Genomic DNA, 57,013 nt, shown 5'->3' with positions numbered 1-57,013 from the left:
AGCTGTGCGAGCAGTTCGGCTTCGGCAAGGAGAAGCAGTGGACGCCCGTCGGCGACCTGTCCGGTGGTGAGCGGCGCCGGCTTCAGCTGCTGCGCCTGCTGATGGACGAGCCGAACGTCCTGTTCCTCGACGAGCCCACCAACGACCTCGACATCGAGACGCTGACCCAGCTGGAGGACCTCCTCGACGGCTGGCCCGGCACCATGGTGGTCATCTCCCACGACCGGTTCTTCCTCGAGCGGACCACGGACCGTACGTTCGCGCTGCTCGGCGACGGCACGCTGCGGATGCTGCCGCGCGGCATCGACGAGTACCTGGAGCGCCGGGCGCGGATGGTCGAGGCCGCCGCCCCGACGCCGCCGCCCGCACAGACCGCCGCGGTCAAGGAGAAGTCGGCGGCCGACGTCCGGGCGGCGAAGAAGGAGTTGCAGCGGATCGAGCGGCAGCTCGACAAGCTCTCCGACAAGGAGAGCAAGCTGCACGCCCAAATCGCCGACAACGCCACCGACTTCGCGAAGGTGGCCGAACTGGACGCGAAGCTGCGGGAACTCGCCACAGAGCGCGAGGAGTTGGAAATGCGCTGGCTCGAGCTGGCGGAAGACGCCTGAGCGGCTGCGGGAGCGGGTGCGGCAACAGGCGCGTAGAGAAGCCGTGCAGACCGAGTAACAACCCCATCACGGGCCGGTCCTCCCTTGGGAACAGGGGTGGACCGAGCCCGCTCCTCGTTCGTCGCGGGTGATACAAAGAAGGCCCGCTCGACTGACGTAGAACAACGGAATCCTTGTCCGATTCACTCCACTCCGGGGCAACTTGCCGGCCGGAACCGGAGCGGGGGAGTACGGCCGGGCAGCAGACCGTACGAAAAAGGGGGAGGCGCTGATGACTCAGCCGCCCAGCCAGCAACCGCCGCAGTCGGGCTTCGGGGCCCCGCAGGACCCTCAGCAGGGCGCTCCTCAGCAGCCTCAGCCACCCGCGCAGCCGCCGCAGATGCCGCCCGCACCGCCGCAGGGGCCACCGCCCACCGCGCCTCCCGGTTACGGCTACCCGCAGCAGCCGCCCGCGCCGCAGCCCGGCTACGGCTACCCGCAGCAGCAGCAGCAGCCGCCCGGCCAGCCCGGGCCGTACAACCAGCCGCCCGGGCCGTACAACCAGCCCGGCCCCTACGGGGGTTACCCGACGCAGCCGCAGTACCCGGGTGCGCCGGCTCCCGGCACCGGCGGTGGCTCGGGGAACTTCTTCAAGGGCAAGCCCGGCATCGTCGTCGCCGCGGCCGCCGCCGCGCTGCTCGTCATCGGCGGCGGCACCTGGTTCGCCCTGAGCGGCGACGACAAGGAAGACAAGCCGAACGTCAGCAAGTCCAGCGACGACCCGAAGCCGACCGGCTCCGCGACCGTCGACCAGGGCGACGGCAGCGGCAACGGCCGTGAGGCCAACGACGACCTCAACGCCGGGCGCAAGGACGGCGAGGCCAAGGTTCTCTTCCTGACGAAGAACGATGTCGACCTGCCGCGCAACGGCGCCGAAGCGTTCGGGCCGTGGGTGGCCGGCGACACCATCGCCAAGGCCATGTACCGCGAGGTCGCCGGTTACTCGGTGACCGACGGCAAGAAGAAGTGGAGCGTGCCGCTGCCCGCGGAGGTGTGCTCCGCTCCGGCGCAGATCTCCGCCGACGGCAAGATCGTCGTCGGTGTCAAGGACGGCCTCACCGACAGGGCCAAGTGCAACGACCTTCAGATGATCGATCTGAAGACCGGCAAGGCCGGCTGGAAGAAGCCGATCCCGAAGGCGTCCGGCGCGTTCAGCTCGCTCTCCGACTTCACGCTCGCCATCAGCGGCGACACGCTCGCGGTCGGCGGCACCGGCAACTCGTACGGCTTCTCGATGACCGACGGGAAGCAGCTCTTCGGCAAGCCGAGCAGCGGCTGCAAGCCGTTCGCCTTCGCCGGCGGTCCCAGGCTGCTCGCCGGTGCGAGCTGCCCGACGGACGACTACGACAAGCCCAAGCACCAGCTCCAGGAGATCGACCCGACCAGTGGCAAGCCCAAGTGGACGTACAACACGCCCGAGGGCTGGGAGATCGACAAGGTCTACTCCGCCAGCCCACTGGTCATCTCCGTCACCCAGCGTGAGCCGGAGAAGAAGTGGTCGATCCTCGCTCTCACGGACAACGGCAAACTGCGCTCGCAGATCTCGGGCGGCAAGAACGACAAGTTCCAGCCGCGCTGCGGCGGCGGGTTCGTGATCTTCGGCCAGAACCTCGAGGGCTGCACCGGCGTCGCCGCCGACGCGAAGCACTTCTACATCGCCACGGAGACCGAGTACGGCAAGGCCAACGAGCTCGTCGCCTTCAGTCTCGACTCCGGCAAGGAGGCCTGGCGTGCGCCTGGCGGCGGGGAGCGCAAGATGACGCCGCTGCGGATGGAGGGCGGCAACGTCCTCGTCTACATGCAGCCGTCGTTCGACACGGGCGGCGGCGTCGCCACCGTGGCGCCGACCGGCGGCGCGCCGAAGATGCTGCTCCAGCACCCGGCCTCGACCGCGGAGATCGAGAGCTCCTTCTTCCGTCCGAAGATGGTGTACGCGGACGGCCGTTTCTTCATCGCCAGCGGTCGCGTGAGCGCGCCCAACGACAAGGCGGAGCAGGAGACGAAGACCATGATGGGCTTCGGCCAGTGACCGTCTTCGAAGCCGTAGGACCCCACTTCCGTTCCCCAGAGGTAAGCACGCCATGACGCAGCCGCCGCCACCGCCCAACCAGCCGCCCGGTCCGCCCCCGAACCAGCCTCCGAACCAGCAGCCTTCGGGCGGCGGATTCGGGCTGTCCAAGGACCAGCCTCCGGCGCAGCCGCCCGCCCAGCCGCCTGCCGCGCCGCCGGCACAGCCGCCGGCCGGCGGGTACGGCACGCCGCCCGCGCCGCCGCAGGGTGCCCCGTACGGCTATCCGCAGACGCCGCCCGCCGAACCGGGCTACGGCCACCCGCAGACGCCGCCGCCCACTGGGCCCGGCTACGGCTACCCGCAGCAGGGCGCGCCCGGCCAGCCTCCCCAGGGCTACCCGCAGCAGGGCGCGCCGGGCCAGCAGCCCTACAGCGCGCCGACACAGCCGATGCAGGCGCAGCCGCCCGCCGCGTCCGGCGGCAGCGGCGGACTGCTGAACAAGACGCAGCTGCAGATCGTCATCGCCGCGTGTGTCGCCATCGCGCTGATCATCGGCGGCGGCTTCTGGTACTCCTCCACCAAGGACGGCGGCAAGAGCGACCAGGCCCAGGGCAGTTCGGACGGCACGGGCGGGGACAAGGAGGGCGGCAAGGGGGACTCGGCCAAGGCCGCGCCCGACGGTCCGGGCAAGGAGAAGGCCCCGGCCGACACCGCCTCCCGGGTCGCCTTCCAGCTGCCGCTGCCCGCACGCTTCGACGTGACCGGCGTGCCGGGCTCCTGGGTCACGGACAAGGCCTTCGTCAAGACCAGCGTCAACTCGATCGTCGCCCACGACGTGGCGAAGGGCTCCGTCCTGTGGACCCTGCCGCTGCCGGGTCAGGTCTGTGCCGCCTCGCGTCACATGACCGACGACAACAGGACGGCGATCGTCTTCGAGGCCAAGAAGCGGGCCAAGGGCGACAAGGGCTACCCGCCGTGCTCCGAGGTCGGCGTCGTCGACCTCACCGTCGGCAAGCTGCTGTGGAGCAAGTCCGTCACCGGCGACTCCACCGGTGACGAGAAGTCCCGCTTCGACCAGGTCACCCTCAGCGGCAACACCGTGGCCGCCGGATACCTCGGCGGCAGCGCGGCCTTCGACCTGACCAGCGGCGCCGTCCGCTGGAAGCCCACCGTCGACGCCAACGAGTGCCGCGACATCGGCTACGGCGGCGGCGAGGCGCTGGTCGCGGTGCGCCGGTGCGGTTCGTACGACAACCCGTCGGTGACCATTCAGCCGCTCGACCCGGAGAAGGGCACTCCGCTCTCCACGTTCAAGATGCCGGACGGTGTCGAGGACGCGCGGATCGTTTCCTCGAACCCGCTGGTCGTCGCCGCCGACGTCGGTGACTCGGGCATGTTCGGTATCTCGGACTTCTTCTCCATCGACGCCAAGACCGGCAAGCTGCTCGCCAAGATCGCCATCCCCGGCGACAAGTACCTTGCGAGGTGTTCCCCCAGCGACGGTGTCGAGGGCTGCCAGTTCGTGGTCGTCGGCAACGGCAAGCTCTACCTGCCGACGGAGGAGCACGAGGGCACCGGCGAGTCGTACTCGCGGACCAACGAGATCGTCGCCTTCGACCTCGCGACCGGGAAGGCCGTCAGCGGGCGGGCCGACGCGGGCAACGGCTACCACTCGCTGCCGCTGCGCATGGACGGCGGCAACGTCATCGCCTACAAGTGGCCTCCGTACGACAAGGGCGGCCAGGTCGTCAGCATCAACGGCGCCACCTTCGAGGAGACCGTCCTGCTGGAGAACCCCGCGGACAAGACCGTGCGGGACGCCGAGACGAGCTTCGTGGAGACCGGCTCCGAGTACCACTTCGTGGGCGGCCGCCTGTTCATCGCGGACGACACCCTGAGCGAGCCCCGCCCCGACAGCGAGAGCTCGACGAAGTACATGGCCATCTCCTTCGGCCCGAAGGGCTGACCGGCCGCCGTACCGCAGCACACACAACCGCGGCCCGGTCCATCACCACAGGCGATGGACCGGGCCGCGGTTGTGTGCACGGTCCGCGTCAGGTCCGGGGCGCGCAAGTGGCCTTATTGCCGAGGAATTCGGCATTACGGGCGGCTTCTGCCCGGTTAGGGGCGCGCGATGTCGAACAAGCGTGTAGCTTTCCGGGACCAACGGGGTAGCGGGAGGGCCGGGGGGCCGACTCCAGCGCGGGAGGGGTTGCCCTATGGGCGTACGGCTCATGGTCGTCGACGACCACAGACTGCTGGCCGAGGCGCTGGCCTCTGCGCTGAAGCTGCGCGGCCACCGGGTGCTCGCGGCTGCCGCGCCCGCCGCCGGTGCCGCAGAGCTGGTGATCGCCCGGTCTCCCGAGGTGTGCCTGCTGGGTACGGCAGCCCCGGCGGAGCCCGGCGCGTTCGACCCGATCGTGCGGATCAAGCGGGAGCGGCCCCAGGTGGCGGTGGTGGTGCTCGGGCCCGTTCCCAGTCCCCGGGGGATCGCGGCGGCCTTCGCCGCCGGCGCGTCCGGCTATGTGCGCCACGACGAACGCATCGAGGGTGTGGAGCGCGCGCTGGTGAAGGCGCGGGCGGGCGAGGCGGTCGTGGCGCCGCAACTGCTGCAGGGCGCGTTCGCCGAGCTGCTCAACCCGGCCTCGCAGCCCGACGACGAGGGCCAGCGGCTGCTCCATCTGCTGACCCCGCGCGAGGTCGAGGTGCTGGTGCGGGTCGCGGAGGGCGAGGACACCCGGCTGATCGCGGTCGGCATGGGCATCGCGCCGAGCACGGCCCGTACGCATGTGCAGCGCGTGCTGATGAAACTGGGCGTGGGCTCCCGGTTGGAGGCGGCGGCGCTGGCCGCCCGGACCGGGCTGCTGGACCGGGCGGCGACCGTGTCGCCGCCCGGCACGGGGTAGCGCGCCGAGGCCGGCGGCCGAGTTCGTGGGTGCCGGGGGCGATGTGCAGGCAGCCGTTCTCCACGGTGGCGTCGGTGAGGGCGAGCCAGGCCGACACCGACGCTGCGGGCTCAACGAGTCACCCCGACAGGTCGCAACACCGGGTTGCGGCACTAACCTGCGGTGGTGACCGGAACCGAGCTGGATGAGTTGATCGTTGCTGACGGCGCGGCGCTGCGCGCGTGGCTGCTGGACAACCACTCCGCCTCTCCTGGCGTGTGGCTCGCCCTGACCAGGAAGGGCGGCTCCGTTACCACGCTGACCTGGCAGCAGGCGGTCGACGAGGCACTGTGCTTCGGCTGGATCGACGGGCAGGCCCGCAAGCGCGACGAGGGGAGTTCCTGGAGGCGGTTCACCCCGCGCCGGCCCCGCAGCGTCTGGTCCCAGCGCAACGTCGCCAACGTGGCCCGGTTGGAGGCGGCCGGCCTGATGCTGCCCGCCGGCCGCGCCGCGGTGGACGCCGCGAAGGCCGACGGGCGGTGGACGGCCGCCTATGCGCCGTCATCGGAAGCGGAGGTGCCGGCAGACCTGCGAGCCGCGATCGCCGCCGACCCAGCGGCGCAGGCGATGTTCGAGGTGCTCACCAAGACCAACCGCTTCGCCCTCATCAGCCGGGTCAATGCCGTCAAGCGGGCCGAGACGCGCACCCGGAAGATCGCCGAGTGCGTGGCGATGCTGGTCCGGCACGAGACGGTCCACCCGCAGCGAGCCAAGCCGGCGGACCCGCCGATGTCGTGACCGGGCGTCTGCCGGAACGGACAAACCCATGCTGTTGAGCGGAACTGTTCTCGAAGCTCTGTCTCGTCCGCTTCAAGAAGCGTGAAGGTCTTCGCTGGTGCGCGGTCAGCCGTATCGTTCGACGAGCGCGTTGCCGATCGAGGCCAGGTGGTCTCGGACACCCGGAGGGCCGGTCACCTCGACCCATTCGACCAGCCCGGCGAGCTCGCCGGCGAGCATGTACTGGCTGTGGCCGCGGATCACGACCTCGATGCGGCCGTCGGTCGTGGAACCTCCCACGTCGAGCCGGCCGCCGAGCGCCATCCGGAGTATGCCTATCCCGTGGGGTGTGCATACCGCCTGGATCTCCAGCGGCGTTCGTTTGCGGTCGACCTCGTCGGCGATCTCGCACCAGCTCTCGGCAAGGTCGAAGTCCTCGGGTCGGTGCACGGGATCGTCGGTCGGGTCGGCGGACGACACGCGGTCGATCCGGAAGGCCCGTCGGCCGGTCTCGGTGTTGGAGACGAGGTACCACGCCGGACCTTTGGCGACGATGCCCAGCGGGTGGACGGTTCTCCGGGTGTCGACGCCTTTGCTGTCGACGTAGCCGAGCCGCACCTGAACGCCGCGGATCACCGCGTCCTGGAGTTCGTCGAGGAAGCGAGGCGGCTGGTGCTCGACCCGGCTCGCCCCCCATCGTTGCGGGTCTATGACCAGCGACGACGCTGCTGCCTCGGCCTGCACCCGGAAGGGCTCCGGCAGAGCATGGACGAGCTTGCGCAGAGCTGCTTTCACGGCCGGCGTCGCAGCCGAGGCCGGGCCGACAGCCAGGAACAGGGCGCGGGCCTCACTGGCGGTCAACCCGGACAGGTCGGTACGGGCGCCGCCCACGAGCCGCCAGCCGCCGCCTCGGCCCTGCACGGAGTACACGGGCACCCCGGCCATGGCCAGGGCGTCGAGGTCGCGGCGGGCGGTGCGCTCGGAGACCTCCAGCTCTCGGGAGACCTCTGCTGCTGTCACCTGCTCGCGCCGTTGCAGCATGAGGAGGATGGCCACCAGCCGGTCGGTTCGCACGCCGACAAAACTCTCACATAAACCGGTCATGGGGTGACCGGTTTCGGGCAGCAGGATGGCGACATGACCTCACCGAGGAGGTCGACCGCTAGCGAACGCCCCCAGAGAGGAAATGCAAATGTTCAATCCAGCCGATTTTCCCAAGCCCACCCTCATTCCGGTCAACGGTGTGGAACTCGAAGTCTTCGAAGCAGGCCGAGAGAACGCGGGAAAGCCCATCGTGCTCTGCCACGGCTGGCCGGAGCACGCCTTCTCCTGGCGTCACCAGATGCCCGCCCTCGCCGCAGCCGGCTACCACGTCATCGCACCGAACCAGCGAGGTTACGGCAATTCGTCCCGCCCGGTCGAAGTGACGGACTATGACATCGAGCACCTGTCGGGTGACCTCGTCGCGCTCGTCGACCACTACGGATACGAAGACGCCACCTTCGTCGGCCATGACTGGGGAGCGTTCGTCGTCTGGGGACTGACCCTGTTGCATCCGAACCGTGTAAACAAGGTGATCAACCTGAGCCTGCCTTACCAGGAGCGCGGAGAGAAGCCCTGGATCGAGTTCATGGAGGATATGCTTGGTGGCGACTTCTATTTCGTCCACTTCAATCGGCAGCCAGGCGTCGCGGACGCCGTGTTCGAAGACAACACCTTCCAGTTCCTTCGCAACCTGTACCGGAAGAACGAGCCCCCCAGGGAGCCTCAGCCGGGTATGGCGCTGATCGATCTCGCCAGAGCGGAAACGCCACTCGGTGATCCCGTAATGAGCGACAGTGAACTGGCTGTTCTCGTCTCCGCTTTCGAATCATCAGGGTTCACGGCCAGTGTGAATTGGTACAGAAACTTGGACCGCAACTGGTGCCTGTTGGCGGACGTGGACCCGATCATCCAACAGCCCACCCTCATGATCTACGGCGACCGCGATGTGGTCGCGAGGTCTGAAAGACTGACAGAATTCGTGCCGAATGTGGAAGTAGTCAGTCTGGATTGCGGTCATTGGATCCAGCAGGAGAAGCCGGAAGAAACGAACCAGGCCATTCTCAAGTGGCTGGACCAGCGGGATGCCGTCTAGTGTCTCGTGATCCTGCTTCGTGGAACCTGAGGCTGGTTGGCTCGTTGACCCCGGTCTCCTGTCTCTGACCCACGGTGCAAGGTAGAGCCACGTCCGCTAATACGTCCCCGTCTCCCCTCGCGCGAGCTCATTGACGGACCCTGTTGGCTCGTGATTTGTTATGTTTGGTTATGTTGGTTGGGTGCAGGGAGCTGCGCGTGAAGAAGACATCGACCCGGCTGGCCGACGGTCGTGAGCTGCTCTACTACGACGCGCGCGACGACGCCGTACGCGACGCCGTCGACCACCGGCCCCTCGATGCCGTCTCCACCACCTCGGAGATCCGCCGCGACCCGCTGCTCGGCGACTCGGTCGTCATCGCCTCGCACCGCCAGGGCCGCACCCACCACCCGCCCGCCGACGAGTGCCCGCTCTGTCCCTCGCGCGCCAGCCGGCATGGGGATACCTCGCGTGCCGGAGGTCACGGGGGAGAGATCCCGGCCGCCGACTACGACGTCGTCGTCTTCGAGAACCGCTTCCCCTCCCTCGCCGGTGACTCCGGGCGCTGCGAGGTCGTCTGCTTCACCTCCGACCACGACGCCTCCTTCGCCGACCTCACCGAGGAGCAGGCCGGCCTGGTCCTCGAGGCATGGGCGGACCGCACTGCGGAACTCGCCGAGCTGCCCGGGGTCGAGCAGGTCTTCTGCTTCGAGAACCGGGGCGCGGAGATCGGTGTCACGCTCGGACACCCGCACGGCCAGATCTACGGCTACCCGTTCGTGACGCCGCGCACCGAGCTGAAGCTCCGCTCGCTCGCCGCCCACCGCGTCGCGAGCGGCCGGAACCTCTTCGACGACGTCGTGGAGCGCGAACGAGCCGAGGGCCTACGGGTGGTGCTGGAGGGCGATCACTGGATCGCCTTCGTGCCGTACGCGGCGCGCTGGCCGTACGAGGTGCACCTCCACCCCAAGCGGCGCGTGCCGGACCTGCGGGCGCTCGACGAGGAGGCACGCAATGAGTTCCCACAGATTTATCTGGAACTGTTGAGGCGCTTCGACCGGATCTTCGGCGACGGCGAACCGCCCACGCCCTACATCGCCGCCTGGCACCAGGCGCCGTTCAGGGCCGAGGGCAGGGACGACTTCGCCCTGCATCTCGAGCTTTTCACCATCCGCCGCACTTCCGGCAAGCTGAAGTTCCTCGCGGGTTCCGAATCCGGTATGAGCGTGTTCATCAACGATGTGCCGCCGGAGGCCGCGGCGATGCGACTGCGAGAGGTAGCGAGCCAGTGAGTAAGAAGTACCTGGTCACAGGTGGTGCGGGATATGTCGGCAGCGTCGTGGCCCAGCACCTGTTGGAGGCCGGTCACCGGGTGACCGTGCTCGACGACCTCTCCACCGGCTTCCGTGCGGGAGTGCCGTCGGGCGCCGAGTTCATCGAGGGGCGCATCCAGGACGCCGCCCGGTGGCTCGACGCCTCCTTCGACGGCGTGCTCCACTTCGCGGCCTTCTCCCAGGTCGGCGAATCGGTCGCGAAGCCGGAGAAGTACTGGGCGAACAACGTCGGCGGCACGATGGAGCTGCTCTCCGCCATGCGCGCCGCCGGTGTGCGCAGCCTCGTCTTCTCCTCCACGGCCGCCACCTACGGCGAGCCGGTCTCCACCCCCCTCACCGAGTCCGACCCGACCGCCCCCACCAGTCCCTACGGTGCCTCCAAGCTGGCCGTGGACCACATGATCACGGGTGAGGCGGCGGCCCACGGGCTCGCGGCGGTGTCCCTGCGCTACTTCAACGTGGCCGGCGCCTACGGCGAGTACGGCGAGCGCCACGACCCCGAGTCGCACCTCATCCCGCTGGTCCTCCAAGTGGCCCTCGGCAGGCGCGAGTCCATCTCCGTGTTCGGCGACGACTACCCCACGCCGGACGGCACCTGCGTCCGCGACTACATCCATGTCGCGGACCTGGCGGAAGCCCACCTCCTCGCCCTCGACGCCGCCACGGCGGGCGAGCACCTGATCTGCAACCTCGGCAACGGCAACGGCTTCTCCGTACGCGAGGTCATCGAGACCGTCCGCACGGTGACCGGCCACCCGGTGCCGGAGATCGTCGCCGAGCGCCGGGGCGGCGACCCCGCCGTCCTGGTCGCCTCCGCGGCAGCCGCCCAGGAGCGCCTGGGCTGGAAGCCGAGCCGCGCAGACCTGGCGGGCATCGTGTCGGACGCCTGGGCATTCGCCCGCAGGAGAGAGAACGCGTCGTGAGCCGTACGGGCGAGGGCGTGTGGGCAGCACCCGGCAGGGTGAATCTGATCGGCGAACACACCGACCACAACGACGGCTTCGTGATGCCCTTCGCGCTGCCGCACACCACGGTGGCGACCGTCTCCCGGCGCGACGACGGGGTGCTGCGGCTCACCTCCGCGGATGTCACGGGCGGCGCGGTCGAGCTGCGGGTCGACGACCTCGCGCCCGGCCGCCCCGGCGGCTGGACCGGCTATCCGGCAGGCGTCGTCTGGGCGCTCCGCGATGCCGGCCACGCGGTCGGCGGTGCCGACATCCACTACGAGTCGACCGTGCCCACCGGCGCGGGGCTCTCCTCGTCCGCCGCGATCGAGGTCGTCACCGCTCTCGCCCTGAACGACCTCTACGAACTGGGCCTGGAGCGCCGGCGCATGGCCCGCCTGTGCCGGCGCGCGGAGAACGTCTACGTGGGCGCCCCGACCGGGATCATGGACCAGACGGCCTCCGCCTGCTGCACCGAGGGCCACGCCCTGCATCTGGACACCCGGGACCTCTCCCAGCGTCAGATCCCCTTCGACCTGGCCGCCCACGGCCTCGAACTCCTCGTCGTGGACACCCGCGTCAAGCACACCCACAGCGACGGCGAGTACGGCAAGCGGCGCGCCGGCTGCGAGGCGGGCGCCGCGGCGCTCGGCGTGGACGCATTGCGGGACGTTTCCTACGACTTCCTGGAGGAGGCCCTCGGCCGCATCGACGACCGCGAGGTCCGCGGGCTGGTCCGGCACATCGTCTCCGAGAACCACCGGGTGGAGCGGGTCGTCGCCCACCTGGAGGCGGGCGAGGCCCGGGCGATCGGCCCCGTACTCACCGAGGGGCACGCCTCCCTGCGCGACGACTTCAAGATCTCGTGCCCGGAGCTGGACCTGGTCGTGGACACGGCGCTGGCGGGCGGTGCGGTCGGGGCACGGATGACAGGCGGAGGTTTCGGCGGCTCGGCGATCGTGCTGACGGAGACCTCGGCGACGCCGACGGTGACGAAGTCGGTCCTGGAGGCCTTCGAGGCGTCCTCGCTCGACCAGCCGCGCGTCTTCACGGCGACCCCGTCGGCGGGCGCGGAACGCCTGTCCTGAGCACGGCCCCACCCCGGAGCCAGGTGCTTTTCCTGTCGACTTCCGTCTCGATTCGGAACACGCGCCACACCCTGAACACCGAGGTCGATCAGTTCTGCAAATCGCCTTCCGCCGCCGCCCGGCGTCCGTACTCTGAAGCACAGCACCGGTGGGGGCCGGTGTCGATCAGGGGGCGAAACAGCCGGGTACGGCACCTGGGGCGGGGGTATCAGTCACAGCACGGCGGCGGCCGGGCGATGAGCTGCACCTCCGTCCCCCGGGCGCCGTACCCGTGCCGGTTCCTCCTCCGACACTGGGGGTGTCAGTGGTTCGTATCCGGGTCCTGGTGGTGGACGACCACCGCATCTTCGCCGAGTCGCTCGCCGCGGCCCTCGCCGCCGAGCCCGATGTCGAAGTGGCCGCTGCCGGCAGCGGTCCCGCCGCGCTGCGCTGTCTGGAGCGGGCCGCGGCCGAGGGCCGCAGATTCGACGTGATGCTCGTCGACGCGGATCTGGGTGTCGCCTCCGCCGTTCCCCCGCCCAGGGCCGTGACGGTCGCCCGTACCGTGCCGGAGGGCGGCGAAGAGGGCCCGGTCGACGGGATCTCCCTGGTGGCGGGCGTCCGTTCGCAGCAGCCTGCCGTGCGCTCCGTCGTGCTCGCCCAGAAGGACGACGTCCGCCGGGCGGCCCTGGCCCTGCAGGCGGGAGCCTCGGGCTGGGTCGCCAAGGACTGCTCGCTGCAGCGGCTGCTCGCGGTGATCCGCGGCGTGCTGCGCGACGAGACCCATCTGGCGCCGGCACTGCTCACCGGCGTGCTGCGGGAGATGACCGCGGCGCGGAAACACCGCACGGAGAGCGAGCGGCTGGTGGAGTCGCTGACCCCGCGCGAGCAGGAGGTACTGCGCTGCATGGTCGCCGGCCTGGGGCGTAAAGCCGTCGCCGAGCGCCTCTTTCTGTCCCCGCACACCGTCCGGACACATATGCAGAACGTGCTGGGCAAGCTGGGCGTCCACTCCACCCTCGCCGCGGTGGCGCTCGCCCGCCGGGCGGGTGTGGGACCGGCCGATCTGGACGGGTCAGCCGGGGACGTTGTCGAACGGGGCGGTCAACTGGCGTAGCAATCCGGCCAGTTCCGCGCGCTGGGCGCGGGGCAGCTGGGAGAGGATCGCGCGCTCCTGGGCGAGCAGTCCGGCCAGCGCCTGGTCGGCCCGGTCACGCCCTTCCGGGGTCAGCCGCACCAGTACCCCGCGCCGGTCGCTGGGGTCGGGCAGCCGCTCGACCAGGTTCTTCTTGGCGAGCCGGTCGATGCGGTTGGTCATCGTGCCCGAGGTGACGAGGGTCTGGGTGAGCAGCTGACCGGGGGAGAGCTGATACGGCGCGCCTGCGCGCCGCAGCGAGGTGAGCACGTCGAACTCCCACGGCTCGAGCTGATGCTCGGCGAAGGCGAGGCGGCGGGCGCGGTCGAGATGGCGGGCCAGCCTGGAGACGCGGCTGAGCACCTCGAGCGGTTCCACGTCGAGGTCCGGGCGCTCACGGCGCCATGCTGCGACCAGTCGATCGACCTCGTCCTCCATGTCGATCAGTGTAGAGGGTCTGTCGACATGAAGTCTCTTGACGTCAAGATATATTCTGCTTGACTATTGGGCATGGTCGGGCCGGAACCCTGTTCCGCTTTCGGCACTCCGTTCCTGGAGGGGGACTTGAACATGCATTCCGCACCCACGTGGGATCCACAGCAGTACCTGCGTCATGCCGGGCACCGCACTCGTCCCTTCCTGGACATGCTGGCCCGGATACCCACCCTGCCGTCGGGCAGGGCCCCTGCCCGTATCGCCGATCTCGGCTGCGGACCCGGCAATGTGACGGTGCTGCTCGCCGACCGCTGGCCCGACGCCCACATCACCGGTTTCGATCTCTCGCCCGAGATGCTCGCCCAGGCCGAGAAGGACCACGCCGGCACCACGGCGGGCGGCGGCCGGCTGGACTTCCGGCCCGCCGACGCGGCGCACTGGACCCCGGAGGAGCCGTACGACCTGATCGTCTCCAACGCCGCCCTGCAGTGGGTGCCGAACCACCCCGAGTCCTTCGCCCGCTGGATCGACGGCCTCACGCCCGGCGGAACGTTCGCCTTCCAGGTCCCCGGCAACTTCACCGCACCCAGTCACGCCATTCTCGGCGAGCTCTGTGACACCCCGCAGTGGCGGGCCCGCCTCGGCGACCACGGCCGGCGCTACGTCCACATCCTCGAGCCCGCCGACTACCTCACCCGGCTCGCCGACCTCGGCTGCGACGCCGACGCCTGGGAGACCACGTACTTCCAGCTGCTGGGCGGGGAGGACCCGGTGCTGGAGTGGGTCAAGGGCACCGCGCTGCGGCCCGTGCTCACGGAGCTCGCCGACGACCCGGACGCGCAGGCGGAGTTCCTGGGGCAGTACCGGGACCTGCTCCGCAAGGCGTACCCGCCCGGTCCCCACGGCACGGTGTTCCCGTTCCGCCGGATCTTCGCCGTCGCGCGCAAGCTGTGCTGAAGGGGCGCGCAAGCTGTGCTGAAGGGGAAGGGCGCCCCGCGCGTGGTTCTCACCGCGCGCGGGGCGCCCTACTTCACTCGCAACCGATCAGGTCGACCGCAACGGATCAGAACAGACCGTTGTAGGTGTTCCAGCCCGTGCCGATCTTGGCCTTGGTGTGGAACCCGCCCTTGCCGTTGGCGTCGTAGCGGTACAGCACACCGTCGCTGTTGCGGACGAGCAGGTCGCCGCGGCCGTCGCCGTTGAGGTCGCCCGGCGACACGAACTTGTTGTACTGGTTCCAGCCGCTGCCGATCAGTTTCTTCGCCTTGAAGGGCGCGGAGGAGACGCCGGTACCCGAGTACAGGTACAGCTTGCCGTCCTTGGCGCGGGCGACGATGTCGGAGCGGCCGTCGCCGTCGATGTCACCGGCACCGGTGAGGACGCTGAACTGCCCCCAGCCGCTGCCGACCTTCTGCCGGGTGGCGAACGCGGAGCCGTTGCCGTTGCCGCGGTACAGCCACAGCACACCGGCGCTGTCCCGGGCGATCAGGTCGCCCTTGCCGTCGCCGGACAGGTCGCCGGGGCCGACCAGGGTGTTGTAGATGCCCCAGCCGCTGCCGATGATGCTGTCGCCGACATTGTCGTTGTAGTTGTACAGCGTGCCCTGGAAGACCTCGAGGAGGTCGGCGAAGCCGTCGTCGTCGAAGGAGGAGGTCAGCGCCAGCTTGGCGCCGCCCCAGCCCTCGTTGATCCGCGAACGCGGGCTGAGCTTGCCGTTGTTCTGCACGCCGTAGCCGTACAGGACGCCGCTCTTGTCGACGCCGAGCACCTCGCTCTTGCCCCACGCCGGGATGTTGCCGGCGCCGTTGAACTGGGACACGTAGTTCCAGCCCGAACCGCCCTTGGCCTTCGGCTTGAAGGCGCCCGTGCCGGTGGACTCGTACAGGTACAGGTCGCCGGAGGTGCTGCGGGCGACCAGGTCGCCGAGGCCGTCGCCGCTCAGGTCGTCCCAGCTGAACAGCTGGTTGTACTGAGCCCAGCCGTCGCCGACCTTGACCCGCGACTTGAAGGGTCGGCTCGGCTCGCCGGTGCCGGAGTAGAAGAACAGCTCTCCGGAGGGGTTACGGGTGAACAGGTCCGCGATCGCGTCGCCGTTCACGTCGTTGACGCCGGCGAGCTGGTCGAACTGCCCCCAGCCCGACCCGACCTTGGACTTGGCCGCGAACGGCTCGACGGCCGTGCCGCCCTTGCTGCGGTACAGGTACAGGTCGCCGGCGGGGGTGCGGGCGAGCACGTCGCCCACACCGTCGCCCGTCAGGTCGCCGGGCGAGAACACCTTGTTGAACTGCTGCCAGCCCGTGCCGGACCACACCCGGGTCGCGCCGAACTCGCCGCTGCTGTAGGACGAGAGCCGGCCGGTCGCGGAGAGCGTGAAGTGCGTGGGACGGTTCGGGTTCGCCGTGTCCAGACCGGCGATGGAGAACGCGTCCTTGTACATCTCGGTGCTGGTGCCGAGCGGGTACTCGTACGTGTCCGGGCTGTTGCTCGGGGATACGTAGTACTGACCGTCCCAGGCGCGGTGCAGCAGGTCGCTGGCCCCGTCGCCGTCGACGTCGCTGCGAGGCCGGGCGACGGCGATCGCCGCGCCGAAGGACGGGGCCGCCTGCTCGGCGGCCCGCTTGTCGCCCGGGCGGAGGTGCGGAAGCGACGGCTTCTGCAGGTCCTCCACACTCGGGACGGCGCGCTCGACCGGCGCGTGCGGTGCCGGGGTGTCGTCCGCCTGAGCAGGCACGGCAGCGATCAGCATGCCCGCCGACACGGCCAGCGCGGTGCAGGTCACGACGCGCCGTCTGCGACGAGCGACCGCAGGACGACCGGAATCCACTGAAGTCAAAGCCCCCCCTGGGGAAAGTTGTGAGTTCAACCTCGTAACGAGAACGAGGGAAAGCACAGACCTAGACCACCAGGAGGGGGCAATGGATGTACGAAGATCGCACTCAGTTCTTACGGTGTCCTATGAGCCGCGGCTTCGGCTCAAGGCGGTCGAGCCCGTGCCAGGCCAGATTCACCAGATGGGCCGCGACCTCCGCCTTCTTGGGGCGGCGTGTCTCGAGCCACCACTGGCCCGTCAGGGCCACCATGCCGACCAGTGCCTGCGCGTACAGCGGGGCGAGCTTGGGGTCGAAGCCGCGGTTCTTGAACTCCGTCCCGAGGATGTCCTCGACCTGGGTGGCGATGTCGCTGATGAGGGACGCGAACGTGCCCGTCGACTGGGCCACCGGCGAGTCGCGCACCAGGATGCGGAAACCGTCCGTGTACGCCTCGATGTAGTCCAGCAGCGCGAAGGCCGCCTGCTCCAGCAGCTCACGCGGATGCCCGGCGGTCAGCGCCCCCGTCACCATGTCGAGCAGCTGACGCATCTCCCGGTCCACGACGACCGCGTACAGGCCCTCCTTGCCGCCGAAGTGCTCGTACACCACCGGCTTGGAGACCCCCGCCTTGGCCGCGATCTCCTCGACGGAGGTGCCCTCGAAGCCCTTCTCCGCGAAGAGGGCGCGACCGATGTCCAACAACTGCTCCCGGCGCTCGGCGCCGGTCATGCGCACGCGGCGGGCGCGCCTGCCGCCCGACGCCCTGGTCTTGTCCGCGCTGCCGATACTTCCGTCACTGGCCACAACGTCAATCATGCCGCGTTTGCGGGGGCGCCCTTGCGGCGGGTTTCCTCACCGGCATCGGTACCGGCATCGGCACGGGCATCGGGAGCGGCTTCGGTACGGCGGGCCTCGATGCGCGACTTCTGCGGCCATCGCACGTCGTACGCCCACCCCAGCTGCTCGAACCAGCGGATCAGCCGGGCACTTGAATCGAGCTGCCCGCGCAGCACACCGTGCCGGGCGCTCGTCGGGTCGGCGTGGTGCAGGTTGTGCCACGACTCGCCGCACGACAGCACCGCCAGCCACCACACGTTCCCCGAGCGGTCACGCGACTTGAACGGGCGCTTGCCCACCGCGTGGCAGATGGAGTTGATCGACCAGGTCACATGGTGCAGCAGCGCCACGCGTACCAGGGAACCCCAGAAGAAGGCGGTGAACGCGCCCCACCACGACATCGTCACCAGACCGCCGATCAGCGGGGGGATCGCCAGCGAGAGGATCGTCCAGTAGATGAAGTCCCGGGAGATCCGGCGAAGGGCCGGGTCCTTGATCAGGTCCGGTGCGTACTTCTGCTGCGGGGTCTGCTCCTCATCGAACATCCAGCCGATGTGGGCCCACCACAGCCCCTTCATCAGCGCCGGCAGGGTCTCGCCGAACCGCCACGGCGAGTGCGGGTCGCCCTCCGCGTCGGAGAATCTGTGGTGCTTGCGGTGGTCGGCCACCCAGCGCACCAGCGGGCCCTCGACCGCGAGCGACCCCATGATCGCCAGCGCGATGCGCAGCGGCCGCTTCGCCTTGAAGGAACCATGGGTGAAGTAGCGGTGGAAACCGATCGTGATGCCGTGGCAGCCGATGTAGTACATCGCCACCATCAGGCCGAGATCGAGCCAGCTGACTCCCCAGCCCCAGGCCAGCGGCACGGCCGCCAGCAGGGCGAGGAACGGGACAGTGATGAAGAGCAGCAGGGTGATCTGCTCGATCGACCGCTTGCTGTCGCCCCCGCGGGTGGCGGAGGGCAGCTCGGACTCGGGTGACTTCGGGATGTCGTCCAGCAGGTCGGGACTTGTGGTCATGAGGGTTCCCTGGGGGTGGGGAGAGGGGACGGATGCCTGGCTACGGTGCCGTAACCTACGGCGACGTAAGTATGGCAGTGCCCGGCGACGCGGCAAGAGACCTGCGGACAACGCCGGGAAAAGGGACACCTATCCTGGGTGACGTCGGACAGCGCGGTCCGCAAGCCTCCAGTACCCCTCCAGACGTGCTCAAACACTGCAAGGAGCCGCACCTGTGAGCAGTGCCGACCAGACCCCCACCGCCAGTGCAGAACTGCGTGCCGACATCCGCCGACTGGGCGATCTTCTGGGCGAGACCCTCGTCCGCCAGGAGGGCCCGGAGCTCCTCGACCTCGTCGAGCGGGTCCGAGCCCTGACGCGCACCGACGGTGAGGCCGCCGCCGAGCTGCTCGGCGACACCGACCTGGAGACCGCTGCCAAGCTGGTACGCGCCTTCTCCACCTACTTCCACCTCGCCAACGTCACCGAGCAGGTGCACCGAGGCCACGAGATGCGCGAGAAGCGCGCCGCGGAGGGCGGTCTGCTCTCCCGCACCGCCGACCGGCTGAAGGACGCGGACCCGCAGCACCTGCGCGAGACCGTGAGGAACCTGAGCGTACGGCCCGTCTTCACCGCCCACCCGACCGAGGCCGCCCGGCGCTCGGTGCTCAACAAGCTCCGCCGCATCGCCGAGCTGCTGGAGAGCCCGGTCATCGAGGCCGACCGGCGCCGCCACGACCTGCGGCTCGCCGAGCACATCGACCTCGTCTGGCAGACCGACGAGCTGCGGGTCGTCCGTCCCGAGCCCGCCGACGAGGCCCGCAACGCGATCTACTACCTCGACGAGCTGCACGCCGGCGCCGTCGGTGACGTCCTCGAGGACCTCGCCGCCGAACTGGAACGCGTCGGCGTCGAGCTGCCCCCGGGCACCCGGCCGCTCACCTTCGGCACCTGGATCGGCGGCGACCGCGACGGCAACCCGAACGTCACCCCCGCCGTCACCTGGGACGTCCTGATCCTGCAGCACGAGCACGGGATCACCGACGCCATCGAGGTCATCGACTACCTCCGCGGGCTCCTGTCGAACTCCATCCGCTACGCCGGCGCCACCGACGAGCTGCTCGCCTCCCTGCAGACCGACCTCGAGCGGCTGCCCGAGATCAGCCCCCGCTACAAGCGGCTCAACGCGGAGGAGCCCTACCGGCTCAAGGCGACCTGCATCCGCCAGAAGCTCGTCAACACCCGCGAACGCCTCGCGAAGGGCACCCCCCACGAGGAAGGCCGCGACTACCTGGGCACCGCCCAGCTGATCGCCGACCTCACCCTCATCCAGACCTCGCTGCGCGCACACCGCGGCGGCCTCTTCGCCGACGGCCGCATGGACCGGGTCATCCGCACCCTGTCGGCCTTCGGCCTCCAGCTCGCCACCATGGACGTGCGCGAGCACGCCGATGCGCACCACCACGCCCTCGGGCAGCTCTTCGACCGGCTCGGGGAGGAGTCCTGGCGGTACGCGGACATGCCGCGCGACTACCGGCAGAAGCTCCTCGCCAAGGAGCTCCGCTCCCGTCGGCCCCTCGCCCCGACCCCGGCCCCGCTGGACGCCGCGGGCCAGAAGACCCTCGGCGTCTTCCACACCGTCAAGGAAGCCTTCGAACGGTTCGGGCCCGAGGTCATCGAGTCGTACATCATCTCGATGTGCCAGGGCGCCGACGACGTCTTCGCCGCCGCCGTCCTCGCCCGCGAGGCCGGACTGATCGACCTGCACGCCGGCTGGGCCAAGATCGGCATCGTGCCGCTGCTGGAGACCACCGACGAGCTCAAGGCCGCCGACGTCATCCTCGAGGGCATGCTCGCCGACCCCTCCTACCGCCGTCTCGTCTCGCTGCGCGGCGACGTCCAGGAGGTCATGCTCGGCTACTCCGACTCCTCGAAGTTCGGCGGCATCACCACCTCCCAGTGGGAGATCCACCGCGCCCAGCGCAGGCTGCGCGACGTCGCGCACCGCCACGGCGTACGGCTGCGGCTCTTCCACGGCCGTGGCGGCACCGTCGGGCGTGGCGGCGGCCCCTCCCACGACGCGATCCTCGCGCAGCCCTGGGGCACCCTCGAGGGCGAGATCAAGGTGACCGAGCAGGGCGAGGTCATCTCCGACAAGTACCTGATCCCGTCCCTGGCCAGGGAGAACCTCGAGCTGACGGTCGCCGCCACGCTCCAGGCCTCCGCCCTGCACACCGCCCCCCGCCAGTCCGACGAGGCGCTCGCGCGCTGGGACGCGGCCATGGACACCGTCTCCGACGCCGCGCACGCCGCGTACCGCAGGCTCGTCGAGGACCCGGACCTGCCCGCGTACTTCTTCGCCGCCACCCCCGTCGACCAGCTCGCCGAGCTGCACCTCGGCTCACGCCCCTCGCGCCGCCCCGACTCGGGCGCGGGCCTGGACGGCCTGCGGGCCATCCCGTGGGTGTTCGGCTGGACGCAGTCGCGGCAGATCGTGCCCGGCTGGTTCGGTGTCGGATCGGGCCTCAAGGCCCTGCGCGAGGCCGGTCTCGACACCGTCCTCGCGGAGATGCACGAGCAGTGGCACTTCTTCCGCAACTTCCTCGCCAACGTCGAGATGACGCTGGCGAAGACCGACCTGCGGATCGCCCGCCACTACGTCGACACGCTGGTGCCCGACCACCTCAAGCACGTCTTCGAGGGCATCGAGGCGGAGCACGCGCTCACCGTCAGCGAGGTGCTGAAGGTGACCGGCAACGACGAACTGCTCGGCTCCAACCCGGTGCTCCAGCAGACGTTCGCCATCCGCGACGCCTACCTGGACCCCATCTCCTACCTCCAGGTCGCGCTCCTCAAGCGCCAGCGCGACGCGGCCGAACACGGCGAGGAGCCGGACCCGCTGCTGGCCCGTGCCCTGCTGCTGACGGTCAACGGCGTCGCGGCCGGCTTGCGCAACACCGGCTGACGCACGGCATCCGGTCTGCGCAACACCGGCTGACGCACGACGACATGAGGGTGCCCCCGCCGGACTCCGGCGGGGGCACCGTCGTTTCAGTGACTCCGTGCCGTACGGCGCCGTGTCAGCAGATAACCGCCGACGGCGACCAGAGCCGCAGCGGCGGCGCCGAGCGCGCCGAGCGGCGCGCCGTTGCCGGTCTCCGCCAGGTCGCCGGTGGCGCCGCCGGACGGCGCCGGGCTCTGGGCGGCGGGCTCGGAGGCGGCCGGTGACTCGTCGGCGGGGGTGGTGGCCGGAGCGTCCGATGTCTCCTCGCCCGGCTTGTCGGACTGCTTGCCCTCGCCCGGCTTGTCGGACGGCGCCGGCTTCTCGTCCTCGCAGTCGGTCTTGAAGACCTTGTGCTTGGCGCGGCCGTTCTCGCCGTCGAAGTTCCAGAACAGCTTGTACTGCCCGTCGGGCAGGGTCATGTCCTCGGTGCGCTCATGGCCGTCCGCGTCGAGGGTGAGCGAACCGGACTTGACCGTCACGCCCTTGTCGACGTCGTTGTTCGCCCAGGCCTCGATGCGCCAGTCCACCTGCTGACCGGCGTCGAAGTTGAAGGCGTCGAGGTAGAACGAGCAGACCTTCGGCTCGTTCTTGCGGAGTTCTTCACCGGTCGTCGCATCGTGAATCTTCACGGTGCCGTTGTCGCCCGGTGGGGTGGCCGACGCGGCGGGGGCGGCCGTCAGCGAGAGCGCTGCGGCGGCCACCAGGGCGCCGGAAAAGGTGCGGGTGCGCATGGGCAGTCCATCGTGTGAGAGGGAAGATGCCGTGGGGGGCGGCTCAGCGTCCTGTGAACGGACGGGCCGGTCAAGACAGTGCGTGCCGCATCTGCACGAAGAGTCCGCGGGAGTCCGGATAGTCCTGATAACGATCAGGTGAATGCATCATTCCGCTCAGCGGATTCCGAGCTCGCCGACCTGCCCGCCCCCGGGGCCTGCGCAGAGCGGGCGACGGTCTCACAACGCCAGGAAGGACGCCATCAGCAACGCCCCGCCCGCGAACGCCGTGCCCCACGCGATCCGCGTCAGACGCAGCCCGCCGCCGATCACCAGGGCCGCCAGCAGCAGCGCGCCGCCCAGCGGCACCCAGGCGTGCAGACTGCCCGCCGGCCCGGTGCGCACGGCCTCGACCGTGCCCGGCTTGAGCACGACGGCCAGCGTCTGGCCCTTCCGTACCGCGACCGTCTTCTCGATCGTCACGTCGGCTCGGTCCGTTGCCGGCGCCTGCGGTGTGTACGGACCTGTGCACACGTCCTCGTCGCAACGGGCGACGGTGAGGGTGCCGTGCTCGCGGCCCTTGGACAGCAGGATGTGCTGGGCGGTGCCCCACGAGGACCAGAATCCGGCGGTCAGCAGCAGCAGGGCGACGAGCACCGTCGCCGCGTTACGTGCATGGACCATCATCCGGCCGGAGGAGTTCCGCTTCATGGCCCGTGATCCTTGGCCATGGGACTACGCCAGGTCAACCTCACTGGTCGGCGATGAGACCGTTCGCGGGTGGTCCGTCGGCGGGATGCGCTGCGGGGGCTCGATCATTGGCCAACGGAGACGGCGCTCTCGCCGATGTCCGCGACTACGCCTCGGTGAAGATCGTCTCGGCGGAGGCGGCGGTCACTGCGCGGCTGAGCCACGTGCGCATGAGCTGCGTGTCGTCGCAGGTGGTGATCCGGTCGCGGGCCTCGCCGGAGACGTCGAGCCCCCGCTGCTGAAGGACCAACAGAATGGCATCTGCGAGGCCTTCTGCCCGGCCTTCGTCTCGGATCTCCTCCGAGAGCGGAGACGTGTAGAAAGAAAGATCCACGGCCACCAGTTTCCTCCACTGATCTGCGGCTGGGCGATTACCCAGGCCCTGTGCGGTGAGTTCGACGATGGGGTCGGCGATGGCTTCCGGTGCCTCGCTCGCCACACTGGCCGCCATCACGCACGCCGGCGATCCGGACATCGGTGCCATACTGAAAACGCTGTCCGCCGCGCTGCGGGAGGCCGAGACGGGGGTCCCGAAGGGGACGCCCAGCACTTCGGAGACACGGGAGAACAGGTCCGGGTACTCCTGGAAGATGCGGTGCATTGCCTCATGGGGCGAGCTGACCATCAAGGTCCTTCGGTCGAGTGGACGTCTGCGGCGTCAAGCGGCTTGCTGCCCGTCCGTCCGGCAGCCGCTACAGCGCCCCGGCTCCGGACTCCGGAAGGCGCGGTCGCACGCGTCGCAGTTCTGCAGCGGGACATGGGCTTTCGGTGGAGCGAGAGCCGGCAGGGGCGGGGGCAGGAGCGACGTGAGGCGGTGGGCGAGGAGCCCGGCCGGCTGTTTCAGGTGCGCGGGCAGGTCGGCGGTGAGGGCGTGGCGTACGGCGTGGGGATGGGCGTCGCGCTCGAGCCAGGCGGCGACGGCCGGGGCCAGGCGGCGGATGTCGTGCTCGCCCAGGAGCATCCGGGGTTCGTGGCGGCGCAGGCCGACGAGGAGGTCGGTTGCCACCCGGTGCCGTTCGAGGTCGGGGGCCTGGGGCTGGGGGAGCGGCGGGCGCGGCGGCGTGGGCGTTGTGGGCAGGGGCGTGGGTGCGGGCGGCCTGGCGTCCGGCGGTTCAGGTGCCGGGGCGGGAGCGCTCACGACCACCGGCTCCGGCTCCGGAGCGGGCTGCGGCGGCGGCGCGGGAACGTCGGCCTCCGTCGCAGCGCACTTGGACGTGACCGGCGCCTCGGGCATCCGGCACGGCTCAGGCGGCTCGGCGGCGTACGGCCGGTTGTACGAGATCGTGCGGGTGACGATCTGGCCGTCGGGCAGCCGTTCCAGGAAACGCCGCAGGTACCTGTGCTCCTCCAACTCCCGCAGCGCGGACGCGATACGCGCCGCGCTCTCCGGGAAGCGGTCGGCCAGGACCTTGATGCCGATCTTCGCCCCGTCGGGCAGCGACTGGATGTGCACGGCCAGCCCGATCGCGGTGAGTGACAACTGGCCGTGCTGGGCGAGGTGGTTGCCGATGATCGTGAAGCGGTTGGTGTGGATCGAGTTCACGTGGATCACGCCGAAGGCGGTGACACGGCCGGGAACGCGGGACGAGGCGCGCGAGGGCGCGCTAATCTGCTGGGTATCCATCGGGAAGCCCTAACTTCCTCGGTGGTCAGGCCCTCGATCGGGATTGCGAGTCCCGGCCGGGGGCCGTCGCATGTCTGTGGTTGTCGCGGCGAGCATATGCCCGCCAACCCGCCGGAAATCCAGCCCGATTGGGAGAAGTCACCCGTGCGGGTGACGGTGGGCGGGTAGGAGGTGGGGTGGGGTCGGGTGGGTCTTTCCCCGGTCCTTTCAAGAAGTTCTTTAAGTCCTTTGCATCGTGCGCCGCCGCGCCGCGGAGGACCGGGTCGCGGGAATCCGCGACCCGGTGACGACGCTCACGGCCGCAGCACGATATCCGCCCAAACCGTCTTGCGTGGCGCACGCCCTGGCGTCACCCCCCAGTCGTCCGCAAGCGCCTCCACGATCAGCAACCCGCGCCCGGACTCGGAGGATTGGCCGGGTTCAGCCGGCTTTCTCGGCAGGCGTTCGTTGCGGGTGTCGGTGACCTCGACCCGAAGCCGTCTGCCCTCGTCCAACACGGCCAGGTCGAGCCGGAAGTCCCGCCCCGGCACGCGGCCATGGGAGGCGGCGTTGGCGGAGAGCTCGGCGACGACCTGGACCGCCGACTCCGATTCGAGCCCCCAGCTGGAGAGTTGCGCCGCCGTCAGCAGCCGGGCGAGGCGCGCGCCCCGACGAGTGGGGGAGAGCTGGACGGTGAACTTCCGTGCGGGAGCGGAAGATTCGGTTCGAGTGATGTGCGGATTCACATCACTCAGCGTGGCCGTCATGCATCTACGCTGAACAGTAGTGACGTGCGTACGGACAGCGACTGTCCGACGGTTGTCCCGGCCTGTCCACCGGGTACGCCGTCGAGCGGAGCGGAAACGGATTTCGTATGACAGCTGAGGTCAGTAAGAACTGCACGGCGGACGAGCCGGACCGGGACATCGACCCGGAGGACGACTCGGGCGCGGTGATCGCGGCGGTCGGCCGGCAGATCCGCCTCTGGCGTGAGGCGGCCGGTATGCGCGCGACCGAACTGGGCGCGGCGATCGGCTACGGCGAGAACCAGATCTACAAGGTCGAGACCGGTAAGCGCATCCCGAAGCCGGAGTTCTTGGACAGGGCGGACGAGGCCCTGGGCGCGGGCGGGAAACTCGCCGCGATGAAGAAGGACGTGGCGGAGGCCCGATACCCGAAGAAGGTCCGGGACCTGGCAAGGCTGGAGGCGGACGCGGTCGAACTCGGCGCATACGACAACCACAACGTGAACGGGCTGCTCCAGACCGAGGAGTACGCCCGTGCGCTGTACGAGATGCGACGACCCTCGTTCAGCCCCGACCAGGTGGACCGCTATGTGGCGGGCCGGATGGCACGACAGGACATCTTCGAGCGGCAGCCGCTGACCACGCTGACGTTCGTCCAGGAGGAGGTGACGATCAAGCGCCCGCTCGGCGGCAGAACGGTGGCCCGGCGTCAGCTCGAACACCTTCTGGAGATCGGCCAGTTGCGGAACGTCGAGATCCAGGTGATGCCGACGGACCGCGAGGATCACGCGGGGATGGGCGGACCGCTCCAGCTCCTCAAGTTCGAAGACGGTACTGCGGTGGCACACTGGGAGGGCCAGTTGTCCAGCCGTCTGATCTCCGACCCCAAAGAGGTTCGGGTCGTCGAGCTGCGATACGGAATCATCCGGGCGCAGGCTCTCACTCCACGGGAGTCGCTGGCCTTCATCGAGAAAGCCCTTGGAGAATCATGACCGGCAAGACGTCAGGCGCTGACGACTCCACGCTGAGGTGGGTCAAGAGCAGCTACAGCAGCAACGACGGCCCCGCGTGCGTCGAGGTCGCGGCCGCCGGCGCCACGATGCACGTCCGCGACTCCAAGAACCTCCCGGGCCCCCGCCTCGGCTTCACGCCCGACGCCTGGACGGACTTCGTGACGTACGCGTCCGAAGGCTGAAAGAGGGCCAGCAGCGGAGATCAGTGCCCCCTGACACCTCGGTTGGTCACGTGAGCTGGAAGAAAAGCGTGTCCTGGGTATACCAGTCGACGTTTCTTGTCGCGCTCTCCCACTCGTCGTGCTCGAAGTCGAGCTTGTTGATGAGCTCTTGGACGTCGTACCGGAAGTCCGGGTTCATGCGGTCGAGCACGGCGCGGTAGGCGTCAGCGGCGGGCTTCGTCTTGGCCAGCGGCAGGTGCCCGATGGCCGGATAGCCGTCCATCGAGTGCGGTATGTGCGGGAAGTCGTCTGGGAGCCCGCCATAGAGGTAGCCGTGCGGCAACAGGTCGGCAGGCACACCGAGTCGCCGCATTTCCTCGTCCATCAGGCTGAAGAACGTACTGGGCTTGGAGTAGGTGCCCAGCTGGTACGGGTCGGACGCGTTGCGGTCGATAATGTGCTGAAGCGCCGCATGGTAAGCGTTGCCGGCGCACTCCGCGTCCGAGTCGATGCGTCCGGCGATGAGATGCGCGAGGGCTTCCGGGATGGACAGGCCCCAGTCGACACCTTGGTGATCGAGACTATCTTGATGCGCTTGGGTGTACTTGCGTATCCCGTCGAGGCAGCGACGCTGGTCCGCCGTGAGGTCGCCGTTGCTGCCCAGGTAGGCCAGGACGTCCGCCTTGTCCGCGGTCGAGTACGTGATGTTGTGACTCATGATGACCATCATGCCGAGTGGCACTGACATCCGGTGTTTCGTGAGACGGAGTTGAACCGACCGGCCGCGAGAACCTTCGCCAACCTGCACACAGAGCACCACCGTTCACCGTCCGTCGGCGAAGCTGTACCGGATCTGCCGCCGCGGCACTGCGTAGCCTGAGTACTCACTTTTTACGTTGGGAAATCGCCGCACCAGTTGCGCGCAATGAGAACGGCCGGCAGGTACTCGGACTCGACCTCGACGGGGATGCCGGCGTCGTGGGCGAGGCAGGCCATGGCGAGGGGGGCAAGGGCGACGAGGCCCGTGATCTGGAAGGCTCGATCCACTCCACTCCAGTACTGCTTATGCAGTTTGAGCGCCATGGCGAGCGCCCGGTTGAAGCCGTCGTTGTCCTTTCGGATGAAGCGGTGGAACATCTCCATCGGCGGGTACAGCAGCTTGCCCACCGTTTCCGAGTCGGCGACCATCTCCGGGTTGGTAGCGTCGACCGCGGCCACCAGCTTCGGCACAAGGTCCTGGCCGCCGAGCCAGTAGGTCTGGAGGGTGTCGATCCAGGCGTAGTCGTACTCCCCGAAGCGCGAGCCGTTCTCCCGCAGCAAGGGCAAGGGGACTCGGCACAGGGCCGCGATCCTGTCCTTCTCCCGGCACACCACCGCGAGGTAGAAGGAAGTGAGCCAGGACCCCGGGTGCACGTACCATTGCGGGCCTGTGGCCCGAAGCGTGCGGTCCTTGTGCGCGATACGACACTGCACACGCTCCTCGGAAGTGGTCGCCGAGACAAACAGCGCGGAGCCGACCTGCATTGCGTTCACCCAGGCTTCCCACGTGGGGAAGATCGCTGCCCTAGGGTCCATCAGGCAGTGCGCCTCGGCCAGGGTGAGCGTGGTATCCAGGGCATCGCTCAGATTGGCGGAGCCCGCCTCCAGACCGTCGATCAGCTCCTGCGCGTTCTCCTGAAGGGCTGCGAGGCTTTCTTTCGCGTTCCCTGTGGGAAAGGGGTGGCGGGGGACGGTCGAGACCACCGTTTCTCCTTGGCTAGCAGACGCTCACAGCGCCGTTCGCTTTCATCAGGTAGGAAACTCGCCAACCCAGGCGCGATTTAGCAACTCGCGGGGCAGGTATTCCGACTCGATCTCGATCGGGAATCCGGCATCGTAGGCAAGGCAAGCGATGGCCAGCGGGCCGATTGCAAGGTAGCCCTCGACGCTGATCTCCCTTTCTTCTGTGGCCCTCCAGTAGGCCTTATGCAGCTCCAGAGATTCGAGGAGGGCCTGGTTGAAGGCGGCGTGATCTTTACGCAGAAAGCGGTGGAAGAGGTTGATCGGCTGATAGAGGACCTTCTCTACGAGATCAGGATCTGCCACACGGAGTGACTCGGGGTAGGAACTCTCGATAGCGGCGACCAGCTTCTCCACCAGGCCGGGGCGCTCGAGCCAGTAGCACTGGAGTACGTCGATCCAGTTGTAGACGAAGTCGTCGTACTCTGTTCCCGAGTTGCGCAGCACATCAAGGTCGACCTCACAGAGCTGGGTCATGCGGGTCTGATCACGGCAAATGATGGCCAGCCAGAAGGCGGTGATCCAGTTGGCGGGCTTGGTGTGCAGCCGGGGGCCAGTCGCTGGAATCGTGTGCATCTCGTCTGCGATGCGGCACTCGACGGTCCCCTGGGTTTGGTCGGCGACCGCAAACATCGCCGAACCCACCTGCATCGCTGTGACGACAGCCTCCCAGGTGCGGAGACCGGACGCGTCGGGATCTACGGCCAGCCGGGAATTGACATGGAGCATTGCCTTGTCGAGAGCCCCGTCGAGCATGTCAGGCGACTGCTCCAGGTACGAAAGCGTCTTTCCGAGGCTGTCGCTCATGGCCTGGGCGTAACCCTCGTCGTCAGGCCCTGGGGCGCCGTGGCGGGTGACTCGCAGCGTCACAGATTATCCCCGATCTCATCAATCTTTCGGATGTCGAACTTCTCCATCACGTAACCATCGTATCGCGCCCCGTCTGACTTGCCCTTGACCAGGATGTAATCGAGCTTGCCTTCCTTAAGCGCGGCCTCAAGCTCATCCGCCAGGGCGCCCTCGCTGGGGTATTGACGGCTCCGGCTCTGCATCATGCGCAGGATGTCGAAGAAGTATTCCCTCGAGCCCTGCATGGCGCGCCCACCTCCCGGAAGCTGACGAGGTTTCAACGGCGTCCGCACGTTTGATTTTGCCTCGACAACTATGAATCTTCCGTCCTCGCGGCGGTAGACCTGGTCGAACTGATCGTTTCCGTTTCTGGGGCCGTGCAGTGTCTCCTTCGCAACGATGTCATCGTAGTGCTCCGGAATAACTTGATGCTCGGCGACCGCTTCTCCGTACGCTTCTGAGGCCTTGGTCTGTGCATGTGCCGCCGAGCGGTACTCGTACGTAGTGTCAAGTCGTGCTGGATCACCGTCGGGAAGGCCGGAATGCATGTTCCTGTGCCGCTCACTGGCCAGGGCATAGTCGATCAAACTTCGGCGACGTGCGGCAGCCGAATCGAGAAGCTCAAGCGTCTCCTCGTCACGCACGTTCTTACGATTTCGGCTGACGCCTTCCCCGTTGAAGTACTTTTCCGGGATTGGCGGCGGGGCATCGGTTGCGGCGATCCAGGGATGGTTCGGTGTTGGTCTGATCACGTGGGGCGGTGCAAAGCCGCTTTCATCGAATATCGATGTCCTGAGTCGGCGGCCGTCGCTGGTGTAGTACTTCTCGAAGTACCCGGGCTCGTAGTTGGCACGGTATACCTGGATTTCGCGGATCTGATCGTCCGTGAGGGAACCCCGAGGACCGTAAGGGCTGTCGCCCTGCCGCATAAAACTGGGAGGCTCTGGGACCTGGGCCGGACGCGGCCCGTTGGGCAGCGGCCCACCAGTCGGGCCGTCTGGGCCACGCGGCACAAGGACATCGCTCGTTTGCACCACATCGTCCGCACCGCCCGTGCCTGGGGCCCCCACTTGCCTGAACCCGTTGCCATGGTCCGCAGCAGAGCCGCCCGGGAGGTCGCGGCCGCCGCTGCCCATGGACGGGGTGTCGGCGTGGCCGCCGACGCCGCCCGTGGGAGTGCTGTCGCCTATGCGGCCTGCACCGCCGCCAAGCCTGTTGTCCAGGCTGTTCGTCGGCATGTTGTCGCCCGCCCCGCCGCCAGGTGTGCGGTCCGGGAACGGTCCCGAGCCCGGGGCGTCGTCGCCGAGGCGGATGCCGTCGCCCAGGTCCCCGCCGAGGCGTGCGGCGTCGTCGCCCGCGCCCACGAGCGCAGGCTGCCGAACCGGCGGGACGGGGGAGGTGACGTCCGCACCGGTGGGCGGGGTGGTGGACTTGGGGGCGTCGTCGGCGTGTTGGAGGAGGGTGCCGTCCGGGGCCAGGAGGTGGCCCTCGGGGGAGAAGAAGGCGTCAGCGCCCGCGCGGACCGTACCCGGCGGCAGTGCTGTTGTGCCTCCCGGCACCTTGATCGTGCCCTCGGGCACCGCCACCGAGCCGGCCGGGACCTCCCCGCGCCTCGGGAGCTGGACCATGCCGTCGCCGAGGTCGACCGCGCCCGCCGGGATGGGGGTGCCCTCGGGGAGCCTGACGGTGCGCGCCGGGACGGCGAACGCACCGTCAGGCATCGCCGCGCCCTCGGGCAGATGCAGCGTGCCGTCGGGCATCTTGTACGCGCCCGGCGGCAAGGTGATCGCACCCTCGGGGAGAGGCGGGATCTCGATCCTGCCGCTGCCTCTGAGGCCGGCCATCACATCGCCGAGCTTCGTCAGGCCCGCACCGGCGCCCTTGAAGACGTACGTCATCGGGTCGACGGCGCGGCTCACCTTGCCCGCAACCGACAGGGCCTTGGCCACCGCACCGGCCTTGCCTGCGGTCGCCGCCGCGCCGCCCGCGCCGCCGGTGAAGACGGTCGTCACCACGTTGAACGTGACGGCGCCGGCCGCCCGGCCCGGGTGAGCCTCCCAGTCGTCCCAGGCCAGCAGAGCCTTGCCGGTTTCCTTCAGGGCCATACGCGACCCCGCCATCCACTCGGGCAGTTCGTCTTCGGAGCGGGACAGGTACCACTTGTTCGTCAGGGGACTGGAGGCCAGGGCGAAGCCTGTGACCAGCTTGCCGAGCCCGGTCCAGGCCTGCCCGGCGGCGTCCCAGCCGTTGAAGCCGGCCAGCGTGCCCAGGCCCACGATCGTGCCCCACACGCCGTCAACGAAGAAGCCGGTGAAGAAGTCGCCAACGTGCTCCCAGACCTGCCAGCCGGGCGTGGACTCTTCCACCGCGTCGCCCCACGGCAGGCTCTTGGCCTGCTTGAGGGCATCGGCGTCGTAGCCGTACATGCCCTCCTTGCCGGAGCCGTCGTTCTTCTTCAGCGGGGTGCCGCCGACGAGGGCGACGATCTTGGTGTGGCAGGCCGTCTCCACGTCCTGGAACGCGGCCCACACCTCGGCGACCTTGTTGCGGCGCGCCAGGTTCTCGTCGATCAGGTCGCCGTCCTCGCGCCACTCGTCGTCGTCCGCGACCTTGGAGCGGAACGCCGTCGCCTCATCCCGGAGCGCGTTGAGCTGCTTCACCAGCGGCTCGGCGTCCTGGGCGTAGGTCCGCAGCGCTCCCGCGATGACGGACAGGTCGGACCCGAGGAGCTGAGCCGTGGACTTGACCGGTTCGGTGACGGAGAAGAGCTGCTCCGCCTCGGGTGCCTCGTAGTACGCGCGCAGCCCGCCGAAGGTGGTGTGGACGTCGCCGGCAGCGGTGGGGATTTTCGTGCTCGCGCCGGACAGTGACTTCACCCGCAGGTCCAGCTCGGCGAAGTCGCCGGTGAATTGCGGGATCTCGTAGGGGTCGACCGGATTGTTGCCGCTCACCGCTGGTTCCCCCCGGTGTCGCGCACCAGCAGGTCCAGACGTACCTGGCGTGCCGCGTCCTGGGCCTCCTTGGCGGCGTCCAGGTCCCCCTCGACGTACTCGCCGGTGGCTTTCGCAGCGCCCAGAACGGCTGCCTGGATCCGGTCCGCCATTCCCCCTTCAAACTTTCCGACCGCTTCTCCGCGTACTGGGAGAGCGCCGCGGCGACCGGTCCGAGGGCCTTCTGGTGTTCCACCAGCGGCACGGGCTGCGGGCCTGGTGCCAACGGGCCCACGCGGGTCGGATACACTGACGAGCCGGGCACTGCCGTGCCTGCGGCCTGCGCGGCCGCAGTCAGGTCGGCGATCATCGAGGTCAGAACCTTCTCCAGGCTCCCGGCTCGCTCGCCGGTGAGCTGCAATTGGCCCTGTACGCCCTGCGGTTTGATGTCCCACGCCGTCATGGATGCCCCCTGTCCCCATTCGAACGGCCGCTGCTCCGCACGCCACGACACCCCGCCGGATCGTTTCTCCGGCGGGGGCGGGCGGTGACGGAGCGGCTCAGCCGATGCCGTCGACCGCTGCCTTCGCCCGCGCCAGCGTCTGCTGAGCGGTCGCGTCGTTCTTCTCCAGCGTCGTCTTCAGCAGCCGGATGATGGTCTGCACCTCCTGCGAGGTGCTGTACCAGCGCAGCTCCTTGCCGTGGTACTCATCGGCCACGCCGTCCGCCGCGAAGTCCTTCATCGCGTTCTTCACCTGCGCGTCGCGCGCCGCCATCACCAACTCCAGCTGCGCGATGACCGCCTGGATGTTGCCCTGCGCCTCGTTCGACGCGCCCATGTCGTACGACCGACGGTCGTTACCGGCACCAGCCATCAGATTCACTCCCCGTGAGTTCCGGACACTTCTGCCATCCCAGCCCAGGTCAGCGACGGCCCGAGAACCGCGCCGCGTCGAAGTTCGCCGCCGACATCTGGGTCCGCGCGTTGTCGCCCTGTTCCTGGTCGCCGGTGCCGAACGCAGCATCCATGCCCGACTGGCCGCCGAGAATCGCCGCCAGCGAAGCGTTCAGGTCTGCCGTGATCTCGTCCGCGCGGGACTTGAACAGGTCGAACGCCGCCTTGCCCGCGCCGTTGAACTTGCCCTCCAGCGGCGCGGCCGCCTGGATCAGCTGACGGATCAGTACTCCGAGGTCCCGGCTCGAGCCATGCGACTGCGACGTCAGGTCCGACAACGTCTGTGCGCCCATGTCGAACTTCATCGAACTCCCCCGTTCGTTCAGATGGTCATACAAGCGCTCCTGTCTACCAACTCCGCCGTCACGGATGCAATCTGCATTCGCGACACTCCGAGTCGGAGTCGACAATGTCACGCTACGAACGGTCAATTTCGGTCCGGGCAGGCCTGTTTGGCGCGACTCTGCCACCACATGGGCGCGGCCTACTCGCCCTTGAGGTGGCGCACCAGTCGCTCGAAGTCCCGCCACCCCGACAGGTCGGACGGATCTCCTGGCAGCGCGTAGTACATGGCAGGTCGCGTCTTCGGCCCGAGCTGCACAGGCGGCACGGTCAGGGGCGTGCGGCGGGCGCGGTCGCCAGGCATTTGCCGAACCTCCTCCGCGCCCAGCACGAAGGCCACCGGGACTCCCGGCCCCTCGAACCGAGGCGGTACCGCCAGATCGCGGCGGGCTTTGCGCAGTTGAACGAGCAACGACTGGAGGTTGTGGTGCGCTGTGAGCACCTCGGCCGCCTTCGGCAGAGCGTCCACTGGTGGCTCCTCGCCGGGCCCGTAACCGAACGCCAGCGTCACCTCCTCCTCAACGCCCGCCTTGGTGCGGTTGATGCGGACCGTGGCCAGGCCGGGCCGGTCCGGGGTGCCGACGACGACGGCCCAGGTCGGCTCGGGCGCTCTGTCGTAGGCGACATCGGTGAGCCGACGGGGTGACCAGGGGACGCCGGCGGGCTCCGCGGTGCCCCACCCGGCCGGGGATTCGCCGGTGAGTGAGCGCCAGACCGATTCCACGGCACCGCCGAGCACCAACCGCTCGTCCGCCGGGTGGATCGTCCGGAAGGTGAGGGCCAGCTGGCGCTCACCGGTGTCCGATACCTCCTTGAAGGCCGCTGCCACCGGAGTCCCCGAGTCTTCGGCGCTTCCGTCGGGTACCAGGACCGCGTCGACCGGCGCGAACATGCCGTTCTGCCAGCGCAGTACCGCTCCGGTCCGGCCGTCGTAGTAGCCGTCCCGCTCGTCCTGAACGACCCAGCGCGACGGCTGTCCCGGCAGCGCGTTGCGCACGGCAGGGGAGAGCATGGTGCCCGCCGGGCTGACGATCTGCAGGCCCAGGCCGGCGGCCCCCGCGGCACGGAACGCGTCGGAAAGCCAGGCCGTCATGGCGATCACCGGACGGTCCTGGATCACGACGGCGACCTTGTCGGTCAGGACATCGACGGCAGGTGGTGACGCCGCGGGCACGGGCGCGGCACTCACGCCGCCCGTCTCCACCACGGCGACCGATCGCGCGAGCGCAGGGGGCCAGGCCGAGCCGCCTAGCAGCGTGGTCAGCCGGGCCGCGAAGGTGCCCGCGAGCCGTTCCGCCTCCTGGACGCCGGTGGTGGCGCGGGCCTCCGTCCACCAGTACGGAACGGGCGGCGGCGTGGCTCCCAGCAGCCGCTCGGCCTCTCCGGCGACCTCGAGGAGCATCGGCGTCTCCACGGAGACGAGCGGCCGCCCTTCCGGGTTGCAGAGCTGTACGACGGCGCCCTCTCCCTGCGTGCCCAGCAGTTTGTCGGGGCCTCCGGAAAACAGGCCGGCAAGCACGCTCGAAGGGTCCGGCATGCGTTCGGTGAGGGCGATGACGTCCTTGGTCATGTGGTCGTCCGGCTCCAGGTCGTGGGGTGTCGTCCGGTCGGGGCCGCTTCGGTCCGGTCCGGCATCGTCGGGTCGGTGTGCCCCGCACACCTGGCGCAGTCAGGTGGCCGACGCATCACCGGGGTGTGTGCACGGTCTGGATCAGGCGGGACGGCTGTCCCCTGCGGATGAACACACCGCGCCCCGCGGGCTGCTGGGACGCGTACACGCCGGGGAACAGCTGCCCCTCGCTGCGGTCGCCCGCCATCAGGACCGCCGACGCCCCCGATTCGCGCAGGCCCTGCACCAGCGGCTCGTACATCCCCCGCGACGCGCCCGCGACCCGGCGCGTCAGTACGAAGTGCAGGCCGATGTCGACCGCGGACGGGATGTACGGCAGGAACGGGCTGAGCGGCGACTGCCCGGCCGTCGTCAGCACGTCGTAGTCGTCGACGAGGACCACGATCCGCGGGCCGCTGCCCCAGCTGCCCGGCTCGAGATCCTCCAGGCGGGCGTTCTCGTCGGGCAGCCGCTTCTCCAGTTCGGTGGCGATCCCCGCGGAGAGACCCGCGCACAGCTTGGCGTTGTACGCGTAGCCGCCGTTGAACTCCTCGGCGATCGCGCCGCGCAGGCTGCGCCGCGGGTCCATGACGGCGAACACGAGATCGTCCGCGCCGTAGCGTTCGACCAGCCCACCGGCGATCGTCCTCAGCAGATTCGTCTTGCCGCACTCGCTGTCACCCATGACCAGCAGATGCTGGTCATGGCCGAACAGGTCGAGCAGTACGGGCGCGAGCGCCGTCTGGTCCAGGCCGATCGGCACGTTCCGCGGCTCGGCGGCCGGACCGGGCAGCAGGTGCGGCTCCAGGACGTGCGGCAGGACCCGTACCGGCTGGGCGATCTCGCCGCTCCAGGTGGCGCGGATCGAACGAGCGGTGCGTTCCAGGACCGTGCCGAGCTCCGAGACGTCCGAGAGGGAGTCGGCACGGGGCAGCGCGACCTGCGCGAACAGTTTGCTGTCGGTGAGCACCCGTCCGGGTTCGTCCGGCGAGAGGGTCTCGGCGAGCTTGCGGTCGATGCTGGACTCGCTCGGGTCGTTGAGGCGCAGCTCGACGCGGGTACCGAAACTCGACTGGGTGGCGATGCGGACGTCGTTCCAGCGGAGCATGCCCGCGACGACGTGGATGCCGTAGCCGCTGCCACGCTTGAGGATGTCCACCACGGCGTCGTCGAGTTCCTCGAAGTCGTCCCGCAGCGCGCCGAAGCCGTCGATGACGAGCACGATCTCGGCCGAGGCCAGCTCGGGCAGGCGGCCCGCCGCGTGCAGGGTGCGCAGCTGCTCGACGGAGTCGATGCCGTGCTCGCGGAAGATGGCTTCGCGCAGGACGAGCATGTTCCGCACCTCTTCGACGGTGCGTCCCGCGCGCTCGCGGTCGGCACGGCCCGCGATGCCCCCGACGTGCGGGAGGCCGGCCAGGGCCTGGAGCCCGCCGCCGACCAGATCGATGCCGTAGACGCCGACCTCCTGTGGTGTGTGGGTCAGGGCGAGTGAGAGGACGAGCGTGCGCAGCAGGGTCGTCTTGCCGGACTGCGGGCCGCCGATGACGGCGGCGTGTCCGCCTGCCATCGTGAGGTCGAAGTACCACTCGCCCTGCCATTGCTTCGTCGGGTCGTCGAGCAGTCCGATGGGCACCGCCAGCTGTCCACGCCGCTTCGAGAGCTGCATCCCCCGCCGACCGACCTCCAGCGGACCCGCCACCTTGTCCAGGGCGATGGCGCCGGGCAGCGGCGGCAGCCAGATCCGGCGCACCGGATCCGCGGCGCTTTCCAACTGCTCGACCACGACGCCCAACTCGGTCGGACCGGTCTCCCGACGCCGCACCGTCGGCTCCTGCGGGGCCGGGGCATCGGGCGCGCCCAGGGTGTTGTACGCCTCGTACTCCAGGGCGAGGGGGCCGGTCTCCTCCTCCTCGGTACTCCGCACGGGGCCGCGGTAGGCGCCGGAGACGTAGCCGGCCTTGAAGCGCTCGTAGTGGCTGGTGTCCACCTTGAGGTAACCGAAGCCGGGAAGCGGCGGCAGGTGGAAGGCGTCCACGGTGTCCAGGACCGTGCGGGACTCGTCGGCGGAGAACGTACGCAGGCCGAGCCGGTAGGCGAGGTAGGTGTCCAGCCCCTTGAGCTTGCCACCCTCGATGCGCTGGCTGGAGAGCAGCAGATGGACACCGACGGAGCGGCCGATCCTGCCGATGGACAGGAAAAGGTCGATGAAGTCCGGTTTGGCGGTGAGGAGTTCACCGAACTCGTCGATGACGACGAACAGGTGGGGGAGAGGCTCCAGATCGGGGCGCTTCGCGGCACGCAGCGCCGCGTAGTCCCCGATGTCCGCGACGTTGCCCGCGTCCTTCAGGACCTGCTGGCGGCGCTTGACCTCGCCCGCGAGCGAGGCATGGACACGTTCCACGAGCCCCGCCTGGTTCTCCAGGTTGGTGATGACGCCCGCCACATGCGGCAGGTCCGCGAAAGGCGCGAAGGTCGCCCCGCCCTTGTAGTCGACGAGGACGAGTGCGAGATCCTCCGGCGGATGAGTGGCCACCAGAGCGAGCACGAGGGTGCGCAACAGCTCCGACTTTCCGGAACCCGTCGCGCCGACGCACAAACCGTGCGGGCCCATACCGAGCTCGGACGACTCCTTCAGATCGAGGAGCACGGGCTCGTGGGAGTCGCTGATGCCGATGGGTACGCGCAGGAAGGCGCGTTCACCCCGCGGCGTCCACAGCTGCGACAGATCGAGCCGCGCCACATCCTCGATACCGAGCAGACCTGCGAAATCGACCGGCCCGGACAGCGGGGCATCGGTGAGGGACTCGGCCGAGAGCCGTAGCGGCGCCAGCATCCTGGCCAGGCCTTCCGCGAACGCGGTGCCCACCTCGTCCACCGTGCCGTGGGCGCTGATCGTTTCCTCTTCGCGCAGGTCCTCGATGACCACCTGGCAGCCGTCGACGGTGATCCGCACGCTGACGTGGCCCGGCTCCTGGATCCGCTCCTCAAGCAGGTGCAGGACGGTTGTGCCCATTTCACGCAGACCGACCGCGTCATCGGGACGCGGTAGTTCGACGGCATCCTCGCCGTGCCCGTCACTGACGACCAGCAGTCTGGACGTCATGGTCAGGGCGTCCTTGCCGGACAGACCGCGCCGCACCTCGGCGGCGTAGGAAGCGCGACGGCGCAGTTCCGGGCCGATCTGCCGGGCGAGCTGCGGCGCCGACGGGGCGATACGCCGGGCAGCCACCGGGCCGTCGAACTGATCGGAGTCGAGCAGATGCGGCATCCATTTCGCCCACTCCCACTCCTCGAGCCGGTCGCCGGGTACGGCGAGCGCAATACCCACGTCGTCGGGCGCGTGCATCGCGGCGGCCTGGACGATCAGGGCACGGGCGATGCGCAGGCAGTCCTCGCGGGGCCCGACGACACTGACGTTGCCGACGCGGTCGAGGGGGACGGTGAGCGGGAGTTCGGTGCCGGTACGGAACCGGGCGGTGAGCGCCGACGCCTCGTTGAGCATGAACCGATCGGGCGGAGTGAGAACGGAAGAGCCCTGCTCCGCGACCTTGAGATCACGAACGGTCATCTCACCGGTGCCGACCCGCACCCGCAGGAAGTCGCCGTCGCCTCGGCGGCGCTCCCACAGACGCGCCGGGTCGCGGACGATGTCGTACAGGGCGAGCGGCGGCGGATTGAGGATGTCGGCCCGCTCACGGCGCTCGCGCTCCTCGGCGGAGAACTCCTCACGCAGCTCCTCCAGATAGGCCAGATACGCCTCGCGCTGGGTGCGGCGGGTGCGCTGCGCCTTGCCGCGCTGCGAGAAGACCAGCACGGCAGAGCCGACGATCGTGACAACAAGGATGATCGCCCCCAGCACGGCGAACTGGCTGTTGCGCACGACCGTCATCATCACGACGGACGACATGACACCGGCGACGGGCAGCAGCGACATCGCGATGTTCCCCGCCTTCCCCTCGGGGAGGTTCGGCGGAGCCTCGATGGTGCGCGCAACGGAAGCGGCCGGGGGCCGCGTGGTCCGGGCCGGGCGGTGTATCAGTCGGGTGCTCATCGTCGTCGTCCGTCGTTCACGGTCGGGCTCGGCATGGGATCAGTGGCGCTTCTGCGACAGATGGAAGACGTCGGCTGCGAGACGGGCGGCGGCCTGCCGGGTCGAACGGGCCAGCAAGTCGGTGCGGATCGCGCCGCCGGCAGCCAAATGCCGGTCGTAGGACAGGACACGCACGCTTGCACCCGTCGCTTCGAGCCGCGCGACCGCCTTGCCCAGGTCCAGCCCCGAGTGCGGCACCAGCTCGGTGAGAACGACGACCGTGCCGCCGATCATGTGCCGGGGCAGCCCCTGCATCCACTGGAGCACCGCGTGCGTGCTGGTGATGCCCTCCAATGTGGCGGGCGCGGTCAGGACACGGGCCTGAGCGGCGGAGAGCGCAACGCGGGCGACCTCGGCGGGCAGCGTCTCGCAGTCGACGACCGTCACACCGAAATAGCGGCGCAACGCCACCATGACCCGCTCGTACGCCCGGGTGTCGAGCATCGCGCCGATCTGGCCCCGGCTGCCCGGCAGCAGCCAGGCGTTGTCCGGAAGCTGGACGAGATATCCGGTGACGTCGAGAAGGGACATCTGCGGCTCGACGATGTCCGCCACATCGCTGGTCGTCCAGCGCAGCGACACCGCGCCGAGGCGCAGTGGCAATGAGCCGAGCGCGGGGTCCGCCTCGACCAGCAGGACGGGGTCCTGCCGGTAGTGGGCGTACGTCGTGCCGAGAAGCGCCGCGACGGTCGACTTGCCGGCGCCGCCGCGTATGGAGGTGACCGCTATCTGGCGACCGGTCGTCACGGGCTGCTGGAGCACTTCCGCGGCACGGGTGCTCTCGGCGACCTCGCGCGTGGCCGACGACGCGACAAGGCGGCGCACCCCGCGGACGGCACGGGCGGTGAAGGGCTCGCCGGGGCGGGGCTTGCGACTTGCCGCGGCGATGTCCGCTCCGACGACGGGCCGAGAGTCGGGGGTCTGCCGGGGCCGGGCGGTGGCGGCGGCATGGGGCGCCGGGACGGGGTGGGCGTAGGGCTGGGGCTGAGGGGGGTGCGTCGAGCCGCCCGGCACGGGCACCGGGTGCGGCGTGGCGCCCGGTGCCGGATGTCCGGGGGCGTGCGGCTGTGGGGTGTGCTGCGGTGCCGGATGTCCGGGGGTCTGCGGCTGTGGGGTGTGCTGCGGTGCCGGATGTCCGGGGGTCTGCTGCTGTGGGGTGTGCTGGGGCACCTGAGGTGCGCCGCCGCCCGGCTGTTGGGGCGTCGGACGGCCCTGTGACGATGCCGCGTCCGGCGTTGTCGGGGCGCCGCCCCTGAGCTCACGCAGCAGCTCGCCCTGCCAGTTGTCTCCGTTCGGCATGCGTGCCCTTCTCCTCCGACCTGCTGCCCCGCCCCGGAGCGCGTTCGCGTTGACTCAGAACTTGTTGAGCAGCTGCCCGTACGCGCCGAACACCCCCACGGCGAGCGGGAAGAGCCCCACCACGCCGATCGATTCGACCAGGTCCGCCATCCGGCGCAGCCGGACCCGCACATGCTCGGGCGGCTCCACCGCGAGGACCAGCAGCGGCAGCACGGCCGCCGCGCACAGCAAGGCGAGCGGACCGGCACCCCCGGAGTGCTGCGTCCACAGCATGACAAGGCGCACAACGAGGGCCGCTGCGGCGGCGAAAAGCGTCACGACCTCCGCGACCAGCGGGAAGGCCCGTGCGCGTGCCAGCAGCACCACGGCGACGAGCGAGGGGAGCACCACGGTCCATACGGTCTGTCTCTCGGCCAGGGTGAGCAGCCAGCCCGCGGCGGCTGCCGACACCGCCGTGACCACCGTCGCGAGTGCGAGCCCGCGGTGCGTGGCCGCGAGCGCGTTGGCCACCTGGTGGCGGCTGACGGAACTGCCGCTCGAGCGGCGGTCGTCGAGTGCCGTGAGACCCGACGCCATCAGGGCGATTCGTGGCAACAGGCCGAGCAGCACCACGGAGAAGAGGGCCATGACCGCTCCCAGCCTGGCCGGCTCGTCCTGGACGGCGGCAACGGCCTCCCATGTGATCGCGACAACGCCGGCTGCCATGGCTCCGATGACTCCTCCGCGGCCGAGCGGCGAGAAGTAACCGAGCAGCAGCAGCGTCATGACCAGCGACGTCGCGACGGCGGCGAGCCGAGCGGTGCCGGGCCAGCCGTAGGCGTCGGCGGTGGTCCAGGCTGTGAGCATGCCGAGCCCACCGGAGGTGAGCAGGAGGGCCGTCGCCAGACCGCGGTTGCCCCGCCCTGTCCTTGCGACGACCGCTCCCGAGGCTGCGAGGACGAACGTGACGGTCCCGAGCGCGACTGCCAGGGAGCCGAGCGAAAGCTCACGGCGGGCGAGCAGCGCGGCGGTCACCGCGAACGCGACGGTGGCCACCCCCGCGGTCGCACGGCGGGCGTTGGGCCGCCAGCGCCAGGCCCGCAAATCGAGGTCGTCGGCCACCTGGTCGGTGACGTCGTGCACCACGGGGGCAGGCGGGGCGGAGTGCGTCCTGACCAACTGGAGCACGGCGCCGTCGGATATCCCTGCCGAGGCAAGGGTGCATTCGTGCGGCAGCGCCGAGCCGTCGGCGGTGAGCAACTGCCGTGTCAAAGGGCGCGATGCCGCTCTGTCGTCCAGCAACTGCAGGATGTCGGGCAGCAGTTGACCGATGGGAGTGTCGGAGGGCAGGACGAGGTCGGCGCGGCGTCGCTCGCCGACCAGCGTCACCCTGCTCAGTTGCGCCCGGGAAGGCGTTGCTGTGCTCACCACTTGCGGGAACCTATCACCGTGCCGCGGCGAACCACCGGCCCCTTTGCGCCGATCCTGATCGTCACCGTGTCCCCCGATTCTTTTCCGGCAACTCTTCCTGCGCACGTCGAACTCTGCGCGCAATGACCGGCGCCGGCATCAGTTCTTTCCAGCGCCCGCCGACTTCTCCGGCTCCGGATCCTGGGGCTGCACCGGCTGCTGATACTGCTGATCCTGGCGCTTCTGCTCCGCTTTCTGCTTCTCCAACGTGTGCTGGAGGAAGGACCAACCGATGCATCCGGCACACAGGACTGCCGCTATCGCGATGCCCGCGAACAGCTTCCCGAGTCTCTCGTCCGCGCTGCGGCGCGCCCGCTGTGCTCCGAAAAGCAGCGCGTCCCGCATTCTGCGCCGGCGTACTGCCACCGACTCCAGAAGCTGACTGTCGTAATCCCGTGACATTCGTCGCCCCGTCGCCCCGTCGCCTCAGCTGTCCGTCGCGTGGCCGCCCGTCCCACTGTCACGGTCGACAACCGTTTGCGGCTGCCCGGATCGAGGCATGCGGAATCCCCCCGCCATTGCCTCTGCAACATAAAGCATGGCCGCGACGGCGGCGCACCCGGCCCGCTGCTCCCGGCCACCGCCTACGAGTTGTACGTTCCCTGGGCACGCTCGAGGCCGTCGATCACCAGGCACTCCACCGCGTCCGCCGCGCGGTCCACGAGGTAGTCGAGTTCCTTGCGCTCCGTGGAGGAGAAGTCCTTCAGCACGAAGTCCGCGACCTGCATACGGCCCGGCGGGCGGCCGATGCCGAAGCGCACCCGGTGGTAGTCGGAACCCATCGCCTTCGTCATGGACTTCAGGCCGTTGTGCCCGTTGTCCCCGCCCCCGAGCTTGAGCCGCAGGGTGCCGTAGTCGATGTCCAGTTCGTCGTGGACGGCGACGATGTTCTCCGTCGGCACCTTGTAGAAGTCCCGCAGTGCCGTCACCGGGCCGCCGGACAGGTTCATGTACGACATCGGCTTGGCGATCACCACCCGCCGGTTCGACGGACCCGGAGCCCCGATCCTGCCCTCCAGCACCTGCGCCTGCGTCTTCTGGGCGCGCTTGAACGAGCCGCCGATGCGTTCCGCCAGCAGGTCGGCCACCATGAAGCCGACGTTGTGACGGTTCGCCGCGTACCCGGGCCCGGGGTTGCCGAGGCCCACGATCAGCCAGGGCGCGTTCGTGTCGGACATCTGTGCTGCGTCTCCTCGTAGGACGGGCGGTGGAACTCGCCGGACGGGCCGTGGAAAGGGGAACGGGGTGGCGGGCCGGGTCGTGTCCCAGTCCGCCACCCCGTCCAAGTCGTCAAGCTCGGGATGAGCTTACGGCTCAGGCCTCGGCGGCCTCTTCACCCTCGCCCTCGGCGCCCTCGGCCGCCGGCTCCTCGGCCTGCGCGGCCAGGATCTGCAGGACGACGGTGTCGTCCTCGACGGCCAGCACGGTGCCGTTCGGCAGGGTGATGTCCTTGGCGAGCACGGAGTCACCGGCGGCCAGGCCCTCGATGGAGACCGAGACGGACTCGGGGATGTGGGTGGCCTCGGCCTCGACCGGCAGGGCGTTCAGCACGTGCTCGAGCAGGAACGCGCCCGGGGCCAGGTCGCCCTCGGTGTGGACCGGGATCTCGACGTTGACCTTCTCGCCGCGCTTCACGAGCAGCAGGTCGACGTGCTCCAGGAAGCCCTTCAGCGGGTCGCGCTGCACGGCCTTCGGGATGGCCAGCTCGTTCTTGCCGCCGAGGTCCAGGGAGATCAGGACGTTCGGCGTGCGCAGGGCGAGCAGCAGCTCGTGGCCCGGCAGCGTGATGTGGACCGGGTCGGTGCCGTGACCGTAGAGAACGCCGGGGACCTTGTTGTCGCGGCGGACACGGCGGGCGGCGCCCTTGCCGAACTCGGAACGGAGCTCTGCGGTGAGCTTCACCTCGGACATGTGCACTCCTCGTATTGAGCAGAAAGCTGGTGGCGGTCACCCGGCCACGACAGGCCTGCTACGAAGAGCGCGTCGATAACGGACCGCCGCGTCCCACAGGACACGGCCTCCCTCGCCGAGCAACTTGCACAGTCTACCCAGCGCCCGCCCGGGCCCAAAATGGATCACCGGACAGGGGAGAAGAGCCGCCCGGGGGACATGCGAGAAGGGCCGCCCCGTGCGGGACGGCCCTTCTCGATCACGTTGTGCCCGGTCGACGTTACGCCTGCTCCTCGAAGAGGCTCGTCACAGAGCCGTCCTCGAAGACCTCGCGCACGGCGCGGGCGATCGTCGGCGCGATCGACAGCACCTTGATCTTGTCGAGCTCCAGCTCGCCCGGCGTCGGCAGCGTGTTCGTCAGCACGAACTCGCTGACCTTCGAGTTCTTCAGACGGTCAGCCGCCGGCCCCGACAGGATGCCGTGCGTCGCCGTCACGATCACGTCCTCGGCGCCGTGCGCGAAGAGCGCGTCCGCCGCGGCGCAGATGGTGCCGCCGGTGTCGATCATGTCGTCGACCAGGACGCAGACCCGGCCCTCGACCTCGCCGACGACCTCGTGGACCGTCACCTGGTTGGCGACGTCCTTGTCGCGGCGCTTGTGCACGATCGCCAGGGGCGCGTCGAGCCGGTCGCACCAGCGGTCCGCCACGCGCACACGGCCGGCGTCCGGGGAGACGATCGTCAGCTTGTTGCGGTCGACCTTGGCGCCCACGTAGTCGGCCAGCACCGGCAGCGCGGACAGGTGGTCGACGGGGCCGTCGAAGAAGCCCTGGATCTGGTCCGTGTGCAGGTCGACGGTGAGGATGCGGTGCGCGCCCGCCGTCTTCAGCATGTCGGCGATCAGACGGGCCGAGATCGGCTCACGGCCGCGGTGCTTCTTGTCCTGCCGGGCGTAGCCGTAGGACGGGATGATCACGGTGATGCTCCGGGCGGAAGCCCGCTTCAGAGCGTCGATCATGATCAGCTGTTCCATGATCCACTTGTTGATGGGGGCCGTGTGGCTCTGGATCAGGAAGCAGTCCGCACCGCGTGCGGACTCCTGGAAGCGGACGTAGATCTCACCGTTGGCGAAGTCGAAAGCCTTCGTCGGGACGAGGCTGACACCCAACTGGTGTGCAACCTCCTCGGCCAGCTCGGGGTGGGCGCGGCCGGAGAAGAGCATCAGCTTCTTCTCGCCGGTCGTCTTGATCCCGGTCACAGCACTGTCTCCTCAGACGTGTTCTCTGGCCGCGAAGGTCCTGGACACAAGGGTCCTGGGCGCGAGCCAGCCGAATTTGTGTGCACGTATCACGGTACGCCGAGTTCGACGCACCTGTTTCCGGTCAGTTCCCCTCGGCGACCTGTTCCGTTGCCTCCGCGGCTGCCTGTGCGGCCGCGCTTCCGGGGCGCTTACGAGCCACCCATCCCTCGATATTCCGCTGCTGCCCGCGGGCGACGGCCAGCGAACCGGCCGGTACGTCCTTCGTGATCACGGAGCCCGCGGCGGTGTACGCACCGTCCCCGACCGTGACAGGAGCCACAAACATGTTGTCCGAGCCGGTCTTGCAGTGTGAGCCGATCGTCGTGTGGTGCTTCGCCTCGCCGTCGTAGTTCACGAAGATGCTCGCCGCGCCGATGTTCGTGTACTCGCCGATCGTCGCATCGCCCACGTAGGAAAGGTGCGGGACCTTGGTGCCCTCACCGATCGTCGCGTTCTTCGTCTCGACGTACGTGCCGATCTTGCTCCGCACGCCCAGGCGGGTGCCCGGCCGCAGATAGGCGAACGGGCCCACCGAAGCGCCCTCGCCGACCGTGGCCGAGTCCGCCACCGTGTTGTCCACCCGGGCGCCGGCGTGCACCATCGTGTTCGTCAGCCGCGAGTTGGGGCCGACCTCCGCCCCCTCCGCGATGTGGGTGGTGCCCAGCAGCTGCGTACCCGGGTGCACCACCGCGTCCGGCTCGAACGTCACGGTCACGTCGACCAGCACGGAGGCCGGGTCGACGACGGTGACGCCGGCCGTCATCGCCCGCTCCAGCAGCCGCTCGTTCATCAGCTTCCGGGCCTCGGCCAGCTGCACGCGGTTGTTGATGCCCAGGATCTCGCGGTGGTCGCCGGCCACCGAGGCACCCACTCGGTGCCCGGCCCCGCGCAGGATGCCGAGTACGTCGGTGAGGTACTCCTCGCCCTGGCTGTTGTCCGTGCGGACCTTCTTCAGGGCATCCGCGAGAAGCTGCCCGTCGAACGCGAACACACCGGAGTTGATCTCACGGATCGCGCGCTGCTCCTCGGTGGCGTCCTTGTGCTCGACGATCGCGGTGACGGCGCCGGTGGCCGCGTCCCGCACGATGCGGCCGTAACCCGTGGAGTCGGGTACCTCGGCGGTCAGCACGGTCACCGCGTTGCCGTCGGCGGAGTGCGTCGCGGCGAGGGCGGACAGCGTCTCGCCGGAGAGCAGCGGGGTGTCGCCGCAGACGACGACGACGGTCCCGGCGATCTGCCCGCCGAGCTCCTCGAGGCCCATGCGCACGGCGTGTCCGGTGCCGTTCTGCTCGGCCTGGAAGGCGGTACGGGTTCCGGCGCAGCACTCGGCGAGGTGCGCTTCGACCTGTTCACGTGCGTGTCCGACGACCACGACGAGCTGCTCGGGCTCCAGCTCACGGGACGCGGAGACGACATGTCCGACGAGCGAGCGCCCGGCGATTTCGTGCAGGACCTTGGGGGTCCTCGACTTCATGCGGGTGCCCTCACCCGCTGCGAGAACGACGACGGCTGCCGGGCGATTGACGCTCACGGGAATGCCCTTCGGCTTCGGGTGGTGGGACAACCGAAGGATACCGGGGGGTTTCGGGCCGGAAACGAGCGCGGGTCCCGACCGAGAGGTCAGGACCCGGAGATGCGAACACGAGCTGTGGAACCCGGCTCGTGGAACCGCCGATGTGGGCCCGAAGGCCGAAAGCTCCCCCGTCAGGACTCGAACCCGAACAGATGGCACCAAAAGCCACAGTGCTGCCAATTACACCACGGGGGATGGAATGCGTCGGAACCGGACATTGCGTCCGGCTGCCGAACCGGCACCCCACACTATGCCAGGTGCCCTCCTCACGACGGTAGGAAAATGACTCGCACCCGCCCGTAGGCTGGAACACATGACCACAACGGGGGCGCAACACGAGGCCACGGGTTTGACCGCCCGTGGCCCGCTGTGGTGGGGACGACGGCGCAGTGCCGTGCTGGACGTGGGGCTGGCTGTCGTCTCCGCCTTTGAATGTGCGCTGGAGGGTGTCGGGTTCGCGGACTTGGCCGCGTTGCCGGTGCCTTTCGGGGTGCTGTTCGGGCTGGTTGTCGGATCGGTGCTGGTCCTGCGGCGGCGTTGGCCGATCGCCGTGGTGCTGGTGTCCATCGCGACCACGCCGGCCGAGATGGGCTATCTGATGGGGATCGTCGGGCTGTACACGCTCGCCGCCTCCGAGGTGCCACGCCGGATCACGGCGACGCTGGCGGGGACGGCCCTGTCCGCGACCTTCATCGTGACCTTCGTACGGGTGCGGCAGCAGGTCGAGTCGGCGGACTTCGACGCGCCCGGCGGCTGGTACGTACCGCTGATGTCGGCCTCCATGTCGCTCGGCCTCACGGCCCCTCCGGTGCTGCTCGGGCTCTACATAGGGGCGCGGCGACGGCTTATGGAGAGCCTGCGGGAGCGGGCGGACAGCCTGGAGCAGGAGTTGTCGCTGCTGGCGGACCGGGCGGAGCAGCGCGCCGAGTGGGCCCGCCAGGAGGAGCGGACGCGGATCGCGCGGGAGATGCACGACGTGGTGGCCCACCGGGTCAGCCTCATGGTGGTGCACGCGGCTGCGTTGCAGGCCGTGGCGTTGAAGGATCCGCAGAAGGCGGTGAAGAACGCGGCGCTGGTGGGGGACATGGGGCGGCAGGCGCTGACCGAGCTGCGGGAGATGCTCGGTGTGCTGCGTTCCGGCGAGGCCCAGGCGCGGGCGCAGGCCGATGTGCCGCTCGCGGCGGTGGGCGCGGCCGCCGCAGCCGCCGCGGCCGCCGCCGCGGAGGACGGGCCGTGCATCGCGGACATCGAGGTGCTGGTGGGCCAGTCCAGGCAGGCGGGCATGGTGGTGGAACTCGCGGTGCTGGGGGACGTACGGGCGTATCCGCCGGAGGTGGAGCAGACGGCGTACCGGGTGATCCAGGAAGCACTGACGAACGTCCACAAGCACGCGGCCGGCGCCAAGGTGATGGTGCGGCTCGCGCATCGTGACGAAGAGGTCGCGATGCAGGTGGAGAACGGCGCCCCGGACGCGGCCGGCGGGGCGGCGGACGCCGGCCTGCCCAGCGGCGGCAACGGCCTGGTGGGGATGCGGGAGCGGGTGACCGCCCTGGGCGGGGTGTTCGTCTCGGGGCCGACGGAGGTCGGGGGCTTCCGGGTGTCCGCGGTGCTCCCGGACCGGGCCGAGGCCAGCCTGCGGTAGCGGTTCGGACGGGGCGGGGGCCGTAGCGACCCGCCCCGGCCCGGCTCAGCCCGACCGCCCGCCCCGGCCCGACGGCCCGGCCGCCCGCCCCGGCCCGACGGCCCGGCTGAGCCCGACGGCCCGGCTCAGCCCGGGATCAGCCGCATCGGCTGGATGCCGGTGACGAGAGTCGTCAGCGCCTGGTCGATGTCCCGGCCCAGATACCAGTCGCCGGTGTGGTCGACGCTGTATACGCGGCCTTCCACGTCCATGGCCAGCACCGCCTGCTGATCGCCCTCCATGCCCAGCGGCGAGATCTCCGTGTCCAGCGCCCGGCCGAGGTCGGCGAGGGTACGGGCGAGATGGAGGCCGGCGAGCGGATCGAACTGGAGCGGAACGGGCGCGTACTGGCGCCCCGGCCCGGGTGCGGTGACGGTCAGTCCGCCGAATTCGGCCCACGCCTCGACGGCCGCGGGGGAGACGGTGTGCTGGTGGCCGGCCGGGGAGACATGCGCGCGCAGGGTGTCCGCCCAGTGTTCGGCCTGCTTGATGTCCCAGCGGCCGGGCTGCCAGCCCGCCTCGCGCAGAGCGGCGTCGACGGCGACGGGGAACCGGGTGGTGCTGAGGTGGTCGGGCATCGGTCGCGGTCAGCCGTTCTCGGGTGCGGTCGGATCGACGGGGCGTACGCCGAAGTGGTCGAGCATCGCGGTGCACGACCGGCAGGGCGGGGCGTAGCTGCCGTGCAGCGGGTCGCCGTCCTCACGGATCCGGCGTGCGGTGAGCTTCGAGTGCTTGAGCGCCCGCCGGGCCTCGCCGTGGGTGAGGGGTTTTCGCTGAGCGCGTTTGGAGCGCTGGGTCTCCGCCGCGCCGAGGTGGCGGGAGAGCAGGATCGCCTCCGGACACCGCCCCGTGAAGCGCTCCCGTTGCCCGCTGGTGAGGGTGTCGAGGAAATCCTGCACCAGCGGATGGAGCGGCGGCGGCCGGTCGCCCTTTCCGGCTGTGCATGTGAGGGTCTCGCCGCGTACGGAGAGTGCGGCGGCGACGGCGGGCAGGATTCCGTCACGACGGTGCCGGAGTCCCGGAGCCCGTCCCGACTCGTCGGAGATCCAGCTGAGGCGTGGATCACCGGATGTGCCTGGTTGCACTGTGCGCATGGTGTTGCCGTCCCTCCCGTGCACTCCCCCGTGGTGCGGGTAGACAGACTGCCAAATGGGGTGGCCCGTAAGGAAGCTGGGTAGCTGAAACGTGTCTACCGACTGTCACTGCAGGGCCTTTGGGTCACTCGAAAGTGACTCTTCGTTACGGAACCGGAGGCCCGGCAGCCACTCTTGCCCCACCGCTTAGGCTGTGCTGAACCAGCCAGAAGCCAGCAGGGGGCAGAACGCCATGACGACAGGTCGGCAAGGCCTGGGGGCAGCCACGGGCCCCGGGGCCGGCGCACCATCCGCGCCACCGAATGCGGCCTACGCCGGGCAGGTCGTGCACTTCCCGGACCCGGTCCGGGCCTCCCGCCACCCCAGAGGGGTGCGGATGGACGACGACGGCTACCCGGACTTCTCGCCGTACGCACGCGCGGCTGCGGAGATCGCCGAGCCCCCCGAGGGCTTCGGCGTGGACGAGCTGCGCCTCACGGACTTCGTCTCTGCGAACGCCGCGCTGCACGCGGACGGCCACCCGCTGTGGGACACGATCCCGGCGGTGGCGACGCCGCACGGCTGGACGTGGCACCACGTGAGGGGGTCGCGGCGGCTCGAGCTCGTACCGGTCGAGGTGAAGGCGCTGCTGCGACACCACGGCGGTCTGGCGACGGCGGTGGTGGACCAGGACAAGCGGGGCACGCGCCCGCTGCAGGAGACGCGGCCCGCGCACTTCGGTCTTCCGAAGGGCGCGCTGTCGGTGACCGAGCAACAGCTCCGGCACGTCGAGGAAGACCTCGGATACCGCCTTCCCGGTGCGTACCGCTCCTTCCTCAAGGCCGCGGGCGGTTCCGCCCCGGTCGGCGCGGCACTGGACGCGGAGCTGGGTCTGCTGGTGGACCAGCCCTTCTTCACCGTGCGCGAAGAGGCCGCGGTCAACGACCTGGTGTACGTCAACAAGTGCCTGCGGGACCATCTGACGAAGGACTACCTGGGCGTCGCCTTCGTCCAGGGCGGGATCGTCGCGCTGAAGGTGAAGGGGGCGGACGTGGGGACTGTGTGGTTCTGCGCGTACGACGACGTCCGTGACCAGGCCGGGTGGAGCGTGCAGGAGCGTGTGGAGCGGCTGCTGCTGCCCTGCGGCGAGGACTTCGACGCGTTTCTGCAGGGGCTCGCGGGCAATCCGCCGGAGCTGGAGACCGTGGCGAATCTGATGGTGGACGGCGGCTTCGCGCGGGCCGTTCCGGTTTCGGGCGAGGGGTGATGCTCCGATGGTGACTTTCGCACAGGCGCAGGAGCGCGCCGAGGAATGGGTCAACGGCGATGTGCCCGCGTATCAGCACCGTGAGGTGCGGGTGCGCGAGTTCGAGCTCGGGTTCGTGGTGTGGGCGGAGGACCGCGAGGGAGGCGGCCGTTCCGACGGCGGCCGTCAGCGGCTGGTCATCGCCAGGGACAGCGGTGAGGCGACGCTGTGGCCGGGGCTGGCGGTGGGTGAGGTCATCCGCCGGTACGAGGAGCAGTACGGCGGCACGGACGAGACGCCGGCCGCGGCGGGGGCACAGGCGCCGGAGCGGATCGATCTCAACCAGACGTCGTTCCTGTTGAGCCCGCCGGAGTGGCTCCAGGACGCTGCCGACAGGCTGGGCATCCCGGACCGGCGGGCGTCGGCCGGGTCCGGGTCCTCGTCCGTGGATGCGGCCGGGTCCGCGTCCTCGTCCGGGTCCGTGGGCGCGGCCGGGTCCGCGTCCTCGTCCGGGTCTGCGGGCGCGGCCGGCGCCGCCGGTGCCGCTGCCGGTTCCGCTCCGGCGGCGGACGCGACGCCGTCCCCTGTGCCCGATGTGCCCTCGGCGGGAGCCGACCGGTCGGTCGGCGCGGGCCAGCCGGAGGCCTCGGGGTCGATCGGGGCCAACGCCTCGCAGGCGACGGGAAGTTCCTCTTCCATCCCGTCCTCGCCCTCTTCCTCGTCCACCTCGTCGTCTTCGTCGATGCCCGCTTCCGCTTCCGTTTCGGCCTCTTCCTCGGCCGGGTCGGCGTGGCCGGAGGCCGGGTCGTCGTCAGGCACGGGCAGCGCGAGCGCGGGAGCGTCGGAGAGTGGATCCGCGTGGCCGAGTGCCGGGTCCGCCGACTACGAGCCGACGGCTTCCGACGGCGTGCCCGCCACCCCTTCGGGAGGCACGGGCACGGCCGACGGCTGGACGGACACCACCTCGGCGGGCTCGGACGACGTGTCCGTGCCGCTGCCGGCGACGGTGTTCGCGCCGCCGGTTTCGGTGGACGACGCCACCCCGCCGCCCGTGGCGGCGGATGCGCCCACGGCGCTGATGTCCGGCGGCAGCCAGCTGCCGAAGACCGCCATCGTGCCGGGCCTGAACCCGCAGCCCGAGCCGCCGTCGTCGCAGCCGACCCCGCCGCCGGCGCCGGGTTCCGGCGCGGCGGACATCGCGGACGCGGCGACGAGCAAGGCCGTGCTGCCCCCCCGGGGTGCGCGCGGCGGTACGGGGGCGACGCCTCCGCCGCCCGGCGCCCCTGGCACTCCGGGTGCCCGCCCTGGCGCAGGCGCCACGCCTCCGCCGTCGGGTCCGGGCGCGCCCGGTGCCCCGGCGGGCGGCTACCTGCCCACCCAACTGGTCTCCCAGCTCGGTCCGGAGGCGCCGCAGCCTCCCGGTCCTCCCGGTGCGCCGCAGCCTCCTGGTCCGCCGGCGCCTCCTGGTTCGACGCCGCCGCCCGGTGGTGGTGTGCACCATGCTGCGACGATGCTCGCCGGTCCCGCCCAGATGGGTCCGGAGGCGCCGCAGCCTCCCGGTCCTCCTGGTGCGCCGCAGCCTCCTGGTCCGCCGGCGCCTCCTGGTTCGACGCCGCCGCCCGGTGGTGGTGTGCACCATGCTGCGACGATGCTCGCCGGTCCCGCCCAGATGGGTCCGGGTGCTCCGCAGCCTCCCGGTCCTCCCGGTGCGCCGCAGCCTCCTGGTCCGCCGGCGCCTCCTGGTTCGACGCCGCCGCCCGGTGGTGGTGTGCACCATGCTGCGACGATGCTCGCCGGTCCCGCCCAGATGGGTCCGGGTGCTCCGCAGCCTCCCGGTCCTCCCGGTGCGCCGCAGCCTCCTGGTCCGCCGGCGCCTCCTGGTTCGACGCCGCCGCCCGGTGGTGGTGTGCACCATGCTGCGACGATGCTCGCCGGTCCCGCCCAGATGGGTCCCGGTGCTCCGCAGCCTCCCGGTCCTCCCGGGCCCGTGGTGAACGCGCCGCAGCCGCCTCAGGGCGGCGGTCGGCCGCCTTACGGGTATCCGCAGCAGCCGACCGGTCTGCCCACGGTCGGACCCGGCTACCAGGCCGTCCTGCGCTACCGCGCGCCCGACGGTTCCGAGGCCCAGCTGATCCGCCGCTCCGCCCCGGGCACTCCGCACCCGGAGTGGCAGATCCTGCACGAGCTGCGCGCCATGAACGTGCCGCCGCAGCAGGTGCTCGAACTGCACACGGAGCTCGAGTCGTGCGAGCTGCCGGGTGCGTACTGTGCGCGGATGATCCGCGAGACGTGGCCGCAGGCGCGGATCACGTCGATCGCCCCGTACGGCAGGGACCATGCGTCCCGCCAGCAGGGCATGCAGCAACTCATCGCTCACCAGGGAGAGTTGCATCAGGTGGCGGACGGCCCCGCCCGGCCCGCGCCGGTGCGTGCGCCGCTGCCGCAGGTGCCGCCGGCCCCGCCGATCCCGCCGGAGGGTGTCGCCCAGGAGCTGGCGGGTGCGTTCGGGCCGCAGGGCATCTGCCGGTTCGACCAGCGGGCCGTCTCGCGGCAGGGCGTGCCGGAGATCGTCGCCGCGACCCTGGTGTGGGCGGGTCTGCCCGGCGACTTCAACCCGTTCTTCTGGGCGCAGCCCGCCCAGCCGGTGGTGCCGACGCTGGCGGAGCTCGCCGCACAGCGGCAGGTGCAGCCGGCGTCGGACGCGGGTTCGTATCTGGTGGTCGGCAGCGACTTCGGCCGGGCGATCTGCGTCCAGTACGGCACGGCGCACATCGTCGCGGTGCCCGTGGAAGCGGGTCCCGGCGGCCGGCCCGTGGCGCCGCAGTTCGTGAACACGGGCCTGCCGGAGTTCGTCCGCTGTCTGGCGCTGCTGGGCCGCATGTGGCGTCTGCGCTTCGGTCTCACCCCTGAGCAGGCGGGCCGCTGGACGGTCGACTTCCAGGCGCAGCTCGCAGCCCTGGACCCGGCGGCGCTGTCGTCGCCGGAAAGCTGGTGGTCGGTGCTGCTGGAGCAGATGTGGGACGGGCTGCTCTGACGCGCTGATCCTTCCCGCCGGGCCCGGTTCACCGAACCCGGTCCGGCGGAAAGGATGCTGAGGTTCTGTCAGCCTTCAGACGTCAACGGCGGCCTCGGTCCCAGTCGCCACGGTTGTCCCAGTTGTTGTACCGCCAGTCATTGTGGTGCCGGTCGTCGAAGAACCGGTCGTCGAAGAACCGGTCGTCGAAGAACACGCCGCGGTCCCCGCCGCGGCCGTCGTTGTAGCACCAGTCGTCGTAGCCGTACCAGTAGTCGCAGTACCCGGACGAGGGCGCCTGCGCCGGAGTGGTGGCATTCGCGACACCGGCTCCGCCGAGAGTGAGGCCCAGAGCCGCGACGAGACCGGCGGAGAGCTGGAGAATCCTTGTCGTCCCTGCCCGCATGGTGGTTCCTTCCCGGGGCGTAGACGGGGCCGATGGCCCGCACGCACGCACGTGTTCGCGTCAGTGCGCGAGACGCGGGGATCTGTCCCTCGGAGTGGTGAATCCAATCCCAAACTAGGCACCGCGTCATAGAGAAGTCAAACGGTACAAAATGCCCTGTAAGTAAGCGGAGAGGAACGGTATCGACGCAGCTCGGAGCGGGTGAGCACAGGAACGGGCGCCGACGGTACGAATACCCGCCGACGCCCGTTCGCGCGCGTCAGGACGCCGGGGCGCGTCAGGACGTGGGCGGCACGCCCGCCAGGATGGCCGGCTCCGCGGCCTCGTAGCGCAGCCGCTCCTCGTCCGTGTCGCGCTCGTACAGGACGGTGCCGAGCCAGCCGGCGAGGAAGCCCAAGGGGGCCGAGACGATGCCGGTGGTGGTGAACGGGAACCAGTTGAAGTCCGAGTCGGGGAAGACCGCGTGCGGTGATCCGGAGACCAGGTTGGTCCCGGTCATCAGCAGGATCGCGGAGCCTGCTCCCACGATGAGCGTGCACAGCAGGCCCGCGCGGGAGAAGCGGCGCCAGAAGAGGCTGTAGACGAGCGCCGGGGCCACCGCGGAAGCGCCGATGCAGAACGACAGGGTCAGCAGCGCCTGGAGGTTCAGGTGCCTGGCCCCCGCCGCGATGGCGAGCGCGACGAGACCGACGCCCGCCGCCGCGGTGCGCGCGATGGCCATCTCCGTGGAGTGCTTGAGTGTCGCCTTGCGCAGTCCGTGCGCGACGAGGTCGTGCGCGAGGGTGTTGGCGCAGGCGAGGGTGACGCCGGCGACGGAGGCGAGCAGGGTGAGGAAGATCGCCGTGGCGACCGCCGTGAACAGCAGGGTCTCCAGGGTGTTCGGGTCCGTGCCCATGACCGCCTGGGTGACCATCAGGAACGCGGTCTTGCCCTGCGGGTCGCCGGTGACGAGCCCCTCGTGTCCGACGATCGCCGCCGCGCCGAATCCGATCACGACGATCAGCAGACAGGTGACCAGGACGGTCGACACGGCCCAGGACATCGAACGCCGCACGGCGGTCGCGCTGCGCGCGGTGAACATGCGCATGGTGATGTGCGGCAGGACGGCGGCGCCGAGGACGACCGTCAACTGTGCGCTGATCATGTCGACTTCGTCGCCGGCGAACTGCAGCCCGGACGCGAGATACGCGTCTCCCGCGCCGCTGCCGCGCGCCGCGCCCTCCAGCAGCGCGGGCAGGCTGAAGTCGAAGCGGTTCAGGACGAGTACGGCGACGGCGGTGGCCGCGCCGAGCAGCACGACGGTCTTGACGATCTGGATGAAGGCGGTGCCCTTCATGCCGCCGATGGCCGCGTACACGATCATCAGCAGGCCGAGGAAGACGATGGCCCCGGTCTTGAAGCCGTCGGCGTGGAAGCCGAGGACGACGGCGAGCAGGTCGCCCGCGCCCGCGAGTTGGAAGATGACGAGCGGCAGCAGCGCGGTCAGGGTGACCGCGGCGGCGGTGATCCGTACGACGGGGCCGGGGTTGCGGCGGGCGAAGACGTCGCCCATGGTGAACCGGCCCGCGTTCCGCAGGGGTTCGGCGAGCAGGAACATCATCAGGACCAGCGACAGCGCGGTGCTCAGGGCCAGCGACAGGCCGTCGTAGCCGAGGAGCGCGATGATGCCGATGGTGCCGAGTACGGTGCCGGCGGAGATGTAGTCGCCGGCGATGGCGAGGCCGCTCTGCATGGGGGACAGCGAGCGGTAGCCGGTGTAGAACTCGCCCAGATCGTCGCGGTCGGGCCCGGTCATCACGCACAGCAGCAGCGTGACGGTGATGACGACGATGAAGGCCATGAGCGACATCGTCTGGGCCTCGGAGCTGAACTCGGTCATGCGCGCATGCCTCCCGACGGCTGCTGCCATCCGGAATGCTCGGGACGGCCGGCTTTCGCGGCCGTGGCCGCTTCGGCCCGTTCCCGTATGGACCGTGCGAGCGGGTCGACCCGGTTGCGGGCGATCCGCTCGTAGACGGCGATGGCGACGAGGGCGACCGGCAGCTGCACGAGTCCCAGCAGGATTCCGGTGGTGAGTCCGCCGCTGATCTTGCCGGTCATCATCCCGGGGGCGTACCCGGAGAGCAGGAGGAAGACGACGAAGTAGCCGAGCGCGGTGAGTGTCGCGACGCGGCGCAGCTTCCGGTAGGACGAGCGGAGTCCGCCGATTCCGGCCCGGCCGTCATAGGAGGACGGCACGTCCGACGGCCTGTGCCCGGGGCCGGGCATGTCCCAGGGCTGCGGTGCCGCCTCCTGGCGGTGGCGGCCTGGGGGCCGGGGCTGTGGCGGTGGGTCGGGGAAGAGCTGGTGGTACGACATCGTGCTTGCTCCTTGCCGCCCCTGGTGGCCGGGGCGGGTGGTGCTGGTGGTCCGCGTACGTTACTCAGCAGTAGGGCGAAGGCGTAAGGGGTTTCCGACCGCGCGGTATGTCGTTTCGGTGACGATCCCGTGCGGGCGCGGATGGACCTGCGGTAACCCTGGCCGAAATGTCGGCGGACGTCCTGGATGGCCGGGAATCACGTCGGCGCCATTGATCCGAAACGGTTTCCGCTCCGGGTCGTTGGCGGGTGTCATCTCCGGGTGCCAGACGAAGCGCGTCCAGCTGACGGTGACGTGTGTGCGTCGGGCCGTAACCAGCAGGTGACGTCGACGGCCGGGACCGGCCGACCATCGGCAGCCCGCGGCAGCGGCACCACCGCACATGTTTTGGACGAAGGCCGCGAACCGAGTGATCAGGTTCGACGTGCCGTTCGACGCCGGACGTCGAAGAACACGTCAGGGCCCAACGGATGAAGAAAGGGCCGAAATGACAGGGCGCCCTCCAGTGGGCTCGGCTCTGTCAGCTCGCCTGTTTACGCTGACATCCCATGTCACGGATCCGGCGGATCGCCCTGGTCGTATTGCTGGCGGCAGCGTGGATCCCCTTGGGGGGGTGTACGACAACCGCGCCGTCCGACGACGATCGGATGAAACGGGCGGCTGCCGCGAAGGGTGACGAATTCGCCGGCCAGGTCGATATCGGTGACGGTCGGAAGCTGTACATGAGGTGCAGGGGGAGCGGCAGCCCCGTGGTGATCCTGGAATCTGGATACCACGACTCGTCCGACACCTGGGACGAGACGGATACGCGACCGCCCGTGCCGCCGTCGCCGGCCGTCTTCCCCGGTGTCACCCTCGTCGCGACTGCCCGATCTCCCGCTCAGGCGTCCCCACCCTGGGTCGCCTGCGAGGCCACCCGGCCCCCGCAGCGTCAGGGCGATTTCAAAGTCGGGGTGATCTTGTAGGCGTGCAGGTCACGGCGGTGTGACGATGTTCTGTGGGCGCGCGACGTACGCAACGAAGCTCCGTTGTGCGGGTGACCTTCCCAAGTCGCCTGCGCCCAACGGAGCTTCGATGTGCCGCCAGTCTGCCACCGTCTGTCTGATCAAGTCGCCCAGCCGTCAGCACCGTGCGATCGGCCCGCTGGCGCTGCGGCTGCGGACACTGGCCGATCCGCGGTGCCGGCGC

48 protein-coding genes, 1 tRNA gene and 1 pseudogene (1 of these 50 cut by a window edge) are annotated in these 57,013 nt (G+C 69.8%); 17 read left to right on the top strand and 33 right to left on the bottom strand.

All coding sequences use genetic code 11. The features are described from left to right. From ACZ4SA_RS20005 to ACZ4SA_RS19985, 5 genes are all read left to right on the top strand, one after another. Positions 1-608, top strand: the final stretch of a protein-coding gene (locus ACZ4SA_RS20005; protein WP_468276174.1) for an ABC-F family ATP-binding cassette domain-containing protein. It extends 1,198 nt beyond the left edge of the window; 608 of the gene's 1,806 nt are visible here — the last part of the coding sequence; its start codon lies beyond the left edge, outside the window; it ends in the stop codon at positions 606-608. Positions 609-879: 271 nt separating this feature from the next. Then, entirely contained in the window at positions 880-2,676 is a 1,797-nt protein-coding gene (locus ACZ4SA_RS20000) for an outer membrane protein assembly factor BamB family protein (protein ID WP_468276173.1), read from the top strand. Between the two features lie 52 nt (positions 2,677-2,728). After that, the gene (locus ACZ4SA_RS19995; protein ID WP_468276170.1) at positions 2,729-4,624 is read left to right on the top strand and encodes an outer membrane protein assembly factor BamB family protein; all 1,896 of its coding nucleotides are present in this window, start codon (positions 2,729-2,731) and stop codon (positions 4,622-4,624) included. 253 nt (positions 4,625-4,877) lie between these two features. Continuing rightward, entirely contained in the window at positions 4,878-5,564 is a 687-nt protein-coding gene (locus ACZ4SA_RS19990) for a helix-turn-helix transcriptional regulator (protein ID WP_468276167.1), read from the top strand. 162 nt (positions 5,565-5,726) lie between these two features. After that, complete coding sequence (locus tag ACZ4SA_RS19985; RefSeq protein ID WP_468276164.1) at positions 5,727-6,341, top strand: YdeI/OmpD-associated family protein; 615 nt, start codon at positions 5,727-5,729, stop codon at positions 6,339-6,341. A 105-nt stretch (positions 6,342-6,446) separates the two neighbouring features. Here ACZ4SA_RS19985 and ACZ4SA_RS19980 read toward each other — a convergent pair whose 3' ends face one another. After that, positions 6,447-7,394: a helix-turn-helix transcriptional regulator gene (locus tag ACZ4SA_RS19980; RefSeq protein WP_468276161.1), complete on the bottom strand. Its 948-nt coding sequence runs from the start codon at positions 7,392-7,394 to the stop codon at positions 6,447-6,449. 118 nt (positions 7,395-7,512) lie between these two features. Between ACZ4SA_RS19980 and ACZ4SA_RS19975 the strand changes: the two genes are divergently transcribed. The 5 genes from ACZ4SA_RS19975 to ACZ4SA_RS19955 all read left to right on the top strand — a co-directional run bounded on the left by ACZ4SA_RS19975 (position 7,513) and on the right by ACZ4SA_RS19955 (position 12,898). After that, a complete protein-coding gene (locus ACZ4SA_RS19975; RefSeq protein WP_468276158.1) occupies positions 7,513-8,457 on the top strand; it encodes an alpha/beta fold hydrolase in 945 nt (314 codons plus the stop codon). Between the two features lie 197 nt (positions 8,458-8,654). After that, entirely contained in the window at positions 8,655-9,728 is a 1,074-nt protein-coding gene (gene galT, locus ACZ4SA_RS19970) for a galactose-1-phosphate uridylyltransferase (protein WP_468276155.1), read from the top strand. Then, positions 9,725-10,693: a UDP-glucose 4-epimerase GalE gene (galE, locus tag ACZ4SA_RS19965; protein ID WP_468276153.1), complete on the top strand. Its 969-nt coding sequence runs from the start codon at positions 9,725-9,727 to the stop codon at positions 10,691-10,693. The genes galT and galE overlap by 4 nt, the downstream gene beginning before the upstream one ends. Further along, positions 10,690-11,802 carry a galactokinase gene (gene galK / locus ACZ4SA_RS19960; RefSeq protein ID WP_468276151.1) on the top strand — a complete coding sequence of 371 codons (1,113 nt, stop codon included), beginning with the start codon at positions 10,690-10,692 and terminating at the stop codon, positions 11,800-11,802. The genes galE and galK overlap by 4 nt, the downstream gene beginning before the upstream one ends. Before the next feature lie 304 nt (positions 11,803-12,106). Next, positions 12,107-12,898 (top strand): LuxR C-terminal-related transcriptional regulator, encoded by a 792-nt coding sequence (locus tag ACZ4SA_RS19955; protein ID WP_468276148.1) that lies wholly within the window; start codon positions 12,107-12,109, stop codon positions 12,896-12,898. Here ACZ4SA_RS19955 and ACZ4SA_RS19950 read toward each other — a convergent pair. Beyond that, positions 12,857-13,354: a MarR family winged helix-turn-helix transcriptional regulator gene (locus tag ACZ4SA_RS19950; protein ID WP_468276146.1), complete on the bottom strand. Its 498-nt coding sequence runs from the start codon at positions 13,352-13,354 to the stop codon at positions 12,857-12,859. The genes ACZ4SA_RS19955 and ACZ4SA_RS19950 overlap by 42 nt on opposite strands. Before the next feature lie 132 nt (positions 13,355-13,486). Between ACZ4SA_RS19950 and ACZ4SA_RS19945 the strand changes: the two genes are divergently transcribed. Then, positions 13,487-14,308, top strand: a complete 822-nt coding sequence (locus ACZ4SA_RS19945; RefSeq protein ID WP_468276144.1) for a trans-aconitate 2-methyltransferase — start codon at positions 13,487-13,489, stop codon at positions 14,306-14,308. Positions 14,309-14,414: 106 nt separating this feature from the next. Here ACZ4SA_RS19945 and ACZ4SA_RS19940 read toward each other — a convergent pair whose 3' ends face one another. The 3 genes from ACZ4SA_RS19940 to ACZ4SA_RS19930 all read right to left on the bottom strand — a co-directional run bounded on the left by ACZ4SA_RS19940 (position 14,415) and on the right by ACZ4SA_RS19930 (position 18,017). Then, on the bottom strand, positions 14,415-16,130 hold the full coding sequence (locus ACZ4SA_RS19940) for an FG-GAP repeat domain-containing protein (protein ID WP_468276141.1): 1,716 nt from the start codon (positions 16,128-16,130) through the stop codon (positions 14,415-14,417). Between the two features lie 157 nt (positions 16,131-16,287). After that, positions 16,288-16,977: a TetR/AcrR family transcriptional regulator gene (locus tag ACZ4SA_RS19935; RefSeq protein WP_468276139.1), complete on the bottom strand. Its 690-nt coding sequence runs from the start codon at positions 16,975-16,977 to the stop codon at positions 16,288-16,290. Continuing rightward, complete coding sequence (locus ACZ4SA_RS19930; protein ID WP_468276137.1) at positions 16,974-18,017, bottom strand: acyl-CoA desaturase; 1,044 nt, start codon at positions 18,015-18,017, stop codon at positions 16,974-16,976. Before ACZ4SA_RS19930 ends, ACZ4SA_RS19935 begins: the two co-directional genes overlap by 4 nt. Positions 18,018-18,231: 214 nt before the next feature. Between ACZ4SA_RS19930 and ppc the strand changes: the two genes are divergently transcribed. Next, positions 18,232-20,961 carry a phosphoenolpyruvate carboxylase gene (gene ppc, locus ACZ4SA_RS19925; RefSeq protein ID WP_468276134.1) on the top strand — a complete coding sequence of 910 codons (2,730 nt, stop codon included), beginning with the start codon at positions 18,232-18,234 and terminating at the stop codon, positions 20,959-20,961. 86 nt (positions 20,962-21,047) lie between these two features. Here ppc and ACZ4SA_RS19920 read toward each other — a convergent pair whose 3' ends face one another. The 5 genes from ACZ4SA_RS19920 to ACZ4SA_RS19900 all read right to left on the bottom strand — a co-directional run bounded on the left by ACZ4SA_RS19920 (position 21,048) and on the right by ACZ4SA_RS19900 (position 24,830). Beyond that, positions 21,048-21,731, bottom strand: a complete 684-nt coding sequence (locus ACZ4SA_RS19920) for a hypothetical protein (RefSeq protein WP_468276132.1) — start codon at positions 21,729-21,731, stop codon at positions 21,048-21,050. Positions 21,732-21,950: 219 nt separating this feature from the next. Then, positions 21,951-22,421: a hypothetical protein gene (locus ACZ4SA_RS19915; RefSeq protein ID WP_468276129.1), complete on the bottom strand. Its 471-nt coding sequence runs from the start codon at positions 22,419-22,421 to the stop codon at positions 21,951-21,953. A 145-nt stretch (positions 22,422-22,566) separates the two neighbouring features. Next, positions 22,567-23,085, bottom strand: a complete 519-nt coding sequence (locus ACZ4SA_RS19910) for a hypothetical protein (RefSeq protein WP_468276127.1) — start codon at positions 23,083-23,085, stop codon at positions 22,567-22,569. Positions 23,086-23,118: 33 nt separating this feature from the next. Next, positions 23,119-24,084, bottom strand: a complete 966-nt coding sequence (locus ACZ4SA_RS19905) for a helix-turn-helix domain-containing protein (protein WP_468276124.1) — start codon at positions 24,082-24,084, stop codon at positions 23,119-23,121. A gap of 293 nt (positions 24,085-24,377) precedes the next feature. After that, entirely contained in the window at positions 24,378-24,830 is a 453-nt protein-coding gene (locus ACZ4SA_RS19900; RefSeq protein WP_468276122.1) for an ATP-binding protein, read from the bottom strand. Positions 24,831-24,937: 107 nt separating this feature from the next. Between ACZ4SA_RS19900 and ACZ4SA_RS19895 the strand changes: the two genes are divergently transcribed. Both ACZ4SA_RS19895 and ACZ4SA_RS19890 read left to right on the top strand, forming a co-directional pair. Continuing rightward, positions 24,938-25,801, top strand: coding sequence for a helix-turn-helix domain-containing protein (locus tag ACZ4SA_RS19895; RefSeq protein ID WP_468276119.1), 864 nt, complete (start codon positions 24,938-24,940; stop codon positions 25,799-25,801). Beyond that, on the top strand, positions 25,798-26,004 hold the full coding sequence (locus ACZ4SA_RS19890; protein WP_468276116.1) for a DUF397 domain-containing protein: 207 nt from the start codon (positions 25,798-25,800) through the stop codon (positions 26,002-26,004). Before ACZ4SA_RS19895 ends, ACZ4SA_RS19890 begins: the two co-directional genes overlap by 4 nt. Before the next feature lie 46 nt (positions 26,005-26,050). On the opposite strand, the gene ACZ4SA_RS19885 is transcribed toward ACZ4SA_RS19890, so the two are convergent. The 18 genes and pseudogenes from ACZ4SA_RS19885 to ACZ4SA_RS19800 all read right to left on the bottom strand — a co-directional run bounded on the left by ACZ4SA_RS19885 (position 26,051) and on the right by ACZ4SA_RS19800 (position 46,243). Further along, positions 26,051-26,701, bottom strand: a complete 651-nt coding sequence (locus ACZ4SA_RS19885) for a DUF7691 family protein (protein WP_468276114.1) — start codon at positions 26,699-26,701, stop codon at positions 26,051-26,053. A 173-nt stretch (positions 26,702-26,874) separates the two neighbouring features. Then, on the bottom strand, positions 26,875-27,726 hold the full coding sequence (locus ACZ4SA_RS19880) for an immunity 49 family protein (RefSeq protein ID WP_468276111.1): 852 nt from the start codon (positions 27,724-27,726) through the stop codon (positions 26,875-26,877). A 45-nt stretch (positions 27,727-27,771) separates the two neighbouring features. Beyond that, a complete protein-coding gene (locus tag ACZ4SA_RS19875) occupies positions 27,772-28,569 on the bottom strand; it encodes an immunity 49 family protein (protein WP_468276109.1) in 798 nt (265 codons plus the stop codon). Positions 28,570-28,628: 59 nt separating this feature from the next. Further along, positions 28,629-31,562 carry a hypothetical protein gene (locus tag ACZ4SA_RS19870; RefSeq protein ID WP_468276108.1) on the bottom strand — a complete coding sequence of 978 codons (2,934 nt, stop codon included), beginning with the start codon at positions 31,560-31,562 and terminating at the stop codon, positions 28,629-28,631. Then, positions 31,559-31,714 carry a DUF6507 family protein gene (locus ACZ4SA_RS19865; RefSeq protein ID WP_468276105.1) on the bottom strand — a complete coding sequence of 52 codons (156 nt, stop codon included), beginning with the start codon at positions 31,712-31,714 and terminating at the stop codon, positions 31,559-31,561. The genes ACZ4SA_RS19870 and ACZ4SA_RS19865 overlap by 4 nt, the downstream gene beginning before the upstream one ends. A 65-nt stretch (positions 31,715-31,779) precedes the next feature. Then, positions 31,780-32,004, bottom strand: a pseudogene (locus ACZ4SA_RS19860) (DUF6507 family protein); the annotation flags it as partial. A gap of 97 nt (positions 32,005-32,101) precedes the next feature. After that, positions 32,102-32,416 carry a pore-forming ESAT-6 family protein gene (locus ACZ4SA_RS19855; protein ID WP_468276103.1) on the bottom strand — a complete coding sequence of 105 codons (315 nt, stop codon included), beginning with the start codon at positions 32,414-32,416 and terminating at the stop codon, positions 32,102-32,104. 49 nt (positions 32,417-32,465) lie between these two features. After that, positions 32,466-32,801: a hypothetical protein gene (locus tag ACZ4SA_RS19850; protein WP_468276101.1), complete on the bottom strand. Its 336-nt coding sequence runs from the start codon at positions 32,799-32,801 to the stop codon at positions 32,466-32,468. 179 nt (positions 32,802-32,980) lie between these two features. Beyond that, the gene (locus tag ACZ4SA_RS19845) at positions 32,981-34,408 is read right to left on the bottom strand and encodes a DUF6177 family protein (RefSeq protein WP_468276098.1); all 1,428 of its coding nucleotides are present in this window, start codon (positions 34,406-34,408) and stop codon (positions 32,981-32,983) included. Positions 34,409-34,523: 115 nt separating this feature from the next. Continuing rightward, the gene (eccCa, locus tag ACZ4SA_RS19840; RefSeq protein ID WP_468276095.1) at positions 34,524-38,498 is read right to left on the bottom strand and encodes a type VII secretion protein EccCa; all 3,975 of its coding nucleotides are present in this window, start codon (positions 38,496-38,498) and stop codon (positions 34,524-34,526) included. A 39-nt stretch (positions 38,499-38,537) separates the two neighbouring features. Beyond that, positions 38,538-39,836 carry a MinD/ParA family ATP-binding protein gene (locus tag ACZ4SA_RS19835; protein ID WP_468276092.1) on the bottom strand — a complete coding sequence of 433 codons (1,299 nt, stop codon included), beginning with the start codon at positions 39,834-39,836 and terminating at the stop codon, positions 38,538-38,540. A 54-nt stretch (positions 39,837-39,890) separates the two neighbouring features. Next, on the bottom strand, positions 39,891-41,246 hold the full coding sequence (gene eccD / locus ACZ4SA_RS19830) for a type VII secretion integral membrane protein EccD (RefSeq protein WP_468276090.1): 1,356 nt from the start codon (positions 41,244-41,246) through the stop codon (positions 39,891-39,893). Between the two features lie 138 nt (positions 41,247-41,384). Further along, positions 41,385-41,687, bottom strand: a complete 303-nt coding sequence (locus ACZ4SA_RS19825; RefSeq protein WP_468276087.1) for a hypothetical protein — start codon at positions 41,685-41,687, stop codon at positions 41,385-41,387. A 182-nt stretch (positions 41,688-41,869) separates the two neighbouring features. Further along, positions 41,870-42,463: an aminoacyl-tRNA hydrolase gene (gene pth, locus ACZ4SA_RS19820; protein ID WP_468276084.1), complete on the bottom strand. Its 594-nt coding sequence runs from the start codon at positions 42,461-42,463 to the stop codon at positions 41,870-41,872. A gap of 136 nt (positions 42,464-42,599) precedes the next feature. Then, on the bottom strand, positions 42,600-43,196 hold the full coding sequence (locus ACZ4SA_RS19815) for a 50S ribosomal protein L25/general stress protein Ctc (RefSeq protein ID WP_468276081.1): 597 nt from the start codon (positions 43,194-43,196) through the stop codon (positions 42,600-42,602). Positions 43,197-43,455: 259 nt separating this feature from the next. Continuing rightward, positions 43,456-44,433, bottom strand: coding sequence for a ribose-phosphate diphosphokinase (locus ACZ4SA_RS19810; protein ID WP_468276079.1), 978 nt, complete (start codon positions 44,431-44,433; stop codon positions 43,456-43,458). 124 nt (positions 44,434-44,557) lie between these two features. Then, complete coding sequence (gene glmU, locus ACZ4SA_RS19805; protein WP_468276077.1) at positions 44,558-46,006, bottom strand: bifunctional UDP-N-acetylglucosamine diphosphorylase/glucosamine-1-phosphate N-acetyltransferase GlmU; 1,449 nt, start codon at positions 46,004-46,006, stop codon at positions 44,558-44,560. A 165-nt stretch (positions 46,007-46,171) separates the two neighbouring features. Continuing rightward, positions 46,172-46,243: transfer RNA gene (locus tag ACZ4SA_RS19800), tRNA-Gln, on the bottom strand. 118 nt (positions 46,244-46,361) lie between these two features. Here ACZ4SA_RS19800 and ACZ4SA_RS19795 point away from each other — a divergent pair. Continuing rightward, on the top strand, positions 46,362-47,690 hold the full coding sequence (locus ACZ4SA_RS19795) for a sensor histidine kinase (RefSeq protein WP_468276075.1): 1,329 nt from the start codon (positions 46,362-46,364) through the stop codon (positions 47,688-47,690). A 125-nt stretch (positions 47,691-47,815) separates the two neighbouring features. On the opposite strand, the gene ACZ4SA_RS19790 is transcribed toward ACZ4SA_RS19795, so the two are convergent. Beyond that, positions 47,816-48,307 carry an SUKH-3 domain-containing protein gene (locus ACZ4SA_RS19790; RefSeq protein WP_468276073.1) on the bottom strand — a complete coding sequence of 164 codons (492 nt, stop codon included), beginning with the start codon at positions 48,305-48,307 and terminating at the stop codon, positions 47,816-47,818. A gap of 9 nt (positions 48,308-48,316) precedes the next feature. Next, the gene (locus tag ACZ4SA_RS19785) at positions 48,317-48,823 is read right to left on the bottom strand and encodes a YwqJ-related putative deaminase (RefSeq protein WP_468276071.1); all 507 of its coding nucleotides are present in this window, start codon (positions 48,821-48,823) and stop codon (positions 48,317-48,319) included. Positions 48,824-49,055: 232 nt separating this feature from the next. Between ACZ4SA_RS19785 and ACZ4SA_RS19780 the strand changes: the two genes are divergently transcribed. Beyond that, positions 49,056-50,069 (top strand): SMI1/KNR4 family protein, encoded by a 1,014-nt coding sequence (locus tag ACZ4SA_RS19780; RefSeq protein WP_468276068.1) that lies wholly within the window; start codon positions 49,056-49,058, stop codon positions 50,067-50,069. A 7-nt stretch (positions 50,070-50,076) separates the two neighbouring features. Further along, positions 50,077-53,082 (top strand): SUKH-4 family immunity protein, encoded by a 3,006-nt coding sequence (locus ACZ4SA_RS19775; protein ID WP_468276066.1) that lies wholly within the window; start codon positions 50,077-50,079, stop codon positions 53,080-53,082. 82 nt (positions 53,083-53,164) lie between these two features. Here the strand turns inward: ACZ4SA_RS19775 and ACZ4SA_RS19770 are convergent, their stop codons facing one another. The 3 genes from ACZ4SA_RS19770 to ACZ4SA_RS19760 all read right to left on the bottom strand — a co-directional run bounded on the left by ACZ4SA_RS19770 (position 53,165) and on the right by ACZ4SA_RS19760 (position 55,825). After that, complete coding sequence (locus tag ACZ4SA_RS19770) at positions 53,165-53,467, bottom strand: hypothetical protein (protein ID WP_468276063.1); 303 nt, start codon at positions 53,465-53,467, stop codon at positions 53,165-53,167. A gap of 277 nt (positions 53,468-53,744) precedes the next feature. Further along, positions 53,745-55,346: a sodium/solute symporter gene (locus tag ACZ4SA_RS19765; RefSeq protein ID WP_468276060.1), complete on the bottom strand. Its 1,602-nt coding sequence runs from the start codon at positions 55,344-55,346 to the stop codon at positions 53,745-53,747. Continuing rightward, positions 55,343-55,825, bottom strand: coding sequence for a DUF485 domain-containing protein (locus tag ACZ4SA_RS19760; protein ID WP_468276058.1), 483 nt, complete (start codon positions 55,823-55,825; stop codon positions 55,343-55,345). Before ACZ4SA_RS19760 ends, ACZ4SA_RS19765 begins: the two co-directional genes overlap by 4 nt. Positions 55,826-57,013 lie beyond the last annotated feature (1,188 nt).

This window comes from Streptomyces sp. NPDC027962 (assembly GCF_055566095.1).
The sequence above is the reverse complement of the archived record's forward strand: the minus strand, read 5'-3'. Positions and strand labels throughout refer to the sequence as shown.

Excerpts from the sequence above, each read along its gene's own strand:
- ACZ4SA_RS20000 (WP_468276173.1), top strand. The coding sequence starts at position 880 with ATGACTCAGCCGCCCAGCCAGCAACCGCCGCAGTCGGGCTTCGGGGCC.
- ACZ4SA_RS19995 (WP_468276170.1), top strand. The coding sequence starts at position 2,729 with ATGACGCAGCCGCCGCCACCGCCCAACCAGCCGCCCGGTCCGCCCCCG.
- ACZ4SA_RS19990 (WP_468276167.1), top strand. The coding sequence starts at position 4,878 with ATGGGCGTACGGCTCATGGTCGTCGACGACCACAGACTGCTGGCCGAG.
- ACZ4SA_RS19975 (WP_468276158.1), top strand. The coding sequence starts at position 7,513 with ATGTTCAATCCAGCCGATTTTCCCAAGCCCACCCTCATTCCGGTCAAC.
- ACZ4SA_RS19950 (WP_468276146.1), bottom strand. The coding sequence starts at position 13,354 with ATGGAGGACGAGGTCGATCGACTGGTCGCAGCATGGCGCCGTGAGCGC.
- ACZ4SA_RS19945 (WP_468276144.1), top strand. The coding sequence starts at position 13,487 with ATGCATTCCGCACCCACGTGGGATCCACAGCAGTACCTGCGTCATGCC.
- ACZ4SA_RS19935 (WP_468276139.1), bottom strand. The coding sequence starts at position 16,977 with ATGATTGACGTTGTGGCCAGTGACGGAAGTATCGGCAGCGCGGACAAG.
- ACZ4SA_RS19930 (WP_468276137.1), bottom strand. The coding sequence starts at position 18,017 with ATGACCACAAGTCCCGACCTGCTGGACGACATCCCGAAGTCACCCGAG.
- ACZ4SA_RS19920 (WP_468276132.1), bottom strand. The coding sequence starts at position 21,731 with ATGCGCACCCGCACCTTTTCCGGCGCCCTGGTGGCCGCCGCAGCGCTC.
- ACZ4SA_RS19915 (WP_468276129.1), bottom strand. The coding sequence starts at position 22,421 with ATGAAGCGGAACTCCTCCGGCCGGATGATGGTCCATGCACGTAACGCG.
- ACZ4SA_RS19910 (WP_468276127.1), bottom strand. The coding sequence starts at position 23,085 with ATGGTCAGCTCGCCCCATGAGGCAATGCACCGCATCTTCCAGGAGTAC.
- ACZ4SA_RS19905 (WP_468276124.1), bottom strand. The coding sequence starts at position 24,084 with ATGGATACCCAGCAGATTAGCGCGCCCTCGCGCGCCTCGTCCCGCGTT.
- ACZ4SA_RS19900 (WP_468276122.1), bottom strand. The coding sequence starts at position 24,830 with ATGACGGCCACGCTGAGTGATGTGAATCCGCACATCACTCGAACCGAA.
- ACZ4SA_RS19895 (WP_468276119.1), top strand. The coding sequence starts at position 24,938 with ATGACAGCTGAGGTCAGTAAGAACTGCACGGCGGACGAGCCGGACCGG.
- ACZ4SA_RS19890 (WP_468276116.1), top strand. The coding sequence starts at position 25,798 with ATGACCGGCAAGACGTCAGGCGCTGACGACTCCACGCTGAGGTGGGTC.
- ACZ4SA_RS19885 (WP_468276114.1), bottom strand. The coding sequence starts at position 26,701 with ATGAGTCACAACATCACGTACTCGACCGCGGACAAGGCGGACGTCCTG.
- ACZ4SA_RS19875 (WP_468276109.1), bottom strand. The coding sequence starts at position 28,569 with ATGAGCGACAGCCTCGGAAAGACGCTTTCGTACCTGGAGCAGTCGCCT.
- ACZ4SA_RS19865 (WP_468276105.1), bottom strand. The coding sequence starts at position 31,714 with ATGGCGGACCGGATCCAGGCAGCCGTTCTGGGCGCTGCGAAAGCCACC.
- ACZ4SA_RS19855 (WP_468276103.1), bottom strand. The coding sequence starts at position 32,416 with ATGGCTGGTGCCGGTAACGACCGTCGGTCGTACGACATGGGCGCGTCG.
- ACZ4SA_RS19850 (WP_468276101.1), bottom strand. The coding sequence starts at position 32,801 with ATGAAGTTCGACATGGGCGCACAGACGTTGTCGGACCTGACGTCGCAG.
- ACZ4SA_RS19845 (WP_468276098.1), bottom strand. The coding sequence starts at position 34,408 with ATGACCAAGGACGTCATCGCCCTCACCGAACGCATGCCGGACCCTTCG.
- eccCa (WP_468276095.1), bottom strand. The coding sequence starts at position 38,498 with ATGAGCACCCGACTGATACACCGCCCGGCCCGGACCACGCGGCCCCCG.
- ACZ4SA_RS19835 (WP_468276092.1), bottom strand. The coding sequence starts at position 39,836 with ATGCCGAACGGAGACAACTGGCAGGGCGAGCTGCTGCGTGAGCTCAGG.
- ACZ4SA_RS19825 (WP_468276087.1), bottom strand. The coding sequence starts at position 41,687 with ATGTCACGGGATTACGACAGTCAGCTTCTGGAGTCGGTGGCAGTACGC.
- pth (WP_468276084.1), bottom strand. The coding sequence starts at position 42,463 with ATGTCCGACACGAACGCGCCCTGGCTGATCGTGGGCCTCGGCAACCCC.
- ACZ4SA_RS19815 (WP_468276081.1), bottom strand. The coding sequence starts at position 43,196 with ATGTCCGAGGTGAAGCTCACCGCAGAGCTCCGTTCCGAGTTCGGCAAG.
- ACZ4SA_RS19795 (WP_468276075.1), top strand. The coding sequence starts at position 46,362 with ATGACCACAACGGGGGCGCAACACGAGGCCACGGGTTTGACCGCCCGT.
- ACZ4SA_RS19790 (WP_468276073.1), bottom strand. The coding sequence starts at position 48,307 with ATGCCCGACCACCTCAGCACCACCCGGTTCCCCGTCGCCGTCGACGCC.
- ACZ4SA_RS19785 (WP_468276071.1), bottom strand. The coding sequence starts at position 48,823 with ATGCGCACAGTGCAACCAGGCACATCCGGTGATCCACGCCTCAGCTGG.
- ACZ4SA_RS19780 (WP_468276068.1), top strand. The coding sequence starts at position 49,056 with ATGACGACAGGTCGGCAAGGCCTGGGGGCAGCCACGGGCCCCGGGGCC.
- ACZ4SA_RS19775 (WP_468276066.1), top strand. The coding sequence starts at position 50,077 with ATGGTGACTTTCGCACAGGCGCAGGAGCGCGCCGAGGAATGGGTCAAC.
- ACZ4SA_RS19770 (WP_468276063.1), bottom strand. The coding sequence starts at position 53,467 with ATGCGGGCAGGGACGACAAGGATTCTCCAGCTCTCCGCCGGTCTCGTC.
- ACZ4SA_RS19765 (WP_468276060.1), bottom strand. The coding sequence starts at position 55,346 with ATGACCGAGTTCAGCTCCGAGGCCCAGACGATGTCGCTCATGGCCTTC.
- ACZ4SA_RS19760 (WP_468276058.1), bottom strand. The coding sequence starts at position 55,825 with ATGTCGTACCACCAGCTCTTCCCCGACCCACCGCCACAGCCCCGGCCC.